The sequence below is a fragment of the Aeromonas salmonicida subsp. salmonicida genome, assembly GCF_001643305.1.
GTDB classification, from domain to species: Bacteria; Pseudomonadota; Gammaproteobacteria; order Enterobacterales; family Aeromonadaceae; genus Aeromonas; species Aeromonas salmonicida.
In genome coordinates this window covers 1-54,975 of record NZ_LSGW01000001.1, presented here as the reverse complement: position 1 = coordinate 54,975, position 54,975 = coordinate 1, and the positions used below count along the sequence as shown (strand labels likewise).

Below are 54,975 nucleotides of genomic sequence, written 5' to 3'. Positions count from 1 at the left end.
GAATGCACGGAACCTGCATGGCAGCTAAGGGCACGTGTCGAAGTGACGCTCATGTTGCCAGTGTGGGTGACGGCACAAGAGATCCAGAAAGGCCAAGCCATTCGTGCCGGAGATCTCGTCGAGAAATCTCTTGATATCAGTCGATTGCAACGCGGCTTTGTTCCAAGCTCCGAATCTCTTGTGGGGAGCAAGAGCACTCGGAATCTCAGGATGGGTCAGTTGATTGGTGAACTGGATTTACAAAAGGCTTGGGCCGTTCGGGAAGGGGAGGGAGTACTAATCAGAGCCGGCCTCGACGGTTTTTCCGCAACCACCCGCGGCAAAGCATTGGCAAACGGCGCCATTGGTGACGGCATTAAGGTAAGAAATATCAGTTCAGGCAAAGAGATTCAGGCCTGGGTGATTGATAAAGGGGAAGTCGAAACCCGTTTTTAACCCAAAGGGCTGGTTCGATTTAAGTTAGGCTGGCATTGGGTCGCTTGTCAGAGATAGACCATCAGGAATTGACGTTATGAAAATCACACGCACCGACCCGCTCTATGTTCAAACCCAGTTGCAACGCAAGCCGGAGTCTGCGACCACACAGCCACAAGCACGCGCCAGCCAGGCTGATGCCCAGATAAGCACCACGGCGCAGTTTGTAAACCAAGCAAGGGCGCAGCTTGCAACGACATCGGATGTGGATATGGAGAAGGTGAACCAGATCCGCCAAGCAATCAGCGACGGAAAGCTCGAACTCGATATGGATGCGCTGAGCCAAGCCATCCTGGATATGCATCGTCGATGAGCGTGGATCCCAAGCTGCGGGTCAAGCAATTGATCATCGGTGTCCAGCAAGATTGTGGTCGCTACGCCGAGCTACAACAACAGCTGCTACGCCAACACAGCCTGCTGGCAGCTCACGATGTCAACGGGCTGGCTGAACACAATCAGCGGCAAACCCAGCTGATGGCAGCAGTTCAGCAGCAGGCACAACAACGCTGTCAACATCTGCTCGCGTTGGGATTGAAACCGGACGAAAAAGGGATGGCGACACTGATCGCAAAACTGCCAGCCAGTTTGCAAAAAAACGTTGCCAGCCAATGGCAACAGCTTGAGCAGCTGCTTCAGCAATGCTTGCGCCAGAATGAACTCAATGGTCGCCTGCTGGCCGGGCAGATCGAGACAATCAATACGCTATTGGGACAAGAACAACCCTATGGCAAACTGGAAAGCTTCCCAGACTAATTCTTATCCTTCTCTCAGCACGCGATGACGCAGACTGGATAACTCATCCAGCTGTCGCTGTTCCCGTGATTCCTGCTGCTGACGCTGGGCCAAGTTACGCTTATCCAGCAACAGTTCCAATCCTTTGACCCGACCAAATTGCTTGAGCACCTGACCTTCGTGGTGCTCCAAATCCAATCTGGCCAAGGCAGACTGCTGTACTTGGTGAACCAGCAGATGGCGCAACTGCCCCTCCATCTGCTGCTTGTTCTGCCACAGCAGGGGATGAAATGTTGCCGAACCGGTACTCAGAGAGCTGATCACATCTTGCAACCTCAGTGCCCTCTTCTCTTCTCGCATGGCCTCTTCTCGCAGACGTTGGCGCTCCTTACCCATCACCTCCAACGCATTCTGCTGCAAACCAAGATAGGATTTCAACATGGCGGATCCTTAAGACTTCCCGAGCACTTGCTTCAGCCCTGTCATCACCTGGACAAAAGGCGTCTCCTCATGGATACCCTGTTGCAGGAAGGCTGCGATAGCAGGGTAACGCTGTACCGCCTCATCCATCTGGGGGTCAGCTCCTGGCTGATAACCGCCCAATGGCAGCAGCTCACGCACCTGTTGATAACGCCCCCACAACTGCCGCAGTGTCACCGCCAGCGTCTGCCATTCGGCAGGGACAACCTGTGGCATGACTCGGCTCACGGAGGCACCTATATCGATAGCGGGGTAATGTCCCTCCTCCGCCAAGCGGCGAGTCAGAACAATATGGCCATCAAGAATGGCGCGGGCCGCATCCACCACTGGATCCTGCTGGTCATCCCCTTCTGCCAAGACTGTGTAGAAAGCGCTCAGAGAACCGTCCTGGTGTATGCCATTACCCGCTCTCTCAACCAGCTGGGTCAGCATGCTGAACACTGACGGTGGGTAGCCCCGGGTCGCGGGCGGTTCCCCTATTGCCAGCACGATCTCGCGCTGAGCTTGGGCATAACGGGTCAAGGAATCCATGAGCAGCAGCACATCCCGCCCCTGCTCACGGAAATACTCGGCGATACGGTGACACAATTGTGCCGCGCGCAGACGCATCAGCGGAGATTGATCCGCAGGGGCCGCCACGACGACCGCACGCGCTAATCCTTCCGGGCCCAGGCTGTGCTCGATAAATTCGCGCACCTCTCGCCCCCGTTCACCAATCAGTCCCACCACCACTATCTGCGCGGTCGTATTGCGGGTCATCATGCCCAGCAGCATACTCTTGCCGACCCCGGAACCCGCAAACAGGCCCAGGCGCTGTCCCTTGCCGACCGTCAACAGACCATTCAGACCATTGATGGCGCGAATGCCCACATCGAGCGGCTCGCGCACTGGCGTACGCAGCAGGGGATTCGGGGGGATGGCGAACAGAGCAACACGCTCACCGTCATCGCGCAACGGACGACCATCCAGGGGTTGCAACAGACCATCGACCACACGTCCCAATAGATGCTCACCGACCTGTATTGTCTCTTCACCATCAATGGGAAGCACACGTGCACCGGCATAGAGGCCACTCATGGGTTGCAGCGGCATCAAGTAGGAAATATCCCGATTGAACCCGACCACTTCGGCCAGCAGCGGTGCCCCTGTCGCCGTATCAACCCGGCAACGCTGTCCCATCACCAGCTGACAGCCAACCACCTCCAGCGTCAACCCTGTGACTCGAACCAGCCGGCCATAACGGCGAAAACCGGGGACATCCTCAAAACTGTCCAGCGCTGAAGTAAGCGCCTGTTGCAGCGCTTCATGCATCCTGTGGCAATTCCAGCGTACTATTTAGCTGCTCGATACAAGAGGCGAGGCGCTCTCCTGTATTGACTTCGATCACCGCAGCCCGCGTTTCTATACGGGCATCACCCACACTCAGGGTGCTATCCACCTGCAATGGCCAACCCTCACACCGGGTAACGCCTTGCTCAGCCAAACGCTGGCGATCTCCCTCACTGAGATAAATCACCAGCTCTTCTGATGCAGCTGGCAGACTCGCCAAGGCCTGCTCCACCTGATTGAGTACCTGCTGTGGATTGAGGGTAAATTCAGCCTGGATCACTCGTTTCGCAACCTGCGTCACCAGCTGGGCAACCAGTTCTTTTTGTTCCTGCATGCGAGAACGGGTCAAGGACTCCCATTGCGCCTGCAGCTTGGCGAAGGGAACCAGCGCCTGATCGAACGAGGCACGCCCTTCTGCCAGGCCCAGTGAAAAACCACGAGTTTGGCCCTGCTGCAGTCCCTTGGCCTCCCCGTCAACTAGACCGCTGGTCAACCCTTGCTGATAGCCAGTCTGATACCCTTCATCATGGCCTTGCTCCAGACCCTGCTGATAGCCGAATTCGAACTGCTCCTGCTGACTCTGCGCCTCTTCTCCGCTTTGCCCCAACGAAGGAAAACGGTAAAGACGAGTGGTGCCCGTCGCCAACTTGCGAACATTGTGACTCATGAACGCCTCCTGTTAATTGACGGTGGGCTCTTCGAACAACTGGAATTCAACCTCGCCCTGCTCCACCAATTCGCGGACCAGTTGCATGACCTCTTCCCTTGCCTGCTCAACCTTGCGCAAGGAGACACTGCCCTGCCCCTGAATTTGGGCATCCAGAGCCTGGGCCATCCGTTTCGGCATGGCTCCCAGCACCACTTTACGGAAGCTGGCTTCGGTATTTTTCAGCGCCAATGCCAACAGATCGCTTGGCAGTTCCTGTACCAGACGTTGCAAGGTTTCATCCGATTGACGACGCAAGGCCATGAAGTCGAACATGTTCTTCTCGATTTCCAGCGCCATGTCACCATCGTGTTCCCGCAACAGGGAGAGTATCTGCTCCTTGTCGCCCTGATAACGGTTCAGGATGTCGGCCACCTGTCGTACGCCATTGACTTTGGCTCCGGACTGATCAGCCACGTAGGCAAGGCAGCGGTCCAATGTCAGACGCAGCTCTCCCAACACGTGTTCACTGACGCTATTGAGGCTGGCAACCCGTACCAACAGATCATCGTGGACGGAACCAGGCAGAGCATCCAGTACGGCGGATGCCGTCTGGGGCGGCAGGAACGCCAGCAGAACCGCCTGCATTTGCGGATGCTCGTTACGGAAGAAGCGGGCCAACACATCGGCAGGAACCCATTGCAAACGCTGGATATCCTGGCTCATGACATCGCCATACAGGCTGTCGAGCAGACTGCGGGAGAGCCGCTGCCCCAGTGCGAGATCAAGCGTCTGTTCCAGATATTCCCACGAAGCGCTGCCAATCCCGCTCTGCTCACGGTACTGGTTGAAGAACTGCTGCAAAGTCCACTTTGCCTCCATCGAGCTGACGCCAGACAGACCCGCCATCTTGGAGATGAGTCGTTGCACTTCGTCACGGGAGAGTTTCTGCATGACCTTGGCTGCCGCCTCTGTGCCCATGCTCAACAGCAAAATCGCTGCCTTTTCCAGATTATCGATGTCGATATCGACGGCATTTTGGTTCAGATTAACGTTGTTCATTGCCACTCACCCATGATCTGACCACTTCCGCTACCCGAGCGGTATCCTTCTCGACCAGCAACTGCAGATGCTGAAGCTGTACTTCCAGTTCGGAACCCGGCTCTGGCAATGCCTCCAGATTCAAGGAGGAGAACTGGGGTTCCATCTGATTATCTGCACGGATCAGACCATTACTCATCATCGGAGCCGTCAGGGCGGCATCGTCATCGCGCCGCATGGAGAGACCCACAGTTGGTTCTTGCGGTTCGTCCTGCTCTTCGGTTGGTTCCTCATCAGGCAACTGCTGGGTACGCACCAAATGCTTCACCAATGGACGAATCCCGAAGAACACCAACGTCAAGCCAAGCAGGCCACCGACCAGATAACGTAATGAGTCTTGCCAATAAGGTGTTTCCCACCAACCCGATTCAGGAGGAACAATCGGCACAGCAGCGGTAAAGTCGAAGACTTGCAGGCTGATCTGATCGCCCCGCGCGTTATCAAATCCGACCGAGCGCTCCACCATCTGACGGATTTGCTCCAGTTGTTCTGCACTCCAGCCATCCTTGGGCGCACTTTGCTGATTTAGCAAAATGGATACATTCATTTTCTCCAGCCGGCCCTGTTGATAGCGGGTATGTACTATGGTCCGGCTGTTTTCATACTGTTTGCTGACCTCTTGCCGCTCGGTACGAGAGTCATTTTTCTGGGTATCCGTGTTTGCTTCTACCTGATTCTGAGCGGGTTGCTCATTCTTGGGGGTAGTCTCAGGTGGGCGATTCGACAAGGCACCAGGAATCCCAAGTGCCAGTGCGTCTATGGTTTTATCCGACTTGGTGGACTCTTTGGTAACCACCCCTTGCGGATCCAGCTGCTGCTGGGTCTCTTCTACTGCATTGAAGTTTACATCGGCAGCAATCTGTACTCTGAAATTGCTCGTACCCAGCATGGGATAGAGCATGTCGCTGGCACGCTGGCGGATGTATTGCTCAAGCTTGCGCACATACTCCATCTGCTGCACGCTTTGCTTGCCGAAACCAGCCTTGTCACCCAGCTCGGCGCTGAGCAGCTGACCCGCCTGATCTACGATTGTCACAGCGCCCGGCTTCATGCCCGAGATGCTACCGGCCACCAAATTGGCGATTGCCTCTACCTGCCCAGGTTCCATTGCCTGACCCGGCTGCAGATCCATCATCACAGAGGCACTGGGTTTTTCTTCATCACGACCAACAAAGAGGGTTCGCTTCGGGATCGCCAGATGAACGCGAGCGCTACGTACCGCATCCAGCGAAATAATGGTTCTCGCCAGTTCCCCTTCAAGAGCATGCCGGTAGCGGGCACCCTCCATAAATTCGCTGGTACCAAGGCCGGTGACAGTATCCAGCCCTTCCAGACCAGAAGGCATGGCGGCCCTGACACCTCTGGCCGCCAGCGCCATGCGCACATGGGCAAGTTGGCTCTCGGGGACCAAGATTTGACCCGAGCTTTTTTCCAGACGAAATGGTACTTGCTCTTTCTCCAACATCTCCATGATGTTGGCAGTATCGTAAAGCTCCTGTTTTCCATACAGAGGCACGTAATTCTTGCTGGAAGTCCACAGGATCACGACGATCGTACCCGCCACAATGGCGGCTAACAGCGCGATCGTCAGAATGGATTTATTGTCGCGAGAAAGACTACGCCAATTGCGCAACCCTTCCTGGACTCGTGTTCTGAAGGAATCCGAAGCCCCTTGAGGGGACGTTACCAGTTCAGTCATCACTTACCTCAGAGTGGCATACGCATAATGTCGTCAAAACCGGTCATCAGCTTGTTTCGTACCTGCATCAGGGCTGAAAAGCTGAGGCCCGCTTTTTGGCTGGCCACCATGGCACCAACCAGATCATCGCTCTGACCCGCATCGACGGCGGTCATCAGTTTTGAGGCTATGTTCTGCTGCTCGTTGACTCGACCGACGACATCGCGCATGGCATCGGTGAATGACACATTCGATGCATCATTCAATTCGATGGAAGGGGCTTGGTTGGCGACTCGCTGCATCTCCTGCATCTGCTGCAGGAGCGTCACCTGTGATGACATCATTTCAATCTTCACTCGGTTATCCCTTTAGTTTTGAATCTGCTGCTCAATATCTACGCCCTGCTCACGCATGGCCGCCAGCTTGTATCTCAATGCCCTGGTCGTCATTCCAAGGGCCTCTGCTGTGCGGGTCCGATGGCCGCGAAAGCGGCGCAGGGTCTCTAGTACAAATTGAAATTCTGCATACCGACGCGTCTCACTCAGTCCTTCTGGGGAGGAAAACGCTTCCGGTAACGCATCGTCTGATTCAATGGTGTAACTGGGCAGCATCAAATCGACTGCCTGAATATGCAATCCGCGAGCCATGATTAATGAACGTTGCATGACATTATCCAGCTCCCGGACATTACCAGGCCAACCATACGCCAACAGCTGCTTACGGGCATTTTCGCTCAAACGATAGCCTTGCTGAGGTGCGTGCCGCTCGATGAAATATTCGGCCAGTGGCAGTATGTCATCCGGGCGCTCCCGTAGCGCAGGCCAACTCATGGGAAGCACGTCGAGACGATAAAACAGATCTTCCCGAAACTGGCCCATGGTAACGAGAGTCCGTATATCCTTGTTGCTGGCAGCGATAATCCGCACATCCAGCGTGATCGTTTGGTGACTACCGAGCCGCTCGACCTCCTTCTCTTGTAAAACACGCAGCAGTTTGGCCTGAAGCGACAACGGCAACTCAGAAATTTCATCGAGTAGCAGCGTCCCACCCTGTGCCAGCTCAAATTTGCCCGGTTGAGTACCTGTCGCCCCAGTGAACGCCCCCTTGTTATGGCCAAACAAGATGGACTCGATCATAGACTCCGGAATGGCGGCGCAGTTAACAGCGATAAAAGGCTTGCTGGCACGATTGGACATATCGTGGATATAGCGAGCCAGTCGCTCCTTGCCCGTTCCTGACTCCCCACCAATGAGGATGGTGGCAGACGTCTTGGCTGCACGACGGGCAAGTTGCAGTACCTGCAGGCTCATGGCAGAGGTCGCAATCAAATTGGGAATGGATTGGCGCAGACGTAACGCCCCCCTCACTGCATCGAGCATTTGCTGGCAGCCAAATGGTTTGACAATGTAGTCAATAGCTCCCGCCCGCATGGCTTCTGCCGCGAGATAAGCCTGCTGTTCATTCACCAAAATGACGCAGTCGACGTCGCAGAATTCATGTACTAATTGGGGACCAGCCTCGGTCATGACATCGATATCGAGCAAGATCAGAGCAACTGAGTTATCGGCGAGAATGAATTTAGACTTCTTGATCGAATCAACGCAGGAGACAGCGTATCCCTGCGCCAACAATATCCCCTCAATATCGTTTCCATTTGATAACGAAGGTCTGATCAATAACAAATGAGGAGCGCTCTCAATACCAATGGGTCTTGAGTTTTTCTTGATAGATAAATCCGAAAGCATATGAACCCGAACCCGTGATTGTTGACAAACCAACCAACAGAACTGATGTGTCAAAAATAAAAGCGCACCATGCTAGAAATGGCGCCTCTAATGGGCGTCTCATTTATGCAGAGAGTGGTATCAAGGCGGTAACAATGGCCTTGGTAACCCCGCTATCATTAGCATTACTGCTATTAGACCGGAGGCTTTGCGTCCTGACTTTTCAGTTCAGTTTGCCTTTATCATGCGACTGTCCGTAGTGGGACAAGACAGCTCCACCTATCCGGTGATAGCTGTGTAACACATGTGAATTGTTATATTTGTTATTTATTTTTAACACTTTGTGCGTCAAAAACAGTCACATCATAACTGCTTCCAATGACAATTCAAGTAGATATGCGGAATATCAACTTCCCGTCACCCCATAAACATGGCAGCTCAGCTTCAGCCTAATGTTCCAATAACCTCCACCCTCAGCTCTTCTGGAATTTCATTATAAGAGAGTACTTTGAGACCTTTTGAAAAGGAGCGAGCATATCGTGCCATCAAGGGCCTGAGCTGCGGCATCACAACCAATACCGGAGCATGACCTTGCTGTTGCAACTGCTCTTTCACCAACGGCATATTTTGCTGTAACTGGGCCAGCAATTGAGGATCAACTGGGAAGCTGTCCAGCTGGATCTTGCCCTGCTGTTGAGACTGGTTCATGGCTGCCAACAGAGTCTGCTCCAGACGGTCATCCAGGGTAAACGCGGCCAAAATATCGCGCGAACCTATTGCCTGCCTGACAATCTGGCGTTTCAAGGCACATCTGACATCGGATGCCAACAAGACAGGATCCTTGGTCAATTCGCTCGCATCCAGCAAGGTGGTAGCAATGGTTCGAATATCGGTGAGGCTGATCTGCTCCTTGAGCAACTGTCGGAAAACCCTCAGTTGCTGCATCTGGGTAAGCGCCAGATTAAGTTCTTCTGCCAGACGGGGTGACTGGGTAGCCAGATATTGGCCCAACTTGCCCACCTCATCATGACCAAACAGAGAATCAAGCTGCTCTCTCAACAGCTTGCTGGTATGAGTGGCGATAACTGTCGCGGAATCGACCACGGAATAACCCAGGTTCAAGGCCTTGGCCTTGTTCTCCGGCGAGATCCAGACTGCATTCATACCATAGGCGGGATCCTGGGTCAGCTCACCGTCCAAGACTCCATACGTCTCCCCACTGCTGATGGCCATCAGTCGCTGACAGTCGACGTTACCAGCCGCAAGTGCCACACCGGACAACTTGATCCGGTATTGATCGGGTTGTAACTGCAAGTTGTCACGCACCCGGATCTCGGGTAGCAGGAAGCCATATTGCTCGGACAGGGTCTTGCGAATACCCCTTACCCGGGCAAGCAGTTCGGCCCCCTTGTCCGCTTCTGCCAAGGGCACCAGCCGATAGCCCAGTTCAATGGCGACCGCATCGACAGGAGGCAGGTCCTGCCACTCCAGTCCCTGTGGCTCGGACTGCACCATCTGGCGCGTCAGCTCCTGGGCTGCATCAAGGTCAGGATCATTGACCCGACGCTTGCTGACACTCCAACCTGCCCATGCCAGCACGGCGGCAAAGCTGAGAAAAGCCAGCATAGGCATGCCAGGCACCAGCCCCAGGATCAGCATGATGGCCGCAGCGGTATAGATAACCCGCGGCGATGCCAGGATCTGCTGACCCACCTGATCCGACATCTCGCCTTCATCGCTGACCCGAGTCACTATGATGGCAGCGGCGGTAGACATCAGCAAAGAAGGGATCTGGGCGACCAGACCGTCACCTATGGTGAGCAGGGCATAACTCTGGAAGGCCTCGGCAACCGGTAGCGAGTGCTGGAAAATACCGATTGCCAAACCACCCACCAGGTTGATGATCAACACCAGCAAGCCGGCGATTGCATCGCCGCGTACAAACTTGGACGCACCGTCCATTGCACCGTAGAAGTCAGCCTCCCTGGCTATCTCCTCCCGCCGCGCACGCGCCTGATGCTGATCCATGGTGCCGGCGTTGAGATCTGCATCGATCGCCATCTGTTTACCAGGCATCGCATCCAAGGTGAAACGAGCGGATACCTCGGATATCCGCTCGCCACCCTTGGTGATCACCACGAAGTTGATGATCATCAGGATCACGAAGACCACCAGACCGACGACATAGTTACCGCCGATGACTACTTCCCCGAAGGCCTGAATAACCTTACCGGCAGCCTCATGCCCCTCGTGACCATGCAACAAGACGACGCGGGTAGAGGCAACGTTGAGCGACAACCGCATCAACGTTGCCACCAACAACACTGTGGGGAAGACGGAGAAATCGAGCGGGCGACGGGCCGAGACAGAAACCAGCAGTACTAGAACCGCCAACACTATGTTGAACGTGAACAGGACATCCAGCAGCCAACCGGGCAGAGGCAAGATCATCATGGCCAGTATGGCCAGGAGCAACATGGGGATCGCGGTGTAGGATTGGGTCAATACACGCCAGTTCACAACTTACCTCTCAGGTTGACGTAACTCGGGCGGCACATGCAAAGGGGCAAGAGGAGTAGGTTTTTTCCCCTTGCCTGCCGCATAGGCCCGTAACTGCAATACATGGTTCAGCACATAAGCCACCGCGGTATAAAGACCCGCAGGCACTTCCTGGTCGACCCGGGTGGAGTAATAGATGGCCCGGGTCAGATCCGGCAGACTCATGACCATCTTGTCGTGCTGCTTTGCGACCTGGCGGATCCGTTCCGCCATGCCGTCAACCCCTTTGGCAATCACGTAGGGGGCATTTGCCCGCTCAGGATCATATTTAATGGCCACCGCATAGTGGGTCGTGTTGACGATAATCACATCTGCCTGTGGTACACGCTGTTCGATACGAGCCCGGGCAAGCATCCCTTGTACCTGGCGGATCTTGGCCTTTATCTCGGGCCGCCCTTCACTGTTTTTGTGCTCATCCTTGACCTCTTGTTTGGTCATTCTCAGTTGCTTGTTCAGGGACCAACGCTGATACGGCACGTCCAGTACTGCAATCAGCATCTGCACACTGCCAAGCAAAATAAATGCCTGAGAGAGGATCTGCAGCGCCTGCTCCATCGCAGCCTGGGGCGGCATGCGGTTCATCATCATCAGCAAGGGCCATTGGTGTTGCAGCATCAGTGCCAACGTTGAGCCAATCAGCAGGATCTTGAGCACTGACTTCAGCAGTTCCATCAGGCTGTGAGTTGAGAGCATCCGCTTGAGCCCCTTGAGCGGATTGAGCTTCTCTGCGCTGGGCAGTAACTTCTTCCAGGTCAGCACCATGCCACCTGGCACTATGCTGAGCAGTACCAGCAACAATGCCAGAAAACCGAACAGAGGTAGCAGTACCCACAACATGCTGAGCAGCGCTTCAGCCGTCCAGTGAATCATCATTTGCGGATCACGGGCACCTTGCCAGTCAAAACGTTGAGGACGTTTCATCAACTCGGCAAAGAAGTGGCCAAAGCTGGGTACCATCCATTGCATAGCGAGGCCCCCCAGCAGCAATAGCCCGGCAGAGCTCAGCTCCTTGGAGCGCGCTATCTGTCCTTCTTCCCGCGCCTTGCGCAGTTTCTGGGAAGAGGCCTCTTCGGTTTTATCCTGGGCGCTATTCTGGCTCATGACGGGGTCAGAGCCCTGAGCTGCTCCAGCACATGCGTCACCAGGTCAAGATAGCGGGCCGGTACTCCACTGATGGAAATAGCCATGGTCACCAACCCGAGCAACAAGGTCATGGGAAAACCCAGCGAAAAGATGTTCAGAGATGGCGCAGTGCGGTTCATGACCCCGAAGGTCAGGTTGACCATCAACATGGCCACCACCGCAGGCAAGGTCAGGATCAATGCGGCACCGATACACCAGCCAAACAAACCTATGACCCCTTTCATATCCAGCAAGTCGAGCGAAGATCCCGGTGGCCAGCTGCGCAAACTCTGTACCAGCACATCCAGAGTGACCAGATGACCATTGAGCCCAAGAAACAACAGTGAGCAGAAGATAAGCATCAGCTGGCTGACGATAGGTGCAGAATCTCCGTTGCTGGGATCATTCATCACTGCCATCGCAAGGCCCATCTGCATGGAGAGGATCTGCCCAGCCATAGTCATGATCATGAACAACATCTGGACACAGAGTCCGAACAGCAGCCCGAACAACAGTTGCTCCACAGTCAGCACCAGGGCACCAGTGCTGAAAGGATCGACCACTGGCATCTCTTTTAACATGGGAGCGATCAACAGGCTGATAATGAAGGCGAAGAGCAAACGCACTTGTGGCGGGATCCGACCATCACCAAATACCGGCATAACCCAAAATGCGGTGGCAATCCGGATGAATGGCCACCACCACTGCCCCAGCCAAGCCGTCAGGTCGGCAGCACTGAGAGACAGCAGGGAATTCATCCAATAAGCCCGGGTATCTTCAGAAACAGATCGTGGAACAAGGTCGTGATTTGGGAGAGCAACCAGTTGCCGGTGAAGATGAGCGTCATCAAAGTCACCAAAAAACGTGGCAAGAAGCTGAGTGTTTGCTCCTGGATCTGGGTAGCCGCCTGAAACACGCTGACGACCAGACCGACGATCAGGCTCGGTACAATCAGTACCGAAACCATCACCACCACCAGGTTAACGGCACCACCAATGAGCGCCACACTCTGCTCTGGTGTCACGTCAGCCTCCACTACCAAAGCTAGCTGCGAGGGTACCTACCGTCATGGACCAGCCATCCACCAGCACGAACACCATCAGCTTGAATGGTAACGAGATGATAAGGGGCGAAAGCATCATCATCCCCATCGCCATCAGTACGCTGGCAACGACCAGATCTATCACCAGAAAGGGGATAAACAACATAAATCCTATCTGGAAGGCCGTATTCAGTTCACTAAGCACAAAAGCAGGCAGCAAGACTCCAAACGGAACCTCATCCTTCGTGAGGGAGGTGGGCTCACCGGAGATCCGCAGCATCTGTTCCAGATCCGGTTCGCGGGTCTGCGCCAGCATAAAATGACGCAAGGGCTTTTCAGCCCGAGCAATCCCCTCCGACAGGCTAATTTCATTCTGGTCGTAAGGGATGAATGCATGCTGATACATGTCAGTCCACACAGGGCGTATGATCACTATCGTCAATATCAAGCTGATGCCTATCAGTACACGGTTGGGAGGGCTCTGCTGCAAGCCCATCGCCTGGCGCAGAATCGCCAGCACTATGATGATCCGGGTAAAGCTGGTCATCATGAGCAATAGCGTCGGAAGGAGCCCCAAAAGGGTCATAAAGAACAGGATCTGCAACTTGATGTTGTAGTCCTCCCCACCTTCCGCCCCCGGTAAAACCGAGAACAATGTCATGTCTGCCCCCCAACTGGGCAGCGAACACAACAGCAGAGCAAACAGCAGGTGGCGCATCAGTCGTCCATGCCGCCCAGCAGATTGGTGTCGATCACATCCACCAGACGCAGACCATATTTACCATTGACCACAACGACTTCCCCCTTGGCCAGCAGGCGGCCATTTACCCGTACGTCAAGCGTCTCGCCAGCCAATTTATCGAGCTCGATAACAGCCCCTTCTTCTACTCGCATCAATTCCCCCAGCGAGACCTCGGTACTGGCCACTTCCAGCGTTACCTTGACCGGGATCTGGCGAAAAAAGGAGAGATCCCGCTGCTTGCTGCTACTGGTGGGAGCCATATAGTCTGCCGCACTCGGCATGCTGATATCATCACCAAATAGTTGATCCAGACCATCCAAATCCAGCGGGTCATTCATAGTGTGCTCGTTCATGATTCGATTATTCCTCTACGACCGTCGCGACCTGATAAACCAGGCTGCCTTTATGTTCAGCGATACGTCCACTAAAGCAGGGACGGTTACCAATCAGGGCTGGCACCAATTCTGGTAAATCCAGCGAGAGCACATCGCCCACCTTGAGACACTCCAGGTCGGCCAGCGTCATGGACAACTGCCCCATCACCACGCGTAAACGTGTGGGAATGTGTGTCAGTGCCTGCTCCAAAGTGCCATCTTGCAAGGCGTGCCCTGCCGCAGGACCTGTACTCTCAGCGGGTGGAACCAACCACAACTGCCAACCATGGGAAAAGCTCCCCACCGTCAGGGTGGCTGCGGCCATCCACAGTCGTGACACCGGGAGTACATCACGTGTAATCAAAGTCAATTGCCACTCGAGATCACCCAGCCCCAGGCAGGAAGACCAGATGTCGACCTGATATTGGCAAAGACGCAACACCAGGCGTTGCTCGGTATCCGTCAATCCTTTGCTATGAGAGGCGGTTTCTCCCTGATTGCGTAAAGAGCCGCCGAAGAAGAGCACCGCCAAACGATAGATAACTGAAGGGGATATGGAAAAATAAGCGACCCGTTGGGTATCAAGCAGACTACGGGCCTCAACCCAGATCAAGCCATCATCATGTTCCGGGGATGAAACGGCGATGAACTCCTGATAAGTCAGCTCGCAATCAGCGCTATTGAACAGCTGAGCCATGCAGCCTGCAGGGAAAATGTCCCCAACTGGGCATTTACTTGTTTGAGTCGCTCCCGGTCTGCTCGTTCGACACCCAGAAGATCATAATGGGGAAGGGTTTTGCCCCGCTCAGCACAAAGCAACCGAGAAGGTGTGAGCATTACGCCGCTTGATGACATTAAGAATCCACCTTAGCCATTTTTATCTCGCCTTACTGCCACAGAGACATCTATCAGGCCAGCCATGTGATCGATACAAATAGTCCAGCCGACATAGAGCGACCAGAATGGGCGAGAACTTTATTACAAAACCCTAAAAGACGCCACGAGACCGTCTGACAACCCAAAAATAAAAATCCCGGCACCAGAAGGTGCCGGGATTTTAAGGTACTTGCATACCTTGAATAGGTCGGAGTCGGCCTGTAAGCCGGGTTCTGTACCGGGTTGCCCCGGGTAGCAATCATTCCTCTAGGCCAGCAATCGCTCGCTGGCTCAAGCAACCTACCCGCCCCCAACGCGGGCCGCGCCAATAGGGGCCTATTTGGTCTTGCTTCGGGTGGAGTTTACCGTGCCACGAACTGTTACCAGACGCGCGGTGCGCTCTTACCGCACCCTTTCACCCTTACCTGATCCCTTGCGGGCCATCGGCGGTTTGCTCTCTGTTGCACTGGTCGTGGGCTCACGCCCCCCAGGCGTTACCTGGCACCCTGCCCTATGAAGCCCGGACTTTCCTCCCCTCCGCCCGTCTGTCCCGAGGGACACAACGACGAAGCAGCGATTGCCCAGCCGACTCCGAGGCGCGGATTATAGCCTCGTGACACTGTGGGGTAAACCGGCAATTCCCGTTTACAGCCATTTATCGCGCTTTGGCCCCCGTTTACAGGCTGAATGCTTGTCGGTACGGGTGAACGCGCTGGTCAGAAAACAGTCTGCCGGCCTATTTCGCCGGCTCAATAGTGCTCTAGTCCGTATTTGTAGAGGGCATTTTTCTTCACACCATGGATTTCCGCGGTGAGTGCCGCCGCTTTTTTCAGTGGCAACTCGGTCACCAGCAACCCCAGGGTACGGATCGCCTCGGCAGGCAGCTCTTCTTCCGTTTTGCTGGCTCCCGCGACCACCAGCACTATCTCGCCACGGCAGCGGTTATCATCCTGACCAAGCCAGGTCAGCATCTCGGACGCGGGCAGACCATGGATGGATTCGAAGGTCTTGGTCAATTCGCGGCACACCACCACCTGACGCTCCCCCAGAATGCGAGCGATCGCTTCTACCGTATCCTGCACCCGACGTGGGGATTCATAAAATACCAGTGAGCGGGTGTCTTCGATCACGGCCTGCAATCTGTCATCACGCCCTTTGCTTTTGGCGGGCAAAAATCCTTCGAAGGCGAAGCGGTCGGTCGGCAAACCAGCGGCGCTCAGGGCCGTGATGGCGGCACAAGGACCAGGCAGTGGTACCACCTTGACGCCTGCTTCGCGACAGCGGGTGACCAAGTGGTAGCCTGGGTCGCTGATGAGCGGAGTCCCCGCATCGGAGACCAGGGCTACGGTCTTGCCTTCCTTGATCCGGCCGATCAGCACATCGGCTTTCTGCTGCTCGTTATGATCGTGCAGCGCGAAGGTGGGTACCGAGATTTGGTAGTGGCTCAGCAGGATACCGGTATGACGCGTATCCTCGGCAGCCACCAGATCGACACTGCGTAAAATGTCCAATGCACGCTGGGTAATGTCCGCCAGATTACCGATCGGAGTGGGGACTATATACAGGGTTGGGATGTCACTCATGGGATCTCCGAGTGTCCCGACAATTGTGTCGCCATATTGGCCCGTTTACACTATGGGGAACTTCAACACTGGTCGGGGAATGAACTTGAACCGGGTTACAAAGCAGCTAAGTGTATCACGACTCTTCGGCATCATACTCGCGGCAGCACTGCTCGCCGCCTGTGCGTCGGGGCCCAATCAACCTTCCGGGCAGCCAGGTATGCCGTCGGCATTCTCGGATCTGACCAAAAATGCCCAGTGGTATCTGGAGCAGGTGGATCCTGTCAAACCTGCCGAAGCCTTTACTTGGCAGGTGATGGCGGCACGCAGCTACTTGGCACTCGGCCAAGCCAAGCCGGCATCGGCGCTATACCAGCAACTACAGAAGCAGGCCCAGAGCGCGGAGCAGAAAGCGCAGCTGCAACTGTTGCAGGCACATCTGTTGCTCGCCCAGGGCAACGCCAACCAGGCGCTGATCCTGCTGGAGGGTAAACCGGACGTGCCGCTGGATGCCGATACGCAGAAAAATTGGTATCGCCAGCGGGTAGTGCTGCAGCTGGATATCAACAACAAGTTTGGTGCAGCCAAGTCGCTGATCTTGATGGAGCCCTATCTGGCCCAGAATGAGCTGGCGACCAACCATCAGCAAATCTGGTCTCTGCTGAAGAGCATGACACCCTCCACCTTGCAGGCACTGGAAGAGGCGCCAGCCCCTGACGTGACCACAGGTTGGCTGCGACTGGCTGCACTGGTTAACGAGTTCGGTGCCCAGCCCAGTCAGCTGGCCCGTCAGCTGGCAGGATGGAAACAGGCTTTCCCTGACCACCCGGCCCAGAAAGACATGCCGGCCGGTCTGGGGGATCTCGCCACCAGCCACATCAATGCGCTGCAGCAGATCGCCGTGTTCCTGCCGCTCTCGGGCAATCTCGAGCCGCAGGGCGCAGCCATTCGCAACGGTATGTTGATGTCTTACAAGGAGAATCAGAGCCAATTTACCCTGAACTTCTACGACACCCAGACCAAGGCGATGGGCGAACTCTACAAGCAAGCCATTCAGGAAGGGGCCAACATGATCATTGGCCCGCTGCTCAAGGACAGAGTCGAGGAGCTGCTCAAGGCCAATCCGACCGTGCCCGTGCTGGCGCTGAACGAGTTGGACAAACCTATCGTCAACGACAGCACCTTCTACTTCTCGCTCTCTGCCGCTGCCGATGCAGCCCAGGCCGCGCAATATCTCTACGGTCAGGGTTACCGAAAACCGCTGCTGATCGCTGCTCAGGGCCGAATTGGCTACAGCAGTATCAAGGCATTCGAGCAGGCATGGGCCACAGTGAGTCAGGACAAGCCGGTCGTGGCCACCTTTGGTGCTCGTAACGAAGTGCAGGGCATGGTCAAGAATGCTCTGAGTGGTCGCTCGACCGCACGGGCCGGGGAGGTGGTACAACTATCCGCAGCCGCGCCACGCAGCATAGATGTGGTCTACGTGGTCGCCAATAGCCTGGAGACCCGGATGATCAAGCCCTACGTGGACATCTCGGTCAATCCCATGGGCAGCCTGCCCATCTACAGCAGCTCACGCAGCTACGACAGCGCCACCACAGAGGTCGCCTCCGAGCTCAATGGTATGCACATCTCAGACATGCCGCTGCTGCTGGGTGGCTACGAGCAGCAACGGGAGCAGATCGCACTGCTCTGGCCGCAGACCCAGGGTGACCTGATGCGCCTGTTCGCACTGGGCTACGATGCCGTCAGCCTGGCAGAAAACCTGCAGCAGATGCGCAAGGTCAATGCCATGCAACAACCAGGCATGAGCGGACAGCTGAGCGTGGATGCCAATGGCAACATTGTGCGGGTACTGGATTGGGCCACCTATCAGAATGGTGAACTGGTCAGCGACAGTGCAGCACCTCAGCTTGAGGGAGCCCCCAATGAAGGATCTATTGGCACGGATGAGCCAGCAGTGGCAGAACCTGTTTCCGTCACCGACGAACAAGGGGCAACACTTTGAGCAAGTAGCGGAACGCTCGCGGCCTGCAACCCGTGACTCGCAACTATCGCTGCCGCGGCGGCGAAATCGATCTCATCATGCGCCAGGGGGATACCCTGGTGTTTGTTGAGGTCAGATACCGCGCCCATGCCAGCCATGGCGGGGCCGCCAGCTCTGTCACCCGGAGCAAACAGCACAAGATCGTGCTGGCAGCGCGCCACTATTTAACGCAACATGCCATCAACGAGGCCAGTCAGGCCTGCCGATTCGATGTGATCGCGTTTGAGGATGACCAGCCAAACTGGATCCAGAACGCATTTTAAGAGGACCCTATGACTGACCGCATCAAAGAAAACTACACCGAAAGCATCCAGACCAAAATTGCCGCCGCCGAGGCGCTGCCGGACGCTATCCATACTGCGGCCCAGATGCTGACCATCTGTCTGCTCAATGGCCACAAGGTGATGGCATGCGGTAATGGTCCCTCTGCGGCGCTAGCCCAGCTGTTCATCTCCGAGCTGGTCAACTGTTACGAGACCGAACGCCCTTCCCTGCCGGGCATGGCACTGACCCCAGACATGGCAACCATCAGCGCCATCGCCACCGATCACGGCTTCGAAGAGGTCTATGCCAAACAGATCCGGGCCTTGGGGCAAGCCGGCGACATCCTGGTGGTCATCACCACCACAGGTAATAGTCGTAGCTTGATCAAGGCCGCGGAGGCCGCGTTATCACGGGATATGACCATAGTGGTGCTCGGTGGGGGGGACGGTGGTGAGATCGCCGGGCTGCTCGGTCCCAACGATGTGGAGATCCGGGTACCATCCGCCCGACGCCCCCGTATTCTGGAGGTTAACCTGTTGACCCTACACTGTCTGTGTGATCTCATCGACCAGACACTTTTCCCGCAACAGGAAGATTGAAACCATGAAGAAGCAAACACTCCTGCTCGGCCTGCTGGCTGGCACCCTGCTGCTGCAAGGCTGCGCAGCCGTGGTAGTAGGCGGTGCCGCAGGCACTGCCAAGGCTTCCGGCGATCGCCGCACTCTGGGTGCCCAGTGGGATGATCAGGCCATCGAACTGAAAGCTGCCAATCTATTGGCCGACAACAAACCCTTGAGTACAGCCAGCAAGATCAGCGTCTACAGCAACAACGGCCGTGTACTGCTGGTCGGCCAGACACCTTCTGACGCATACAAGCTCGAAGCAGGCAAGGTCGTGGCCCGTATCGACGGCGTACGCCATGTCTACAATGAGCTGCGACTCGGCCAGCCAGTCAACATAGGGGTGCGCAGCAATGACTCCTGGATCACCTCCAAGGTCCGTGCAGACATGCTGGGGGCCAAAAACTTCGACAGCGCCAAGGTCAAGGTGGTCACCGAGAACGGCGAGGTGTTCCTGATTGGCCTGGTGACTCGCCAGGAAGGGGACCAGGCCGTTGAGATCGCTCGCCACGTCAGTGGCGTGAAGCGCGTGATCAAAGCGTTCGAGTTCGCCCAGAACTGAGCGAGCAGATAGCAAACAGAAATAAAAAAACGCAGCCAGTTGGCTGCGTTTTTTTATTTGATGACTTTCAACGTCGGCCGACCGGTCGGCCGCGGTGGTTCCGGCTCAGGCTCCACCGGTGCTTCGGCCTGCTCCAGCCAGAGGTCGTAACCTGGCTCGGGCGGGAACAGGGCACCCACGCCGTTCTCCCTGGCATGAATCGCCAGTATGGCGGCCATAGGGATATAAACCTGCTGGGAGACACCGCCAAAACGGGCACTAAAGCTGACCGCTTCATTGTCCATGTGGAACTGTCCTACTGCACGCGGCGCTATGTTCAACACTATCTGTCCATCCTGAACAAACTGCATCGGCACCATCACATGGGGGATATTGACGTTGACCACCAGATGCGGGGTCAGCTCGTTATCCAGCAACCAGTCAAAGAACGCCCGTAACAGATACGGGCGACTGGGTGTCATTGTTGGTTCCATGCTCATACGCCAGCGCGGATCTCACGTTCAGCTTCAGTCAATGAAGCCTGGAAGGATTCACGCTCGAACAGACGAACCATATAGGCTTTCAGCTCTTTGGCACCTCGACCGGCGAAATCGATCCCCAGACTGGGCAGACGCCACAACAGCGGTGCCATGTAGCAATCGACCAGACCGAACTCTTCGCTCATGAAATACGGCATTTCACCGAAGATAGGCGCGATGGCCAGCAGGTTGTCACGCAATTCGGCACGCGCCGCATCGACATCGGTACCTGCCATGATCTTGTCGGCCAGGGAGTACCAGTCCAGCTCGATGCGATGCATCATCAGACGGCTGTTACCACGGGCAACCGGGTAAACCGGCATCAGGGGCGGGTGCGGGAAGCGCTCGTCCAGATACTCCATGATGATGCGTGAGGTGTACAGTGCCAGCTCACGATCGACCAGAGTCGGTACAGTGTTGTACGGGTTCAGCTCGGCCAGCTCATCTGGCAAGTTGCTTGGGTCAACCTGGCAAATATCTACGCTAACACCCTTCTCCGCCAGGACAATACGCACCTGATGGCTGAACATATCGTTGGCACCGGAAAACAGCGTCATTACCGAACGCTTATTGGCAGCTACAGCCATTGAACCCTCCCGTCATTAAAAAGCAGAAACGGCAATGAAGCATCTTGGTCTTCATTGCCGTGCATTATATTACCCGGATCTGGTCGCTTAGTGAACGTCGCGCCAGAATTCCTTCTTCAACAGCACAGTGAAGATGAAGAAGATTACGATGAATCCAAGTACCCAGAAGCCCATGCGTTCGCGCTCCTGTTGTACCGGTTCAGCCGAGTAGACCAAGAAGTTTACCAGATCCAGTACCGTCTGATCATACTCTTCGTTATTCATTTCACCGTTGCCGTCAGATTTGACACTGACAACCTGCTGTACGTCCACCCCATCCACAGTGTGGGTCGCAAACTCGGCACGGGGCGTGCCTTGCAGCGGCTCCAGCACGTGAGGCATGCCCACGGACGGGAAAACAGCGTTGTTCACGCCAAACGGACGAGTCTCATCCACATAGAAAGAGCGCAAATAGGTATAAACCCAGTCAGCCCCGCGCACCCTCGCTACCAGCGTCAGGTCGGGAGGCGGTGCACCAAACCACTTGGCCGCATCCTTCTCCGACATGGAGATTTTCATCAGATCGCCGATTTGGGCTCCCGTGAAGATAAGATTTTCCCTCATCAGCTCATCAGGAATCCCCAGATCTTGCGCAACGCGGTTGTAGCGCTGGTACTGGGTAGAGTGACAACCGGCACAGTAGTTCATGAAGGTCGTGGCACCACGCTGCAGAGACGCCTTGTCATTCAGGTCATAGTCGGCCTTGTCCAGTGGGAAAGTACCGCCAGCAGCAAGCGCCAGGCTGGGCAGCAAGGCCAGCACTGCAAATATTATTCTTTTCATTTGAATGTCACCCTCTCCGGCAGCGGCTTGGTACGCTCATTCTTGCTGTAGAAGAACAGCAGGACAAAGAACCCGAAATACCCCAGCGAGCAGAACTGGGCAACCAGGGTCAAGGTCGGGGTCGATGGCAAGACGCCGAGGATACCGAGAATGACGAAGCAGACCACGAACTGGGCGATATTCAGCTTGTGCAGCGTGCTGCGATAGCGAACGGAGCGTACCTTGCAGCGATCCAGCCAAGGCAGCAGGAACAGCACTACGATGGAGAGACCCATCATGATGACACCGAGCAACTTGTCCGGCACCGCCCGCAGGATGGCGTAGAAAGGAGTGAAGTACCACACAGGAGCGATATGCGCCGGCGTCTTCAGACCATTGGCCACTTCAAAGTTCGGCTTCTCGAGGAAGTAGCCCCACATATCCGGCTTGAAGAAGATGATGGCGCAGAAGAAGAACAGGAAACCGGCCACGCCGATCATGTCCTTGACGGTGAAGTAAGGGTGGAAAGCCACCGCATCCAGCGGCCAGCCGTTAGCATCCTTGTGCTTCTTGATGTCGATGCCGTCAGGGTTGTTGGAGCCAACTTCGTGCAGCGCCAATATATGCATGGCCACCAGCATCACCAGCACCAGCGGCAACGCTATGACATGCAGCGCGAAGAAGCGGTTCAGGGTCGCCCCCGAGATGACATAGTCACCACGGATCCACAGGGTCAGATCCTCTCCGATCACAGGAATGGCACCAAACAACGAGATGATGACCTGAGCCCCCCAGAATGACATCTGGCCCCAGGGCAGCAGATATCCCATGAAGGCTTCCGCCATCAGCACCAGAAAGATCAGCATGCCGAAGATCCAGAGCAACTCACGCGGCTTCTGATAAGAGCCATAGATCATGCCGCGGAACATGTGCAGATACACCACCACAAAGAACGCAGAGGCCCCGGTGGAGTGCATGTAGCGCAGCAGCCAGCCGTAGTCCACATCCCGCATTATGTATTCGACTGAAGCAAAGGCACCCTCAGCAGAAGGGTTGTAGTTCATAGTCAGCCAGATGCCGGTGATGATCTGATTGACCAGTACCAACATGGCCAGCGAGCCAAAGAAGTACCAGAAATTCAGGTTCTTTGGTGCCGGGTACTTGGCCATATGGTCGTTGTACATGGCAGTGAGCGGAAAACGATAGTCAATCCAGCCCATCAGTTTGGAAAACATGGTCAGGCCTCCTTGCCATCATCGGCACCGACCAGGATGGTGGTGTCGCTAAGATATTGGTACGGCGGAATGACCAGGTTCAAGGGTGCAGGCACCCCCTGGAACACTCGACCAGCCATGTCGAACTTGGAGCCATGGCACGGGCAGAAGAAACCGGAGGTCACGCCTTGAACCTGCTCACCGAAGTTATCCGGCAGGTAGGAAGGAGAGCATCCTAAATGGGTACAAATGCCGACCGCAACAAAAATCTCGGGTTTGATGGATCTGTAGCCGTTATGGGCATAATCCGGCTGCTGTGGTTCGTCAGATGCGGGATCCCGCAGCTGGCCATCGTGAGCCGCCAGTGCATCCAGCGTCTGCTTGGTGCGTTTCACCACCCAGACCGGTTTGCCTCGCCACTCAACACGGATGAGCTGGCCTGGTTCCAACTTACTGATATCCACTTCTACCGGAGCGCCCGCCGCTTTGGCCTTGGCACTCGGGTTCCATGACTTTATAAACGGCACTGCGGTAAAAGCAGCTCCTACCCCACCAACGGCAACCGTTGACCAGGTAAGAAATCTGCGGCGACCGGTATCAACTGGCGCATTGCTCATCCAAAAACTCTCCCATGTGGACTCCGCACATTCTTATTGTGTCCCTGTTCCCCTTTCTTCCGTGACAACAGCGGCGGAAGCGGAGTTACAATTGTCACAGAAAAACCGAGGGAATTTTAAAGAAAAGATAACAACTTGACAAGAAAGACCAGCGAAGGGCAAAAACAATAAATATACATTTTTTTGTCTTTTGTGACGTGGTGTTAGCATTGGCATAGCTAATATTACCAATAAAAAAAGCCTGGCACATGGCCAGGCTTTTTTGACACTCGTGAGAGTGAGTACAAAAAGCGAATTAACGCTTGGAGTACTGCGGACGCTTACGAGCTTTGTGCAGACCGACTTTCTTACGCTCAACCTTACGGGCATCGCGAGTAACAAAGCCTGCTTTACGCAGTTCGGCGCGCAGGGTTTCATCGTACTGCATCAGAGCACGAGTGATACCGTGACGGATCGCACCAGCTTGACCGGAGATGCCACCACCATTAACGGTGATGTACAGATCCAGTTTCTCGGTCATCTCAACCAGTTCCAGCGGCTGACGAACTACCATGCGGGCAGTCGGACGGCCAAAGTACTGCTCCAGGGAGCGCTGGTTGATTACGATTTTACCGCTACCCGCTTTGATAAACACGCGAGCAGTGGAGCTTTTGCGACGGCCGGTACCGTAGTATTGATTTTCTGCCATGTTGCCAGTTCCCGATTAGATATCCAGTACTTGAGGTTGCTGAGCAGCATGAGCATGCTCGGCGCCTGCGTAAACTTTCAGTTTACGGAACATGGCACGGCCCAGAGGACCCTTCGGCAGCATACCTTTGACAGCAGCTTCGATTACCATTTCCGGCTTACGCTTGATCAGCTTGTCGAAGCTGATTGACTTGATACCACCCGGGAAACCGGAGTGAGAATGGTAGATTTTATCGGTAAATTTCTTACCGGTTACATGTACCTTCTCAGCGTTTACAACGATGATGTAATCACCGGTGTCAACGTGCGGAGTATATTCAGCTTTGTGCTTACCACGCAGACGAGAAGCGATCTCGGTTGCGATACGACCCAGAGTTTTACCCTCTGCGTCCACAATGTACCAGTCACGTTTTACGGTTTCTGGCTTGGCAACGAAAGTTTTCATTAAGTTAAACCCAATTACCTGTTACAGACCCAATTGCTTATGGGGGCTCTCCCACAAACAACAAACGATGGCCTACCTGTACCCCTTCGAATACAAGTAAAGCTTAAAGTGTCGCTGTCTTATCGACAGCTGTAACGTGGGCCGGGCGATTATAAGTGAAGTTGCCTTAAATATCACCTGCTAATTTCACTGCCATGAAGCTAGCAAATGTCGCCCGGCCCTACCTGCCGCAGATGCCCATCCGACTGGCAGGCGCGGTATTGTGACTAAGGAAGGTGCACTCTGGCAAGGTATTCGTGCGATTGCATTTCCTGAAGCCGTGAAAGACAACGTTTGAATTCGAAATTCAGCAGCCCGTTCCCGTAGAGTTCTGTCATGGGGACAGCCGCCGACATGATGAGTTTGACGTGCCGTTCATAGAACTCGTCCACCATGGCGATGAAGCGGCGAGCCGCGTCATCCGTGCCAGCCCCCATGGGTTGCACATTAGCAAGCAGCACAGTATGAAACAGGCGGGCCAGCTCTATATAGTCGCCCTGTGAGCGAGGAGTACAGCAAAGTTGCTCGAACTCCATGTACAGCACACCTTCCCCCATTCCCAGCGACGTCAATTGACGATAATTGATCTCGACACTGCCAGCGTTGACCTGCTCCAGACCCGTTAACTGTTGGAAATATCGGTCCAGATTGGATTTTGCCTGCTGATCCAGAGGGAAGTGATATATCTCTGCCTGCTCCAGGGTACGCAAGCGATAGTCGATGCCACCATCCACGTTAAGTACCTCGCAATGACGCTCGATGAGCTCTATTGCTGGCAGAAAACGGGCCCGTTGCAGACCATTGCGATAAAGGTCCTGTGGCGGGATGTTGGAGGTCGCCACCAGCACAACCCCATGACCAAACAGCTCCTGGAACAGGGTGCCAAGCAACATGGCATCCGTGATGTCGGAGACAAAAAACTCATCGAAACAGATGACATCTGTCTCGCTGGCCAGCTTGCTGGCGATGAGCTTGAGCGGATCGGCCTGCCCGGTCAGTCCCTTGAGTTCGTCGTGCACCCTGTGCATGAAACGGTGGAAGTGGATACGCAGTTTTCGCGTCCCCGGCAGGCTCTCGAAAAAAGTATCCATCAGCCAGGTCTTGCCTCTGCCCACTCCGCCCCACATATATAGCCCGAGGACAGGTTCCTTGGCCTTGGGCTTTTGCAACCAGCCCAACAGGCCGCGGGATCTGGTCGGAGTCGGGCTTTGGCACAAATCCTGATAGAGTCGCTCCAGGCGGGTCACGGCCATCGCCTGAGCCGGGTCGGCCACAAAGCCGGGGCGCTGCAAATCCTGCTGATATTTTTGCTGCGGGGTCATCCTGTCAACCGCCTCCAAGTCCCTGAATGAAGTACAAAATGGTATCACGCTCTCGGGGTGCACGGTATAGTGCCATCAAGGCGTAGCGGCCATCCAGGCCGCCTCAACACACATTGATTTAGCTGTAACAAGGAGCATCTATGAGTCTGTTAAACGGGATCCTGCTGGCTGTCGCCGCCTTGATTATCGGTATCATCATCGGTCGCTTCACGGTGCGCAGCCGGGATGCCGGACGTCTGGAACAAGAGCTGAAAAAAGCGCATACGGAGCTGGAAAGCTACCAGGGCCAGATCAATACCCACTTTGCCGACAGCGCCGCCCTGATGGAGCAGCTTGCCGAGCAGTATCAAACCCTCTATCGCCATATGGCTGAGCAGAGCAAATTCCTGGCCAAGGCACAGGAACCGCTGTTCCGTGAAGCACTGCTTGAAGAAAGTGCCGATACACCGGCCAACGAAGAACCCGGCGTACCGCCCCGTGACTATGCCGGCGCCTCCGGTCTGCTCAAGCAGTCCAGTTAGTTCCCTGCGGAACTAATTGCGCTGTGTTGTGGTCAGACCTTGACGATTGCATTGCAACTTTTTCTGGGAGCTGTTTTTCATATGCGTAAACCTCTTTCTGTGCTCAGTGTGCTAGCCCTCAGTGTCGGTATCGCCATGTCTGCGGCCCCTGTGCAGGCTGCACTGCCCTCTTTGCTGGCGAACAATCAGGAGATGCCGAGCCTGGCGCCGGTTCTCGAACAGGTCACGCCTGCCGTGGTCAATATCTCCGTCTCTGGCAAGAAAATCACTCGCCAGCGTCTACCTGAGCAATTCCGCTTCTTCTTCGGCCCCAACATGCCTGATGAGCAGGTGAGCGAGCAGCCCTTCCAGGCGCTGGGCTCCGGCGTCATCATCGATGCCAAGAAGGGCTACGTGATCACCAACGCCCACGTCGTGCACGAGGCGGACGAGATCAAGGTCAACCTGAAAGATGGTCGTGAATATGCGGCCAAGAAGATAGGTGAAGACAAACAGTCCGATATCGCCCTGCTGCAAATCAAGGCCGAGGATCTGGTGCAGATCAAATTTGCCGATTCAGACGAACTGAGGGTCGGCGACTACGCACTGGCCATCGGCAACCCATTTGGCCTGGGCCAGACAGTCACCTCCGGCATCGTCAGCGCCCTGGGACGCAGTGGCCTCAACATCGAAAATCTGGAAAACTTCATCCAGACCGATGCGGCCATCAACTCCGGCAACTCGGGCGGCGCCCTGCTCAACCTGCGTGGGGAGCTGATCGGCATCAATACTGCCATTTTGGGTCCCAACGGTGGCAACATAGGTATCGGCTTTGCCATTCCGTCAAACATGGTGCGTGACCTGTCTGAGCAGATCGTCAAGTACGGTGAAGTTCGCCGTGGTCAGCTGGGGATCACGGGCTCTGAACTGACCTCGGATATCGCCAAAACCTTCGGTTACAACAAGAAGGATGGTGCCTTCGTCAACCAGGTCATGCCTGACTCCGCCGCCGCCAAAGCCGGTATCAAGCCTGGCGACATCATCGTCAGCATAGATGGCAAGGCAATCCGCTCGTTTGGCGAACTGCGAGCCAAGATAGCGACCATGGGTGCCGACAAGCAGGTCGCGCTGGGCCTCATCCGCGACGGCAAAGAAGAAACCGTCAAGGTCATGCTGAAGAAGGCCGATGACAGCGAGATCCTGGCCAGCGTCCTGCACCCTGCGCTGGAAGGGGCCAAGCTCAGCACCACCTCGGAGCCGGTGACAGGCGTAGCTGTCTCCGATATAGCGGCTCGCTCCCCTGCTGCGGCCTCCGGTCTGCAGAAAGGCGACATCATCATTGGCGTCAACCGCCTGCGAGTAAACTCGCTGGCCGAGCTGACCAAGGCATTGAAAAACAAGCCGGATGTGCTGGCGCTGAACATACAGCGCGGAGAGTCTTCTCTCTATCTGGTGATCCGTTAATAACCTCACACCCGCGGCCCTCGCCGCGGGTGATTTTTATCCACCGATAGTGTTATTCTCTGCCCGCTGCATGTACGGATGAGAATGACATGAAAATCCCACCTTTGATCAGTTACTTGGGCAAGTCTGTCGGCTTCGGTCTCACCGTGGCGGCTCTCCTGTTGCTGCTGTTTCCCGATTTCCGTGGCGGTGCCCAACTCCCCGGCATCATCACCAATGCCCGTGAACTGAGCTTCTCTTACGCTGCTCATAGAGCCGGCCCTGCCGTCGTCAACATCTACACCCGCAGTTTCTCCCGCAATCAGGGCAACCAGGCTGAACTCAGACCCCAGGGGCTGGGCTCGGGTGTCATCATGAATCAGCGCGGCCATGTGCTGACCAACTATCACGTCATCGCCGATGCGGACCAAATCATAGTCGCACTGCAGGATGGGCGGGTGTTCAGTGCCGAGCTGGTCGGAACCGATCAGTTAACCGATCTGGCGGTGCTCTACATAGAATCGGACAACCTGCCAGTGATCCCTCAGGATCCCGACAGGCAGCCGGATGTGGGGAACGTTGTGCTCGCCATCGGCAACCCTTACAACGTCGGCCAGACCATCACTCAGGGCATCATCAGTGCGACCGGTCGCCTTGGTCTCTCCAGCATGGGACCGGACGGCAACGGCCGGCAGGATCTGCTGCAGACCGATGCGGCCATCAACGAAGGCAACTCGGGGGGAGCCCTGGTCAATGGCCGCGGCGATCTGGTGGGCATCAACACGGCCGCCTATCACCTCAACGGCAATCAGAAGAGCTACGGTATCAGCTTCGCCATCCCTTACCGGTTGGCCAAACGGATCATGGATGAGCTGATCACCAACGGCCGTGTCATTCGCGGCTACCTCGGCATCTCCAGCGTTGAACTCAACCCCATAGTGGCGCGCATGATGAACCTCGGTGATTTGCGCGGACTGGTGATCGAGAGTTTGGATCCTGACGGTCCGGCCAGCAAGGGAGGTCTGAAACGGGGGGATGTGCTGCTCAAGATCAATGGGGAAGCGCTCAGCGGCGTGCGCTCCGCCATGGACAAGATTGTCGAGAGTCGTCCCGGCACCAAACTCACCATATCGGTGTTTCGTGATGGCAAGCCGCTGGAAGTGGAGGTCACCATAGAGGAAGACCTGCGCTACCAGCAGGGCAAGGCCAATACGAATGTCAGTGGCGCTAACGCCAGCTGACCCTATTGTCTCTTCATATCACAAGGGCGGGTAACCGCCCTTTGTCATTTCTGCGGATCCTCGCTCCCCTCATACGTGAGACGACTCACAGTTTCAGCCTGTGCGACTCTGGGGCCATCTGCCAGAGAAGTGCGCCATCGATCACACTAATCCAGCCCCGATAAGCTCCCTTTCCTCTGCTGGTACACAAAAATGGGCCTTTTAAGCCGCTTCGCACGGGAATTTCCGCTTCGAATCGGAAAAACGCTGCCTCCTCTGCACGCCCCTGCAGGCTTAGGGTAATCCCATACCTTCTGCCAGCCTTGGAGAGCAGACATTGCACACAGAGACTCATGACCAGAACCTGACCCCGGACAGCCCGGCGTTGCTGCACCAGACCGACCTGATCCTGGCACGCATCCACATCCTGCTAGGCGATCAGGGCATACGTCCCAACGAGGTGCAAAAGCAGATGCTGGCCTCCCATGTCAAAGCCATGGTGTGGCGTTCCCATAGCGGGGAATCCCTGCCGGAGGTCGACCTCAGCCTGTTTGACGAGATCTCCCCCCTTTCCCTGCGACTGGCCGAACAGGTCGTCGCCTGGCTGGACAAGCTGGCCTATGAAGAGGCTCACCTCTTGTCCGTCCATTTCGAAGTCGCCAAAGAAAATGAACTCAGCTCAGTGCTGAATCAATAACAAAAAGGAGATATCCAGATGTCAGCCATCAAACTCGTGATTGGAGATCGTCTCGGCAAGGGCCAGAAAGTAGGGGCAGGGGCAGAATCGGCCGGTGCCAGCGTGACCGTGATACCCGGCATGGCCGCCGATATGAAGCTCGGTGATGTGATGAACAAGGAGCAGGCGGATCTCGGCATCTCCTTCTGCGGCAGCGGTGGCGCCGGTGCCATCACGGCCCAGACCAAGTACGGCTACAAGTGCCGCTACGGCATGCGCTCCGTCGAGGAGGGTGTCACAGCCATCAATGACGGCTGCGTGGTGCTGGGTTTTGGCTTCATGGACAAGGAAGAGCTTGGCCAGAAGCTGGTAGAAGCCTTCGTCAAGAAGCACGGACGCGCCTGATGAAAGAGGACTTCACCACCCAGGTCATCGTCAACGGCAAGGGGGCGACCCGCCAGCAGGCGTTCGCCGCAGCCCTCAGCCAGGTGCAGCACACTCTGCTCAAGGACAACCCGCGCGTCATGCTGCGGATCGAACCGGTCGAGGTGCAGGTGCTCAAGGCCGAGGAGTCGGTCCGGGTGGAGAAGTTCCTGTTCTTCTTCCTGCCGCGCCAGCGCCGTGAATTCCGCGTCCAGCTGGAGATCACGGTCAAGGTCACCAGCCTGGACGCCGACAAGGTGACGTTCACCCTAGTGTGATGCCACCCGCAGCGACAACCCCACAAGAGGGATACATTGGATGTTTCTAATCATATTTATCAAGTCACTCATCATCGGCGGCCTGGTGGGCGTCGGTGTGGGGGCCGGCGCGGCGCGGATGTTTCACGCCCCGACCGTGCAGGGCATGGGTGCTTTTCGTACTCTGGGTGAGCTCAACTCATGCGAAGGGGATCCCGCCTCCCACTTCTCTTTCGGTCTGGGCTTCTTCTTCAACGCCTGGGCCTCTACCGTGGCGGCTGGAGCCTTCACCCAGGACGTGGATCACCGCATCCTGCCGAACTGGGGGGCGGCGGCCCTGATGATCCGCAACCGGGATCTCGCCAGCACTCTGCACGACCCGAAAAAGATGGCCATAGCCTGCGGCATCATTGGCGCCATCGTGGTGGCCTTCCTCAACAGCACGGCTGCCGCTGTACCGGCCGCCCTGCAGGTGACAGCGGTCAAGGTGCTGGTGCCTGCCGCCAACCTGCTGGTCAACACCGTCATGCCGGTGATCTTCTGGCTGGCCGCCATCGAAGCGGGCAAGAAGTCCGGTTTCTGGGCCACCATCTTCGGCGGTCTGGCGCAGCTCATCATGGGCAACGCAGTACCGGGTCTGGTGCTCGGCATCCTGATCGGCAAGGGGGTCGAAGAGAGCGGCTGGAACCATGTCACCAAGGTGATGATGAGTGCCATCGTCCTGCTGTTCGTGCTGAGCGGCTTCTTCCGCGGCTTTGACCTCAAGCTGATTGAATCCTTCCACATGGGCATCCCCCTGTGGCTGGAAAACGTCCATAACCTGCTTGCCAATAAATAAGGGGCCACACCATGGATGAGAAACTGAGAAACAACTTCTGGTACGCAGACTGGTCCTTCCCCATCTTCGTCGGCCTGCTGTCGGCCGGGGTCTTTGCCGGAACCCACATGTACTACCTGTACGGTGTCGGCGCCTTCAACGAGGTGGCCTTCGTCGCCATGCTGAAAGCCGGCATGGACACGGGTGCCTTTGGCGCCAGCTTCCTGTTTGCCCGCATCATAGAAGGCTCCCTGGTGGGGATCCTGGACATAGGCGGCGCCATCCAGACCGGCGTCGGCCTGGGCGTGCCCGCCCTGCTGCTGGGGGCCGGCATTCTCTATCCAGTGGAGAACTTCGGCGCCTCGCTGGTGACCGGCATGGTGATTGGTCTGGCGATTGGCTACATCATCATCCTGGCGCGCAAGTTCACCATCAACCAGAGCAACTCCACCTACGGTGCGGACGTCATGATGGGAGCTGGCAACAGCTCGGGCCGCTTCCTGGGCCCCCTGATCATCCTCTCTGCCATGGGTGCCTCCATCCCCATAGGACTGGGTTCCCTGCTGGGTGCACTGCTGTTCTATGTATGGAGCAAGCCCATCACAGGGGGCGCCATCCTGGGTGCCATGTTGCTCGGCACCTTCTTCCCGGTCGCCCTTGCATAAGCACTCGCCGCCCTGCGGGGCGGCCTCTTCGAGGTCATCACCATGCATGACATGATCATCAGAGCGGGACGCCTGGGAAATGGCGAGCTCATCGATATCGCCATCCGGGACGGCAAGATAGCGGCCCTCGGCCAGCTGCCGGCAAAGACCGAGGCGAAGCAAACCCTGGATCTGGCTGGCCGGGTGCATGTAAGTGCGGGCTGGATCGACGGCCACACCCACTGCTATCCCGCCTCCCCCATCTATCACGATGAGCCGGACAAGGTGGGCGTGGAGTCTGGTGTCACCACCGTCATAGACGCGGGCAGCACAGGCGCCGACGACGTGGACGACTTCCAGCGCCTCGCTTCAGGCTGCAAGACCCGGGTGCATGCCCTGCTCAACATCTCCCGCATCGGCCTGCTGCGCCAGAACGAGCTGGCGGACAGCCGGGATCTGGACATGGCACTCGCCTCGGCAGCCATTGCCCGTCACCCCAACTTTATTATCGGCATCAAGGCGCGCATGAGCGGCAGTGTGGTGGGTGAGAACGGCCTGCAGCCGCTGCGCATGGCCAAGGCGCTGCAGCAGGCCCACGGCCGGCTGCCGCTGATGGTGCACGTGGGCAACACGCCGCCGGATCTGGACGAGATTGTCGCCCTGCTGGGAGAGGGAGACCTGCTGACCCACTGCTTCAACGGCAAACCGAACCGCATCCTGACACCGGCCGGCGAGCTGCGGGTCGCGGTGCGCGAGGCGATGCAACGGGGCCTTTTGCTCGACATAGGCCACGGCGGCGCCAGCTTCAGCTTCGAGGTGGCGGAGCTTGCCATCCGTCAGGGGATACAGCCCCACACCATCAGCTCGGATATCTACTGCAAGAACCGTATCAAGGGGCCCGTCTACAGCCTGGCCCACGTCATGTCCAAGTTTCTCGCCATCGGCATGACGCTGGAGCAGGTGCTCGCCTGCGTCACCGACCATGCCGCCGATGCGCTTCGCCTGACCGGCAAGGGACGACTCGAGGTGGGCGCCGATGCCGATCTAACCCTGTTTGAACTGGCCAGCGGCCCGACCCTGTTTATGGATACCGAGGTGCAATCGCGCAGCGGCGACCTGCAACTGCTTCCCCTCGCCGCTCTGGTGGGTGGTGACCTGGTTCTGACTCACTATGGGAAATCACACCATGCCTTCTGTTTATGAGAAATATCAGCTCAAACCCGTGATCAACGCCTCCGGGCGCATGACTATTCTCGGCGTCTCCACCCCCGAGCAGGAGGTGGTCGATGCGGTCAGCTTCGGCCTGGGCCACTACTTCGAGGTGAAGGATCTGGTCAACAAGACAGGCGCCTACCTGGCAGGCTTGCTGGATGTGGAAGATGCGGTAGTGGTCTCCTGCGCCAGCGCCGGCATAGCCCAGTCGGTGGCCGCCATGATAGTGCGCGGCGACCCCTACCGGCTGGAGCAGCTGCACGCCCATGCCCACGGAGTGCCGAGTGAAATCGTGCTGCCCAAGGGGCACAACGTCAACTTCGGCGCGCCGGTCGGCACCATGGTCAATCTGGGGGGAGGCAAGGTGGTAGAGGCTGGCTATGCCAACGAGTGCTCCCCCGCCCAGCTGGCCGCCGCCATCAATCCCAATACCGCAGCCATTCTCTACATCAAGTCCCATCACTGCGTGCAGAAGAGCATTCTGTCGGTGGCAGAGGCGGCAGAAGTGGCCAAGGCTCGCCAGCTGCCACTGATCGTCGATGCGGCAGCGGAAGAGGACCTGCGTCTCTATTACAACCAGGGGGCGGATCTGGTGATCTACAGTGGCGCCAAGGCCATCGAAGGGCCCACCAGCGGGTTGGTGCTCGGCAAATGCCAGTATGTGGAGTGGGTCAAGCAGCAGGCCAACGGCATAGGCCGGGCCATGAAGGTGGGCAAGGAGGGGATCCTCGGCCTGACCCGCGCCATAGAGCGCTACCTGGAAAAAGAGAAGGAGAGCGGCGCCGCCATGGTCGCCAAGATGGCCCCCTTCATCGAGCGCCTCAACCAGCTTCCGGGCGTCAGCGCAAAAGTGGTATGGGACAGTGCGGGGCGCGACATAGCCCGCACCGATATTGCTTTTGACCACCAGCAGATCGGCATGACCACAGTCCACCTGGTGGCTCGACTGCAACAGGGCAACCCCGCCATCTACTGCCGTGGCTACAAGGCCAACGAAGGCCACATCGAGATCGACGTGCGCAGCGTCACCGCACCCCAGCTCGACCAGATCCATGCCGCCATTGCCAACCTCGTTCAGGAGAATCGTTGATGTCCCAAACTCCCAACGACTACCACAACCGTGTCTGCCTCAATGTACTACCGGGCTCCAAACAGCAAGCCGTCGTCGAAGGCCATATCTAATTCAGGAGGATCACTGATGTCCCTTATTCCCAACTACTACCGCAACCGTGTCTGCCTCAATGTATTAGCGGGCTCCAAACAGAATGCTGTCGACATTTATGAGGCGGCCGAAGGCCATGTACTGGTCGGCGTGCTCTCCAAGAACTATCCGGATGTGCCCTCCGCGGTCGCCGATATGCGCGATTACGCGAAACTCATCGACAACGCTCTCTCCATCGGGCTGGGGGCGGGCGATCCACGCCAGTCCGCCATGGTAGCCGAGCTGGCAGGCCAGCTGCAGCCCCAGCACGTCAATCAGGTCTTCACCGGGGTGGGTGCCAGCCGGGCGCTGTTGGGCCAGCCAGAGACGCTGGTCAATGGCCTCATTTCCCCCACCGGCACCCCCGGCATGGTGAAGATCTCCACCGGGCCCCTCAGTGCCCAGCAACCGGACGGGATTGTGCCCATCGACACTGCCATCGCCCTGCTCAAGGACATGGGCGGCAGCTCGGTCAAGTTCTTCCCCATGGGAGGGCTGGATTGTCGTGACGAGTATCAGGCGGTGGCCGAGGCCTGTGCCCGCCACGGCTTCTGGCTGGAGCCCACCGGCGGCATCGATCTCGACAACTTCGAAGAGATAGTGCGGATCGCGCTGGACGCTGGTGTCGAGAAGGTGATCCCCCACGTCTACAGCTCCATCATCGACAGCGAGAGCGGCCAGACCCGCCCCCAGGATGTGCGTACCCTGCTCGCCACGGTGAAACGACTGCTGGCGTGACGAAAGATGGCACCGGTCCGATCACTGGCCGGTGCCTGGCTTGTTAATGACCCGCTTGTTAACATCGACCCTTTATTTCGCGACAGGAGTCCCGTCCCCCCTCATGACCAAGCTGCCCCACCCCAGACTCCATCAACTGCTGACCCAGCTCCATGCCGAACCGCTGCCACAGGAGGAGCTGGCTCGCCGCCTCAATGTCTCCACCCGCACTGTGCGCACCGACGTGGCGACCCTCAACGAGCTGATTGCCACCCACGGCGCCCACCTGATCCACCAGCGTGGCAGCGGCTACCAGCTCAAGATTTACAATCAGGGGCTGTTTGATGAGTTGCTGGCGGCCCAGGAGCAGGAGAGCAGCCTGCCGCGCACCAGTCGTGAGCGGGTGCTGCACCTGCAGATCTTGCTGCTGACGGCGGAACAGGGGATCAAGCTCGACGAACTGGCAGATACCTGGTATCTGAGCCGGGCGGCCCTGCAGGGGGACATGGCGGAAGTGCGGGAGCGGCTCGCCCACTTTGGCTTGCTCATCGACAGCAAGCCACGGCTGGGCATGCGCATCCAGGGGGGGGAGACAGCGATCAGGGCCTGCCTCACCCAGTTGCTCTATCAGGAGCTGCTCCACAACAACCAGTTGCAGAGCCTGCTGCCCAACCTTTGCCCCAGCAAGACGCTGGAGGTAGTGGGCAATCACATCCATGCCCAGCTCAGCCGCCATCAGCTGCGCCTCGCCGACGAGAGCCTGCAGCAGCTCACCATCTACTGCGCCGTCGCCCTGCTGCGGCAGGCTGCGGCAGGCTGCGGGGCACGAGCTCCGCCAGTTTGCCAGCGAAGACATCACAGAGACGCTGGCCGCCGTAGCCAGTGACATTTATGCAGAGCTGCCGACCTTGATGCCACCGGGAGAGGAGGAGATCGCCTGCCTCGCCATCCAGATCCAGGCCCGCCTCACCGCCGACACGCCCAGGCTCAGCCCGGCCATGGCCGCCGAGAGCGAGCAGCTGGTCGAGCATCTGCTTGCCTATATCCATCAGCACTATCCCTATGATCTGCGCGACGACCTGCAGTTGCGAGCGGATCTGCAGACCCATATCAGCGCCATGCTGCTGCGGGTCAAATACCAGATCGGCAGCCACAATCCACTGGCGGATCACATCAAGCAGTACTATCCCCTCGCCTACGACATCACGCTGGCGGCCATTTCGGAGTGGATAAAACAGACCCCTTACCGGCTGACCCACCACGAGATCGGCTACCTGGTAATCCATATCGGGGTAGGGCTGGAGCGCCACTACGACATCGGCTACACCCGCCGTCCCCAGGCACTGCTGCTGTGCGATGCCGGCAACGCCACCTTCCGGGTGCTGGAGGCGCGCATCAAGCGGGAATATCCCCAGCTGCAACTGGCCAGCCTGGAGTCGGTGCGAGATTACGAGGGATTGACGCGGATAGAGCAGGATTTTGTCATCAGCACTGTCAAGGTGAGCGAGAAGAACGTGCCCGTGGTGCAGGTGGCGCCTTTCCCGACCCAGTATCAGCTGGAGCAGCTCGGCAAACTGGTGCTGATCGACCGCACCCGCCCCTACCTGCTCGACAAATACTTCGATGCCGACCACTTCATGGTGGTCAATGAGCCACTCAACCAGAGTCAGCTGTTCGCCCGCATCTGCGATCAGCTGGAACAGGAAGACCTGGTGGAAGCGGGGTTCAGAAGTTCACTCCACGAACGGGAGCGCATCGTCTCCACCCTGCTGGGAGAAGGCATAGCCCTGCCCCACTCCCTCGGCCTGCTGGCCCGCCGCACCCTGGTCTATACAGTGCTGGCACCACAGGGGATCGACTGGGGCAATGGCGAGACAGCCACTCTGATATTCGTGCTGGCCATCAGCAAGGCGGACTACGAAGAGGCGATGGGGCTCTACGATCTGTTTCTGGCGCTGATGAACGAAAAAGCCAGCAAGAATCTGCTGGCTTGTCGGGATTTTGCCAGCTTCAAGGGGCTGGCGCGCACCGGTTCCTGAACCCGGGCGGGGAGTGAGTCACTCCTCGTTGAAGCCGGAGGTAAACAGCGCCACCACAGCGGCCAGCGCCTCCACTTCTTCGGGGCCCTCCACCTGCACTTCCACCTGCTTGCCCTGGGCTGAATCCAGCATCAGCAGGCCGATCACGCTGTCTGCATCGGCCTCGATGCCGTCCTCATTGCGCAGCAGCACGTGGGCATCGAAGCCCTGTACCAGCTCGAACAGCATCATGGCCGGTCTGGCATGCATACCCAGTTTGTTCTTCACTTCCACCGAGGCTGAGACAGTCATCTGATCTTCCTATTGGTCCATCAATGTTGCGGCGTACTTTTGTCGAGGGTGCGGTGGCGGATCTGGACGTTCTTGCCGAGCAAGCGGAACGCGCCAGCCAGCTGCTCTGCGATGAACACGGACCTGTGCTGGCCCCCAGTGCAACCAATTCCCACAGTAACATAGCTACGATTGTTGCGCTCCAGATGTGGCAACCAGGTCGCCAGCATGTTTTCAATCTGCAGGATGAACTGCATCACGTCTGGCTGGCTGGAAAGGTAGCGGGCCACGGGCTCATCCTTGCCGGTAAAGGGTTTGAGCTCGGGGATCCAGTGTGGATTCGGCAGGAAGCGAGCATCGAACACGAAGTCAGCGTCCTTGGGGATGCCGTACTTGAAGCCGAACGACTCGAACACCAGCACCAGTTCGTTCTCTTTCTTGCCAAGCACCCGGGTCTTGATGAGCTCACTCAGGTCATGAATGCTGAGGCTGGTGGTGTCGATACGCAAGTCGGCTGTCGAGGAGAGCGGTGCCAGCAGATTGGTCTCTTCACGGATCGCCTCATCCAGCGAGAGCTGCTTGCGGGACAAGGGGTGCAGCCGGCGGCTCTCGCCGTAGCGCTTGAGCAGGGTGGAGTTCTCCGCATCGAAGAAGAAGCTGGAAAATTCCACCCGGCCTTCATTGCGAACCTGGGCCAGCAGGGTCTCCAGCTTGTCTGCGCTCACCGGCAGGTTGCGCACGTCGATACTGACCGCCAGCTTGTCATACTGGCTCTCGACCGACACGATCAACTGGGGCAGCAGGTTGACCGGCAGGTTATCCACACAGTAATAACCCAGATCCTCCAGCACGCGCAGGGCCACTGTCTTGCCCGAGCCGGAGCGCCCACTTACCACTATTAATTGCATCTTGTTGCCTCACCGCTTGGGATCATCACGAGGGCCCGAATATCAGGCCGACGTCATGATCTGATAGAGATCTTCATCGCTGGTTGCCTGGCGCAACTGGCGGCAAACCGCCTTGTCACCCAGTTTGGATGCCATCAGGGAAAGGGTCTTGAGGTGCTGTTTGCACTCGCTTTCCGGCACCAGCAGGGCAAAGAGCAGGTCAACCGGTTGATTGTCGATGGAGTCGAAGGGGATAGGCTCTGCGAAGGTCATCAGGATGGCGGTCGGCGGAAACTCGTCACCGATCCGGCCGTGGGGAATGGCGATACCGGCACCGATCCCGGTACTGCCCATTTTTTCTCGTGCCAGCAAACACTCGAACAGTGTCTGGCGAGAGGTCCCCAAGCGCTCAGCGGCTAATTCACTGATGATCTCGAGGGCGCGTTTCTTGCTGGTACAAGGGACCGCACTTTTGGTGCAGTCCCGACTCAGTATGTGTTCAAGTTGCATAGTTATTTTTGATTTAACTTATCTTTGTGCTTGATGATCTGCCGATCCAGCTTGTCCAGCAGGGTATCAATCGCAGCATACATATCAGCATGCTGTGAATTGGCGAACACCTCACCACCGCTGACATGCAGCTTGGCTTCGGCGATCTGGTTCAGTTTTTCTACGCTCAACACCACATGAACATTGTTGATGTGGTCAAAGTGACGCTCGAGTTTGGCAAATTTGTTATTCACATAATCACGCAGAGCTTCGGTGATCTCGACATGGTGTCCGGTCAGGTTAATTTGCATAACGTCTTCTTTTTGTTTTGCCTAAACCAGGCGTTTGCGCTGATTGGATGGCGGGATCAACAAGGATTCACGGTACTTTGCGATCGTGCGTCTCGCCACCATAATACCCTGTTCGGCCAGCAAATCCGCGATCTTGCTATCACTTAGCGGCTTGGCGGGATTCTCCGCCGTCACCAGCTTCTTGATCAGCGCGCGAATTGCGGTCGATGAGCACTCTCTTCCTCCTTCTGTGTTCACATGACTGGAGAAAAAAAACTTCAGTTCGAAGATGCCGCGGGGGGTATGCATGTATTTCTGGGTCGTTACCCTGGAAATGGTCGACTCATGCATCTCCACCGCCTCGGCGATATCGTTGAGCACCATGGGCTTCATGGCTTCTTCACCATACTCGAAAAAGCCCTGTTGTTGCTCGACAATACAGGTCGCCACCTTGAGCAGGGTGTCGTTGCGACTCTCCAGACTCTTGATGAACCACTTGGCTTCTTGCAAGTGGGAGCGAATGAACTGGGTATCCTGGCTGGTACGCGCCTGACGGGCCATGGCGGCATAGGTCTCGTTGACCCGGATGCGCGGTGCAGAATCAGGGTTGAGCTCAACGACCCATTTGTTGCCCTTCTTGACGACGGTGACATCCGGGATCACGTACTGGGAGTCACTCTGTATGATGCCGTTACCCGGCCTGGGCTCCAGTTGCTGGATAAGGTCCAGCACCTCCTTGAGGTCACTCTCCTTGAGCTTGGTCTTGCGGGCCAGGGTGCGGTAATCACGGTTGCCGAGCAAGTCCATGTGCTCCTTGATTACCTCCCTGGCCTCATTGAGCCAGGGCAGTTCAGGAGCGTACTGGCCAAGCTGGATCAGCAGACACTCCTGCACCGAGCGCGCGGCGATGCCGACCGGATCGAAATGCTGCACCCGCTTGAGCACTGCCTCGACCTCGTCGAGTTCCACCTCGACATCCTCGCTGCTCACCGCCGCCTGTATATCTTCGAGAGAGACGGTCAGATAACCGGAGTCATCGATGGCATCTATGATGGCCAGCGCAATGGCGGCATCCAGATCGCTGAACGGGGTGAGGCGCATCTGCCACAGCAGATAGTCCTGCAGGTTCTCGGTGGTTTCCCCTTGATAGACGCTGTCCTCCCCATCGTGGATGGGGCCTGCGCTCTGGGCTGTGCCGGCTGAATAGACATCTTCCCAGGTGGTATCTACCGGCAGTTCGTCCGGCATCTGATCCTGGGCCATGGCATCGCTGGAGTCGAGCTGACTGTCGTCGACGGGCTCTTCCGGGCTGGTCTCCTGAACGTCATTCTCCTCTTGCTCAAGCAAAGGATTGTTATCGAGCGCTTGCTGAATTTCCTGCTGGAGTTCCAGGGTGGAGAGCTGGAGCAGACGAATCGCTTGTTGTAATTGCGGCGTCATGGTCAGGGACTGACCGAGACGCAACTGTAATGTCGGCTTCATCTACGTCGGGATATCCTTATGTTCAGCGAGGCAGTCGTCAAAGGAAATGAAGAGATGCCCCCTTACTATAGACTGAATTGATCGCCCAAATAGACGCGCTTGACCTGTTCATCGGCAAGGATCTCGGCCGGTGCACCTTCGGCGATCATCTTGCCGTGGCTGACGATATAAGCCTTCTCACATACGTCCAGAGTCTCCCTGACGTTGTGGTCGGTGATCAAGACACCAAGGCCTCTATCTTTCAGATGCTGGATGATCTTCTTGATGTCTATCACAGAAATGGGGTCGACCCCGGCAAACGGCTCATCCAGCAGAATAAAGCGCGGCTCGGCCGCCAGCGCGCGGGCGATCTCGACCCGGCGTCGCTCCCCCCCTGACAGACTCTGCCCCAGGTTGTCACGGATATGGGTGATGTTGAACTCTTCCAGCAGTTGTTCAACCTTGTCTTCACGCTCTTCGCGGCTCAGCCCCTTGCGGGTCTGCATGACCCCCATCAGGTTGTCGAACACGGACAGACGACGGAAGATGGAGGCCTCCTGCGGCAGATAGCCGATGCCGTTACGGGCACGGATATGCATGGGCTGCTGGCTGATGTCCTGATCGTCGATGGTGATGAGGCCGGCATCGCTCTGCACCAGCCCCACTATCATATAGAAGGAGGTGGTCTTGCCGGCACCGTTCGGGCCGAGCAGGCCGACGATCTGGCCAGTACCCACCTCCAGACTCACGTCACTGACCACCATGCGACGCTTGTAACTTTTTTGCAGGCCGGCTGCTTTCAACACTGCCATGGTTTATTTTCCCTGCTTCTTCTGATCGGCGGGCTTGTCGAAGTTCTCTACCTGATCAGGCAGGAACACCGTCTTGACCCGCTGGGTCGGCCCCTTGCTCTCGGCGATCATCTTCTGTTTGACGATGTCGTAGCGGATCAGGTCACCATTGACCTGGCTGTCTTCCTGTTTGAGCTGACCGTTGCCGGTAATGGTCACCAGGCGATTCTTCAGCTCGTAGCGAATGCTGTTGCCGTGGGCGTTGACCGGTTTGCCGTTGTCCAGGATCTGGAAGAAGGTGGCAGGCTTGCCATAGGCCGTCATGACCTCGGCCCCTTTGTCGCCGGAACGGATCACCACCACCTTGTCAGCCTTAATCTTGATGGTGCCCTGAGTGATGATGACATCGTCACTGAAGGTGATGCGGTTGTCCTGCATCTCGGCCACCTGTCTGACCGCATCCACATAGACCTTTTCGGCAAAGTCGGACTCTTTGGCACTCACGGTGCCGCACAGCAGCAAAGCCGCGAGGGCCAGATTAGCGTTTTTCATTGAAATAGATGGCATGGCCCTGATCCAGTAATTCAAAATATTTGCGTTCCAGATGACCCTTCAGGCCAACGCCTTCGGTCTGGAATTCCTTACCCACTATGCTGACATGCTGATTGCTTCTCACATTCTGAGTCACCAGATCCAGCTCCAGATAGGGGGTATCCAGTGTGGAGATGAAGGAGGTGGGCAGCAGGCCATCCAGATGTACCTTGTCGCGCAGGATCACGTTGTCGTCTGTATTGAGGACACCTGTGTCGGCCGTGACTTTCCACTCGGCCTCACCCTGCTTGTCGAACATGTAGACCACCGGCTTGTTGAAGGTAGCCTGCTCGATGATCTGGTAATACTCCGCATACTCGGACTCCAACCGTTCTGTGCGTCGACCGTTGACATCAAAACGGGTGGTCACCAGGTTCCTTGCGGTGAAGTCCGGCTGGTAGTTTTCTGCCTTGGTAGTCGGCTCCGGCGTCAGGTCGACATCACCAATCTGCCAGGCGGCCAGCGCCACCAGAAACAGCAGGGCGAACAACAGCGTCTGTCTGCTCATACCGAGGCCTCTGGCTGATAATCGCCATGCCCTTGCGCCTGCAGTATGAGGTCACACACCTCACGCACAGCACCGACTCCGCCAGCCAGTCGAGTCACCATGTCGGCCCGGGCCAGTACCAGCGGATGAGCATCAGCCACGGCAATGCCAAGCCCGCAGGCCTGCATCACCGGCAGATCTATGGTGTCATCCCCCATATAGGCGGCTTGTGACGCTTCCAGACCCAGCTTTGTCAACAGCGCCTCGAAGTGGGGCAGCTTCTGATCCGCCCCCTGTACCAGATGCTGCACTCCCAGGCTCTTCATCCGATCGCTGACGATGCGGGAGTTGCGCCCGGTGATGATGGCTATTTCGATCCCGGCGTTGAGCAGGGCCCGCATACCGGCGCCATCGCGGGTACAGAAGGTCTTCAGCTCTTCGCCATCATTACCCATATAGATGAGGCCGTTGGAGAGCACCCCATCCACATCGCACACCAGCAGGCGGATTTGCGCCGCCCTGTCGTATTGGCTGCGCGTCACCGGACCATAAAGGGTCGGTACGTTTTGCATCAAATTACCCCGGCTTTCAGCAGGTCATGCATGTTGAAGGCCCCCAACGGGCGCTTGTCACCATCCACCACCAGTAATCCGTTGATCTTTCTGGTTTCCATCAGTTTGACAGCTTCTGCCGCCATCATCTCGGGGCCAACGGTAACACAGTTGGTCGTCATCACCTTGGCGATCGAGGTGTGATGGATATCCACCTGCAGATCCAGGATCCGGCGCAAGTCACCATCGGTGAACAGTCCGGCCAGCAGACCCTCGTCGTTGACGACCGCCGTCATGCCCAGACCTTTGCGACTCACTTCCAGCAGCGCCTGGCTGATGGTGGCATCGATCCCCACCTGGGGCAACAGATCGCCGCTATGCATCAGGTCACCGACCCGCAGCAGCAACCGCTTGCCAAGGGAGCCACCAGGGTGGGAGAGCGCGAAGTCATCGGCGGTGAAGCCGCGGGCTTCCAGCAGGGCAACCGCCAGTGCATCGCCCATCACCAGGGTAGCCGTGGTGCTGGAGGTCGGTGCCAGGCCCAGCGGGCAGGCCTCTTTATCCACCTTGATGCACAGATGCACGTTGGCCTCTTTGGCCATGGTGGAGGCCGGATTGCCTGTCATGCAGATCAACTGGATGCCGCGACGTTTGAGCACCGGCAGCAGGGCCAGGATCTCGTCGCTCTCACCGGAGTTGGAGATGGCGATGATAAGGTCGCCGCTGGAGATCATCCCCAGATCCCCATGGCTGGCTTCACCCGGGTGGAGGAAGAAGGCAGGGGTGCCAGTGCTGGCCAAGGTGGCCGCAATCTTGCTCCCGATGTGACCTGACTTACCCATGCCGGTGACCACTATCTTGCCACTGCAGCGCAGCACCAGCTCGCACGCCTTGTCAAAGGCATCGTTCAGGTACTGATAGAGTCCATCAATCGCTTGTTTTTCAATGTCCAGCACAGTACGGGCGCTGCGACGAAAATCGAACAGTTCAGACACTTTCTCAGGCTTTACAGACATAAAGGCACAGCTCCGGGCGGAAATTTGCTGCGGGATTATAAAAAAGTCTGTCGAGATAAGCGAATCGGATACTTCTCGGTCCCAAAAGAGAGACAATCGGTGACGCAAAACTGTCGCGCTTTTGAGGAGGCAGGCTGTTCAATAGTTGTTCCTTGCTGTTGCTTAGACCTAGACTAGCCCATAAAATTCGCTCTTCATTTACACCGGATGGACAATTGTTTGAACAATGACCTTATCACCATCTCCGATCTGACCTTCAGTCACGGAGATCGGCTGTTATACGACGGGATCAACCTGACCATTCCCCGTGGCAAGGTCACTGCGGTCATGGGCCCGAGCGGCATCGGCAAGACCACATTGCTGCGGCTGATCGGTGGCCAGATCAAGCCGGAGTCCGGTCATATCCTGTTTGACGGGGAAGATATCCCCACCCTCTCCCGCTCTCGTCTGTACGAAGTGCGCAAGCGGATGAGCATGCTGTTCCAGAGCGGCGCCCTGTTTACCGGCATGACAGTCTACGACAACGTGGCCTTCCCGCTGCGGGAGCATTCCGGTCTGCCGGAGGAGCTGATCCACACCATCGTCATGATGAAGCTGCAGGCCGTGGGTCTGCGCGGGGCCGCTCAGCTGATGCCGTCCGAGCTCTCCGGTGGCATGGCACGCCGTGCCGCACTGGCCAGATCCATAGCGCTGGATCCGGACCTCATCATGTATGACGAACCGTTTGTCGGACAGGACCCCATCACGATGGCGGTACTGGTCAAGCTGATCAAGGAGCTGAACAGCGCCCTCGGCATCACCTCCGTCATCGTGACCCACGACGTGAACGAGGTGCTGACCATCGCCGATTACGCCTATATCATCGCCAACCGCAAGGTGGTGGCGCACGGCACGCCGGCGCAGCTGCGCGAAGAGCATAATCCCGAAGTCGAGCAATTCCTGCTTGGATTGCCCGACGGTCCTGTCCCGTTTCATTTTCCGGCAGGCGACCTGCTACAGGATCTGTGATGTTGATAAGCCAAGTAAGCAAGCTGGGCCGGGTTGGCGTGCGCGTCATCAGCTCCATCGGCCGTGCCACCATAATGCTGTTTCATGCGCTGGCGGGCAAACCCGAGCCACGCAAGCACTTCCCTCTGCTGCTTCAACAGTTGTATGTCGTGGGTGTGCAGTCCGTTGCCATCATTCTGGTCTCCGGTCTGTTCATCGGCATGGTGCTCTCGTTGCAGGGTTACAACGTATTGAAAGACTTCGGCGCCGAGCAGAGCCTGGGCCCGCTGGTTTCCCTCTCCCTGTTGCGGGAGTTGGGTCCCGTTGTGACCGGCCTGCTGTTTGCCGGCCGCGCCGGCTCTGCACTGACCGCCGAGATCGGCCTGATGAAGGCCACAGAACAGCTCTCCAGTCTGGAGATGATGGCGGTCGACCCGCTGCGCCGGGTAGTGGCCCCTCGTTTCTGGGCCGGCGTCATCAGCATGCCGCTGCTGGCCTTCATGTTCAGTCTGATCGGCATCTTCGGTGGCAAGCTGGTCGGTGTGGATCTGCTGGGGGTGGACGAAGGCAGCTTCTGGTCCGCCATGCAGGCATCCGTCGACTGGCAGGATGACATCATGCAAGGTGCCATCAAGAGCCTGATCTTCGCTCTGGTGGTCACCTGGATTGCGCTCTTTAACGGTTATGATGCCAAGCCGACCTCGGCCGGGATCAGTCAGGCCACAACCCGTACCGTGGTCCACTCCTCCCTGGCCGTGCTCGGCCTGGATTTTATACTCACCGCAGTCATGTTTGGATAAGGTAAAGATGAAGTTCAGCAAAGTAGAATTCCTGGTTGGCGCCTTCATGCTGGCCGGCATCGGTGCCATTCTGGCGTTGGCACTGCAAGTAGCAGGGTTGAGTTTCAAACCGGAAGGAGAAACCTATACCCTGCGCGCCCATTTCGATAATATCGGCGGCCTGAAAGTACGCTCACCGGTCAAGGTTGGTGGCGTCGTCGTAGGTCGGGTCAGCGACATCACCCTGGATGCCAAGAGCCAGGTGCCGGTCGTCTCCCTGCTGATGCAAAAGAGTGCCGGCGAGTTTTCCGAAACCAGCACCCTCTCCATCCTGACTTCGGGCCTGCTCGGCGAGCAGTACATCGGCCTGATGCCCGGCTTCAGCGATGAGGAGATGGGTACCAGCATGCTCAAGGATGGCGACATGATTGAAGACACCAAATCAGCCATTGTGCTGGAAGACCTGATTGGCAAGTTCCTCTATAGCCAGTCTTCCGACACCAAATCCGACAGCAAGTAAGGAGTAACCATGTTCAAGAAGATCGCCCTGTTGCTGGGTCTGATGACCAGCATGCTGTTTTCCCTGGTGGCTCACGCCACCAATGCCGCCGACCCCTATGCCCTGGTGGACGAAGCGGCCAAGCAGACCTTTGCCCGCCTTAAGGCGGACAAGTCCCAGGTCAAGAGCAATCCGGATCACCTGCGGGTCATCATCCGTGAAGAGTTGCTGCCCTACGTGGACAACCGCTTCGCTGCCTACAAGGTGCTCGGCAACCAGATCAAGCAGACCACCCCGGCTCAGCGTGACGCCTTCGTCGAGGTGTTCACCGAGTACATGGTGAGTTCCTACGCCGATGCGCTGGCCCATTTCGACAAGCAAACTGTCAAAGTCGAGCCGGGCAAGGCACCGGGTGACAGCAATATCACCGCCGTCAACGTCAGCGTGAAAGAGGCCGGCAAGCCGGATATTTTCCTCGAATTCAAGCTGCGCAAGAACAACAAGACCGGCGAATGGAAGGCCTTCGACATGGTAGCCGAAGGGATCAGCCTGCTCTCCGCCAAGCAGAACGAGCTGGGCGGCCTCATTCGCCAGAATGGCATAGATGCAGTGATCGCCCAGCTGCGTGCTCACAACGCCAAGCCGTTGGTCATCAAGTCATGAAATTTAGCGGCGATCTGCAGGCACCACAGGTCAATGCCCTGTGGCAACGCCGCGCCGACTGGTGGCAGGAAGATCAGCTCGAACTGAGTGGCGTCACCACCCTGGACTCCGCCGGGCTGGCACTGCTGGTCAAATGGGCCAAAGCCGTATTGGTACGAGGCGCCACACCGCAACTGGTGGGCGCCTCCACTGATTTTTATACCCTGGCCAACCTGTATGGGGTGGCCGGGCTGTTTCAGTCAACTCCGCTCACAACTGAGGACGCATAATGCAAGTCTCTGAAATTGAAGCGATACTCCTTGAGGCTCTGCCATTGTCCGAAGTCCATGTCAAAGGAGACGGCAGTCACTATCAAGTGATCGCCGTCGGTGACATGTTTGACGGCATGAGCCGGGTCAAGAAGCAGCAGGCCATCTATGCCCCGCTGATGGACAAGATCGCCAGCAACGCCATCCACGCACTCTCCATCAAGGCCTTTACCGATGCCGAGTGGAAACGCGAACGTAAATTCCTACTGCCCTCCTGATTGGTATCTAAGTAAATGGACAAATTCAAGATCGATGGTCGTTGTACTCTCAACGGCGAAGTGACCATCTCTGGCGCCAAAAATGCCGCCCTGCCGATCCTGTTCGCCACCCTGCTGTGTGATGAGGAGATCCACCTCTCCAACGTACCGCGCCTGAAAGACGTGGGCACCACCCTCAAGCTGCTGGAGATGCTGGGCGCCACCACCAAGGTCAACGGCAACGTGACAGTGCTGACCGGTGCGGTGAACAACCACGTCGCCCCCTACGAGCTGGTGAAGACCATGCGCGCATCCATACTGGCGCTCGGCCCACTGGCTGCCCGTTTCGGTGCTGCTGACGTCTCCCTGCCCGGTGGCTGCGCCATCGGTGCACGTCCGGTGAACCTGCACGTCCACGGCCTGGAGCTGATGGGTGCCAAGATTGCCATCGAGGATGGTTACATCAAGGCCCGTGTCGACGGTCGCCTCAAGGGTGCTCATATCCTGATGGACATGGTTTCCGTCACAGGCACCGAGAACCTGATGATGGCCGCTACCCTGGCCGACGGTCGCACCGTGATCGAGAACGCCGCCCGTGAGCCGGAAGTGGTCGATCTGGCCAACTTCCTCAACGCGCTTGGCGCCAAGGTTCAGGGCGCGGGCACCGACACTCTGACCATAGACGGTGTCGAGCGTCTGCACGGTGGCAGCTACAGCGTGCAGCCTGACCGTATCGAAACCGGCACCTTCCTGGTTGGCGCAGCGGTTACCGGTGGCAAAGTCACCTGTCGCAAGACAGATCCTTCCCTGCTGGAGGCGGTACTGGTCAAGCTGGAAGAGGCAGGCGCCTTGATCGAGAAAGGGGCTGACTGGATCACCCTCGACATGACAGGCCGCACTCTCAAGCCGGTCACCATCAAGACAGCTCCCTACCCGGCCTTCCCGACCGACATGCAGGCACAGTTCACCGTGCTGAACGCCGTCGCCAAGGGCACCGGCATGGTCACAGAGACCATCTTCGAGAACCGCTTCATGCACGTACCTGAACTGGTGCGAATGGGCGCGGACATAGAGCTGCAGGGCAATGTCGCCATCTGCCGTGACACCGAGCAACTCAAGGGTGCCCAGGTGATGGCCACAGACCTGCGTGCCTCCGCCAGTCTGGTGCTGGCCGGCTTCGTCGCCGAAGGCTCCACCATAGTCGACCGTATCTATCACATCGACCGTGGCTACGAAGATATCGAGCACAAGCTGCAAGGTCTGGGCGGGTGCATCGAGCGTATCAAGGGCTGATTGCCATCCCTTGAACATGCCTGTTAAAAAGGCCCCCTCGCGTTGGCGAGGGGGCCTTTTTCATATCATGGATTCAGCGTGAAGGCGGGTATTAATGTCCCGCCAGCTTCATGTTCTCCACCAGTACGGAACCGGTCTTGAGGCTGGAGCGCTCATCTTCATCACACCCCACCGCCACTATATGGCTAAACATCTCGCTCAGGTTGCCTGCTATGGTGATCTCTTCCACCGGGTAGGCAATCTCGCCATTCTCGACCCAGAAGCCGGCTGCGCCACGGGAGTAGTCGCCATTGACGATGTTGACCCCCTGCCCCATCAGCTCGGTCACCAGCAGGCCTGTACCCATCTCCTTGAGCATCCCCTGGAAATCCTGGCCCGTGTTGGAAACCTGCCAGTTATGGATGCCACCGGCGTGCCCCGTGGTAGTCAGTCCCAGCTTGCGGGCGGAGTAGGAGGTAAGCAGCCAGCTCATCAGCTCGCCGTTGCGCACTATGTCCATATTCCGGGTAAGTACCCCTTCCCCGTCAAACGGCGTACTGGCCAGTCCACCAAGCAGGTGGGGAAACTCTTGGATAGTGAGCCACTGGGGCAGGATCTGCTTGCCCAGTTTGTCGAGCAGGAAGCTCGACTTGCGATAGAGGTTGCCACCGCTGATGGCCATCACCAGATGGCCCCACAGGCCGGCGGCTGTGTCTGGGTGAAACAGCACGGGCGCATGGCGAGTGGAGATCTTGCGGGCACCCAGGCGGGAGACGGTGCGTTCCACCGCCTCATCGGCGATGCGTTGCGGACTCCAGAGCCCACCCAGGTCACGACTCGAGGAGTAGCCGTAGTCCCGTTGCATATCGCCATCCAGCTCGCCAATCAGCACGCAGCTCAGGGAGTTGCGGGACGCAGCATAGCCTTTGACGAAGCCGTGGCTGTTGCCATAGACCTTGATGCCGAGGTGGCTGGAGAAACCGGCCCCATCGGAGTGTTTGATGCGGGCATCGCGACCCAGCGCCAGCCGCTCACACTCGATGGCCAGCTCGATCCCGCGCTGGGGATCCAGTTCGATTTGGTGGCACAGTTGCAGATCGGGGGCATCCCAGGCCAGCAGCTCGGCATTTGCCAGACCGGCACAATCATCGGCAGAGGTATGGCGGGCGATTTCCATGGCCGCCTCGACAGCGGCGCGGATGGCGGGCTTGCCCAGATCCGTGGTGGAAGATGAACCCTTGCAACCATCGCGATAAACCGCGATGCCCAGAGCACCATCCTTGTTGAATTCGATACTTTCCAGTTCACAACCCCGGGTGTTCACCGACAACCCGGTCTGTTTGCTGATGGAGACTTCGGCCAGCGAGGCGCCCAGTCCTTTGGCTATCTCCAGTGCCTCGGCAACGACGGCCTCGAGATGGGCTTGATCCTGGCGAATTTGGTCTTGCTGATCCATAACTCACATCTGTATGAAGGAAGGAAAGGGGCTAAGCATATCAGACCCCTGCGCCCAGCGGGAGAAGCTGGTAACATATCCCCCAACGTGAATGACAGGAATCAAGAAACCGATGAGTCAATATCAAGACGACAACGAGTTGGAAGACTGGGGCCCCAGCAAGACTCAGCTCAAGCGTGATGCAGAGGTGCTACAAAAGCTGGGCGCAGAGATAGTCTCTCTAAGCCACAGTGAGCTGGAAAAAATCCCGTTGGATGAAGAGCTTGCCGATGCTGTCGAGCTGGGCCGCAAACTCAAGCCCAAGAAAGATGAGTCCTTCCGTCGCCATTTGCAGTTCATCGGCCGTCTGATGCGCAGCCGTGATATCGAACCGATTGAAGAAGCGCTCTCCATCATCAAGAACCGCCACTCCACAGTGAATGCCCGCCTGCATCGTCTGGAGCAGTGGCGTGAGCGCCTGATCACCGAAGGCGACAGCGCACTCAACGAGTTGATGTCCCAGTTCCACGAGCTGGATCGCCAGAAGCTGCGCCAGCTGATCCGCTCCGCCAACAAGGAACGGGAACTGAACAAGCCGCCGGTCGCCTATCGCGAAATGTACCAATACCTGCGTGGCGAAATCGAAGACCTGCTGTAAGTGATGGCTCACGCCTCATGGCGAGCAGCAAGCGACACAGCGTAAAACGGGGCCAACATATGGCCCCGTTTTTTTATTCTGGTTTGCGAGCTAATTACCCGCCATACACTGTGTATGAGTACCGGGCTGCAGATAAGGCATCAGCAGTGGAGCCATCCCTTTGAGCACCTGCACTGGCAGGGCTGAGGTGAAGCGGAACTTGTCAGACTGGCTGCCCGGCACATAGGCGGTCAGGGTACCGAAGTGGTCCTCTCCCAGAAAGAAGACAAAGGTCGCGGTCCGGTTGCGCGCCAGCGAACTGGTGACATTGCCATAACGACCCACTGTCTCGATCCGGTTGTCGCCAGTCCCTGTCTTGCCCCCCATCGGTAGCACAGTGCCATCCGGCAGAGCAAAGGCACCGGCGATACGCCTTGCAGTTCCTCCTTCCACCACCTTGGAGAGTGCATTGCGCAAAGCAGTCGCTACTTCTGCGGGCAGCACCCGGGTACCCTCGGTGTGAATGGGCTCAAAGTTGGTCTCAAATGGTGTGCCCTTGGCAAACGAGAGATGTTCGATACGCAGGGTTGGAGCCCGAATGCCACCGTTCTGAATGATCCCCATCAACTCGGCCAGCGCGGCGGGTCTATCCCCTGAGCTGCCCAGAGCCGTCGCCAGCGATGGTACCAAATGGTCAAACGGATAACCCAGCTTGGCCCAACGCTGATGGATGTCGAGGAAGGCCTCGACCTCCAGCATGGTACGGATACGGCTGTCACGGGCACTGCGGTGACGAGTTTTGAACAACCAGCTGTATACCTCTTGTCGTTCATCCCGGCTGGCTTCAACCGCATCGGCAAAGGTCGCCTTGTCGAACTCCTTGAGATAGGCAAGCAACCACAGTTCCAGCGGATGCACCCGCGCGATGTAACCCTGATCAGGCAAGGAATACTTGCCTGGGCCATAGCTGGTGTAAAGCTGCTCAATGCGTCTGTCACTGAGCTTGTCACGCGGCAACCGTTTGGCCAGGAAGGCGGCAAAGGTCTCCTGCGAGGCATCTGGCATCAGATAGCGATGCACGGCGGCAAGCCGTACGGCGCTGGGCTTGAGGCCATCCAGGAAGGTGTCGAGCTGCTCATCCGCCGTCTTGCCGCGATACTTGCGCCAGAAGCGCAGCAGATAGGTTTGCCCCTCTTTATCGGCAAACTTGGCCAGATACTCGGTACGACGGGGATCCTTGTCATCCTTGAGCAGCTGGGCGCGGTTGCCCTCCCGATAGAGGCTGTAGCGCACTATGTCCCGCATCAGACGCACAAACGGCAAGTTGATTGACTCGCGCAGTGCATCTCGTATCGGAGGAATGCGTCCGTTATCCTCACGGCGGAAGTTGTTGAAGGTGTGCATACCGCCCCCGGTGAAGAAGCCTTCGTGCGGACTGGCGGAGTATTGGCGATCCAGAGCGGCCTCCAGCATCAACGGCAGGCTCTTGTCCTTGGCCGTCATCAGATAGGAGACAGCCCAGCGACTGAGGTTATCCTGACCCGAGACCTCAATCTTGCGCAGGCTCTCTGCTGGCATATCGGAATAGTTGTCATGCAGCTCTGCAATGATTTCCAGATAGGTGGTCAATACCCGCAACTTGGCGGTGGAACCCAGCTCCAGCTTGCTGCCTTCGTTGATGTCGAATGGCTGATCCGTGTTGTCCGTCTGCACTCGTACCTTGAAGCCTTCCGGTGATTTCTCGAACAAGGTGAAACTGTAACGCACATCCCCTGTCTTCTCCGGCGAGAGCAGACGCTCACCAAACAGGCCGACCTGAGCGGCAAACGCGGGATCGGCAAGCTGTTGCAGATAACGGGAGATCTCGTTTTGCAGCGGCATATTGAGGCTGGTATCCGCGCTCAGGTCCATCCGGTCCAGATCATACAGCTGTACCCCGAGCTGGCGGCTCAGGCGAGTGCGAGCGACCTGCAAGCCCTTGTTGTTGTTGACTCGGGTCATAGCGGGGGACTGGAGGAAGTCGCGGAAACCAAGTTTGGCCTTGAGCGCAGCCTCCATCAGCGGCGGCGTGATCATGCCCTCCTGCACGAAGAGACGCAGATAACTGTCAGTCAGGGTCGCCAGTGCATCCCGTCCCTGCGCCAGATAGTAGGAGGGGCGGCGGTGTGCGATCATCAGCGAGACAACCTGCCGCAAGGCAAGCCCTTGCTCTTCAAGTGCCGCATCCTGGTTACGAGCCGGATCCAGCAGCCGATTGACTTCGTTCACATTGGCGCCAAACCAGACCCACAAGCCATCACCCAGCCCATGTACCTCACCATAACCAGGGGCTGCCGAAAGTGGCACAGAGTTGAGATAAGCCCAGGCAACCAGCTTGCGCGCCTCCAGGGTTTCCGGCCCCAACCGATACGCCCGCACACTGGCTGACGCCATCTGGCGGATCTTCTCGGTCGGTGACAGCGTCAGACCATCGGGAGAGTGGCGGTACTTCTCGACCTGAGTCGCCAGTGTACTGCCCCCTGCGGACTGATCCTGCATGTCCAGTGCCTTGCCCACCTGTGACATGGCCGCCTTGGCAAAGCGGGGCCAATCTACCGCCGGGTTTGCCAACGGCTGCTCGTTGCTCAACAGATCGCGGTTCTCGATAAACAACAGCGACTGGATGACCAGGGGAGGAATGGAAGCAAAATCCGGGTAATAGTGAGTCGGATACTTGAATTGATAGAAGGGCTCGGCACGGCAGTCATGCAGGGTCAGACCGGCCTGCACTTTCTCGGTATAGGGAACAAAGAAACCACGGCTGGCATAGTCATAGAGCGCATCGGAAAAATGTGTCTGCTCGCTGACCTGATAACCCCGTTGCAGCAGACGCTCCTGCATCATGGGCAGCAGCACATAGCCGAGCCGCTTGTCGAAGGGGCCATCCTCAGGGAAGATTATTTGCTTGCTGGGGCCAGCTTCGACCTGATAGGTCAGCTTGGCCGCATAGCGGGAGATCTCCTGCGACTGCAGTCGGGAGGTCTGCATCTCATAGCCAACCAGGGCGATCGCAGCCGCCAGGCACAGCAAAAAGAGAAAGCAGAACAACCAACGCCACCAGGGACGACGCTTGCGCTTGTACTTGCCGTCCGCGCTTGGGACAGATGAATCTTGAGATGCCACTTTGTTCAAATCCGTCTGTTCTGATGCGCCCATATCAGCCCCGCCATGGTTGCGCAATTTATTGTGTTTCACTCAAGCTTAGTCGTTTCAAGTCAATGGCTTGAAAACTGTTGACCGCTTTGTAGTGATGGTAACAGGGCGATCAAAAAAAGGGGAGCCGATTGTTGCAGCTTGATGAGAGATCCGAGCTGATGGCAGAAAACAAAACACCGGCCTAAAGCCGGTGTTTTCAGGTAGCAAAGAGGCTTGCTTACTTGCTGGAGCTCATGGCTTTGAGCTTGGCGCTCAGGTCTTTACGCTCTTTGGACAGCTCGGCATTCTTGATGATGTGATCATCAACGCGCTCTTCATAGTCGGTACGCATGTTGGCGATGATGGCCTGAACCTCATCGATACTCATGCCGGGCTTGATGTAGTCACTCAGGTTGTCGAGCAGCAATACACGCTTCTGGTTATCACGGATCTTCTTCTCGTTGTCCGCGATTTCACGCTTGAGTTTGTTCTGGCGACGGGACATACGCACATATTCCAGTACATCGCTGAAGGTGGACTTGTTTACTTGTTCCATATCGATACCACTGACTTAAGGTTGATAAAAGCAGGCCAAGCATTACCGGTACAAGAGAGAAAAAAGAGAGTGTACAGGTAAACCCGAGATGCCCTTACTCTACCGAGTTATGAGGCATATACAACCCTAATTGCAGGCTTGGCAGCGGGTTTTGGCAGGAGAACATCAATAGGAACACTAAAACTCAAGAGCCATGATAGCGTACGAAACGGTCACGTCAGGAGGCAAGACACCAGTAGTGCTTTGGTGTCTGAGCTAAGGCCATATGGAATGTGCCGTCATAAAGTGATAACCGACCAAAACTTGAATTTCAGGTAATAAA

The 54,975-nt window shown here is 57.1% G+C and carries 61 protein-coding genes, 1 other RNA gene, 2 pseudogenes and 1 riboswitch (1 of these 65 only partly in view); of the genes and pseudogenes, 27 read left to right on the top strand and 37 right to left on the bottom strand.

The genetic code is table 11. From position 1 onward, the window contains the following. From lfgA to lfgN, 3 genes are all read left to right on the top strand, one after another. Positions 1–435, top strand: partial view of a lateral flagellar basal body P-ring formation protein LfgA gene (gene lfgA / locus AXW79_RS00325; protein ID WP_005314274.1) — the 3' portion only. It extends 360 nt beyond the left edge of the window; the window shows 435 of its 795 coding nt (coding positions 361–795); its start codon lies off the left edge, out of view; it ends in the stop codon at positions 433–435. Positions 436–511: 76 nt separating this feature from the next. Continuing rightward, complete coding sequence (gene flgM, locus AXW79_RS00320; RefSeq protein ID WP_005314277.1) at positions 512–787, top strand: flagellar biosynthesis anti-sigma factor FlgM; 276 nt, start codon at positions 512–514, stop codon at positions 785–787. After that, entirely contained in the window at positions 784–1,227 is a 444-nt protein-coding gene (gene lfgN, locus AXW79_RS00315) for a lateral flagellar protein LfgN (protein ID WP_005314279.1), read from the top strand. Before flgM ends, lfgN begins: the two co-directional genes overlap by 4 nt. Before the next feature lie 3 nt (positions 1,228–1,230). Here lfgN and lfiJ read toward each other — a convergent pair whose 3' ends face one another. The 16 genes and pseudogenes from lfiJ to rsmI all read right to left on the bottom strand — a co-directional run bounded on the left by lfiJ (position 1,231) and on the right by rsmI (position 16,462). Next, complete coding sequence (lfiJ, locus tag AXW79_RS00310) at positions 1,231–1,647, bottom strand: lateral flagellar protein LfiJ (protein WP_005314282.1); 417 nt, start codon at positions 1,645–1,647, stop codon at positions 1,231–1,233. A 9-nt stretch (positions 1,648–1,656) separates the two neighbouring features. Continuing rightward, complete coding sequence (gene lfiI / locus AXW79_RS00305) at positions 1,657–2,997, bottom strand: lateral flagellar FliI-like assembly ATPase LfiI (RefSeq protein WP_005314284.1); 1,341 nt, start codon at positions 2,995–2,997, stop codon at positions 1,657–1,659. Then, positions 2,990–3,682: a lateral flagellar assembly protein FliH gene (lfiH, locus tag AXW79_RS00300; protein WP_005314286.1), complete on the bottom strand. Its 693-nt coding sequence runs from the start codon at positions 3,680–3,682 to the stop codon at positions 2,990–2,992. Before lfiH ends, lfiI begins: the two co-directional genes overlap by 8 nt. 12 nt (positions 3,683–3,694) lie before the next feature. Continuing rightward, positions 3,695–4,723: a lateral flagellar motor switch protein FliGL gene (fliGL, locus tag AXW79_RS00295; RefSeq protein ID WP_005314289.1), complete on the bottom strand. Its 1,029-nt coding sequence runs from the start codon at positions 4,721–4,723 to the stop codon at positions 3,695–3,697. After that, positions 4,710–6,452, bottom strand: coding sequence for a lateral flagellar M-ring protein FliFL (gene fliFL / locus AXW79_RS00290; RefSeq protein WP_073531776.1), 1,743 nt, complete (start codon positions 6,450–6,452; stop codon positions 4,710–4,712). The genes fliGL and fliFL overlap by 14 nt, the downstream gene beginning before the upstream one ends. 17 nt (positions 6,453–6,469) lie before the next feature. After that, positions 6,470–6,796, bottom strand: coding sequence for a lateral flagellar hook-basal body complex protein LfiE (gene lfiE / locus AXW79_RS00285; RefSeq protein WP_005314292.1), 327 nt, complete (start codon positions 6,794–6,796; stop codon positions 6,470–6,472). Positions 6,797–6,808: 12 nt separating this feature from the next. Continuing rightward, entirely contained in the window at positions 6,809–8,185 is a 1,377-nt protein-coding gene (gene lafK, locus AXW79_RS00280; protein WP_011898282.1) for a lateral flagellar response regulator transcription factor LafK, read from the bottom strand. A 139-nt stretch (positions 8,186–8,324) separates the two neighbouring features. Beyond that, a riboswitch (cyclic di-GMP riboswitch) is annotated at positions 8,325–8,412 on the bottom strand. Between the two features lie 196 nt (positions 8,413–8,608). Beyond that, complete coding sequence (gene lfhA, locus AXW79_RS00275) at positions 8,609–10,684, bottom strand: lateral flagellar biosynthesis protein LfhA (RefSeq protein ID WP_005314296.1); 2,076 nt, start codon at positions 10,682–10,684, stop codon at positions 8,609–8,611. 3 nt (positions 10,685–10,687) lie between these two features. After that, the gene (flhB, locus tag AXW79_RS00270) at positions 10,688–11,824 is read right to left on the bottom strand and encodes a flagellar biosynthesis protein FlhB (RefSeq protein WP_005314298.1); all 1,137 of its coding nucleotides are present in this window, start codon (positions 11,822–11,824) and stop codon (positions 10,688–10,690) included. Further along, on the bottom strand, positions 11,821–12,603 hold the full coding sequence (lfiR, locus tag AXW79_RS00265; protein WP_005314301.1) for a lateral flagellar biosynthetic protein LfiR: 783 nt from the start codon (positions 12,601–12,603) through the stop codon (positions 11,821–11,823). Before lfiR ends, flhB begins: the two co-directional genes overlap by 4 nt. After that, on the bottom strand, positions 12,600–12,869 hold the full coding sequence (gene lfiQ / locus AXW79_RS00260) for a lateral flagellar biosynthetic protein LfiQ (RefSeq protein ID WP_005314303.1): 270 nt from the start codon (positions 12,867–12,869) through the stop codon (positions 12,600–12,602). The genes lfiR and lfiQ overlap by 4 nt, the downstream gene beginning before the upstream one ends. Before the next feature lies 1 nt (position 12,870). Next, positions 12,871–13,605: a flagellar type III secretion system pore protein FliP gene (gene fliP / locus AXW79_RS00255; protein ID WP_005314307.1), complete on the bottom strand. Its 735-nt coding sequence runs from the start codon at positions 13,603–13,605 to the stop codon at positions 12,871–12,873. Beyond that, the gene (gene lfiN, locus AXW79_RS00250; RefSeq protein WP_005314315.1) at positions 13,605–13,982 is read right to left on the bottom strand and encodes a lateral flagellar motor switch protein LfiN; all 378 of its coding nucleotides are present in this window, start codon (positions 13,980–13,982) and stop codon (positions 13,605–13,607) included. Before lfiN ends, fliP begins: the two co-directional genes overlap by 1 nt. 7 nt (positions 13,983–13,989) lie before the next feature. Continuing rightward, positions 13,990–14,858 (bottom strand): annotated as a pseudogene (lfiM, locus tag AXW79_RS00245) (lateral flagellar motor switch protein LfiM). Positions 14,859–15,085: 227 nt separating this feature from the next. Next, an RNA gene (gene rnpB, locus AXW79_RS00240) (RNase P RNA component class A) lies at positions 15,086–15,472 on the bottom strand. A 156-nt stretch (positions 15,473–15,628) separates the two neighbouring features. Next, entirely contained in the window at positions 15,629–16,462 is an 834-nt protein-coding gene (rsmI, locus tag AXW79_RS00235) for a 16S rRNA (cytidine(1402)-2'-O)-methyltransferase (RefSeq protein WP_005314319.1), read from the bottom strand. A 199-nt stretch (positions 16,463–16,661) separates the two neighbouring features. Between rsmI and AXW79_RS00230 the strand changes: the two genes are divergently transcribed. Genes AXW79_RS00230 through dolP form a run of 4 tightly spaced genes read left to right on the top strand, consistent with a single transcriptional unit; the run spans position 16,662 to position 19,934 of the window. After that, complete coding sequence (locus AXW79_RS00230; RefSeq protein WP_042468030.1) at positions 16,662–18,449, top strand: penicillin-binding protein activator; 1,788 nt, start codon at positions 16,662–16,664, stop codon at positions 18,447–18,449. A 32-nt stretch (positions 18,450–18,481) separates the two neighbouring features. Next, positions 18,482–18,751 carry a YraN family protein gene (locus AXW79_RS00225; RefSeq protein WP_005314323.1) on the top strand — a complete coding sequence of 90 codons (270 nt, stop codon included), beginning with the start codon at positions 18,482–18,484 and terminating at the stop codon, positions 18,749–18,751. Positions 18,752–18,760: 9 nt separating this feature from the next. Further along, on the top strand, positions 18,761–19,351 hold the full coding sequence (locus AXW79_RS00220; RefSeq protein ID WP_005314325.1) for an SIS domain-containing protein: 591 nt from the start codon (positions 18,761–18,763) through the stop codon (positions 19,349–19,351). A 4-nt stretch (positions 19,352–19,355) separates the two neighbouring features. Beyond that, entirely contained in the window at positions 19,356–19,934 is a 579-nt protein-coding gene (gene dolP, locus AXW79_RS00215) for a division/outer membrane stress-associated lipid-binding lipoprotein (RefSeq protein WP_005314328.1), read from the top strand. A 53-nt stretch (positions 19,935–19,987) separates the two neighbouring features. Here the strand turns inward: dolP and AXW79_RS00210 are convergent, their stop codons facing one another. The 8 genes from AXW79_RS00210 to zapE form a co-directional block, all read right to left on the bottom strand. Continuing rightward, a complete protein-coding gene (locus AXW79_RS00210; protein WP_011898280.1) occupies positions 19,988–20,413 on the bottom strand; it encodes a ClpXP protease specificity-enhancing factor in 426 nt (141 codons plus the stop codon). Further along, positions 20,410–21,039 (bottom strand): stringent starvation protein SspA, encoded by a 630-nt coding sequence (sspA, locus tag AXW79_RS00205; protein WP_005314352.1) that lies wholly within the window; start codon positions 21,037–21,039, stop codon positions 20,410–20,412. Before sspA ends, AXW79_RS00210 begins: the two co-directional genes overlap by 4 nt. Before the next feature lie 87 nt (positions 21,040–21,126). Next, the gene (locus tag AXW79_RS00200; protein ID WP_005314357.1) at positions 21,127–21,861 is read right to left on the bottom strand and encodes a cytochrome c1; all 735 of its coding nucleotides are present in this window, start codon (positions 21,859–21,861) and stop codon (positions 21,127–21,129) included. Beyond that, on the bottom strand, positions 21,858–23,075 hold the full coding sequence (locus AXW79_RS00195) for a cytochrome b (protein WP_005314360.1): 1,218 nt from the start codon (positions 23,073–23,075) through the stop codon (positions 21,858–21,860). Before AXW79_RS00195 ends, AXW79_RS00200 begins: the two co-directional genes overlap by 4 nt. Before the next feature lie 2 nt (positions 23,076–23,077). Next, on the bottom strand, positions 23,078–23,671 hold the full coding sequence (gene petA, locus AXW79_RS00190) for a ubiquinol-cytochrome c reductase iron-sulfur subunit (RefSeq protein WP_005314362.1): 594 nt from the start codon (positions 23,669–23,671) through the stop codon (positions 23,078–23,080). A gap of 295 nt (positions 23,672–23,966) precedes the next feature. Next, the gene (rpsI, locus tag AXW79_RS00185) at positions 23,967–24,359 is read right to left on the bottom strand and encodes a 30S ribosomal protein S9 (protein ID WP_005314365.1); all 393 of its coding nucleotides are present in this window, start codon (positions 24,357–24,359) and stop codon (positions 23,967–23,969) included. Between the two features lie 15 nt (positions 24,360–24,374). Continuing rightward, on the bottom strand, positions 24,375–24,803 hold the full coding sequence (gene rplM, locus AXW79_RS00180) for a 50S ribosomal protein L13 (RefSeq protein ID WP_005314367.1): 429 nt from the start codon (positions 24,801–24,803) through the stop codon (positions 24,375–24,377). A gap of 266 nt (positions 24,804–25,069) precedes the next feature. Further along, on the bottom strand, positions 25,070–26,164 hold the full coding sequence (zapE, locus tag AXW79_RS00175) for a cell division protein ZapE (protein WP_005314371.1): 1,095 nt from the start codon (positions 26,162–26,164) through the stop codon (positions 25,070–25,072). Positions 26,165–26,304: 140 nt separating this feature from the next. Between zapE and AXW79_RS00170 the strand changes: the two genes are divergently transcribed. The 12 genes and pseudogenes from AXW79_RS00170 to AXW79_RS00110 all read left to right on the top strand — a co-directional run bounded on the left by AXW79_RS00170 (position 26,305) and on the right by AXW79_RS00110 (position 37,313). Continuing rightward, positions 26,305–26,685, top strand: coding sequence for a YhcB family protein (locus AXW79_RS00170; protein ID WP_005314374.1), 381 nt, complete (start codon positions 26,305–26,307; stop codon positions 26,683–26,685). Between the two features lie 81 nt (positions 26,686–26,766). Then, complete coding sequence (locus AXW79_RS00165) at positions 26,767–28,128, top strand: Do family serine endopeptidase (RefSeq protein WP_005314377.1); 1,362 nt, start codon at positions 26,767–26,769, stop codon at positions 28,126–28,128. 89 nt (positions 28,129–28,217) lie between these two features. After that, the gene (gene degS / locus AXW79_RS00160) at positions 28,218–29,348 is read left to right on the top strand and encodes an outer membrane-stress sensor serine endopeptidase DegS (RefSeq protein ID WP_005314380.1); all 1,131 of its coding nucleotides are present in this window, start codon (positions 28,218–28,220) and stop codon (positions 29,346–29,348) included. Positions 29,349–29,664: 316 nt separating this feature from the next. After that, positions 29,665–30,024: a transcriptional regulator gene (locus AXW79_RS00150; protein ID WP_005314387.1), complete on the top strand. Its 360-nt coding sequence runs from the start codon at positions 29,665–29,667 to the stop codon at positions 30,022–30,024. 18 nt (positions 30,025–30,042) lie between these two features. Next, entirely contained in the window at positions 30,043–30,408 is a 366-nt protein-coding gene (locus tag AXW79_RS00145; RefSeq protein ID WP_005314389.1) for a glycine-rich SFCGS family protein, read from the top strand. Next, on the top strand, positions 30,408–30,704 hold the full coding sequence (locus AXW79_RS00140) for a DUF4312 family protein (RefSeq protein WP_005314392.1): 297 nt from the start codon (positions 30,408–30,410) through the stop codon (positions 30,702–30,704). The genes AXW79_RS00145 and AXW79_RS00140 overlap by 1 nt, the downstream gene beginning before the upstream one ends. A gap of 40 nt (positions 30,705–30,744) precedes the next feature. Next, positions 30,745–31,521, top strand: a complete 777-nt coding sequence (locus AXW79_RS00135; RefSeq protein WP_005314394.1) for a DUF4311 domain-containing protein — start codon at positions 30,745–30,747, stop codon at positions 31,519–31,521. Between the two features lie 11 nt (positions 31,522–31,532). Further along, positions 31,533–32,165 (top strand): DUF4310 family protein, encoded by a 633-nt coding sequence (locus tag AXW79_RS00130; RefSeq protein ID WP_005314396.1) that lies wholly within the window; start codon positions 31,533–31,535, stop codon positions 32,163–32,165. Positions 32,166–32,207: 42 nt separating this feature from the next. Next, positions 32,208–33,347, top strand: a complete 1,140-nt coding sequence (locus AXW79_RS00125) for an amidohydrolase/deacetylase family metallohydrolase (protein WP_005314397.1) — start codon at positions 32,208–32,210, stop codon at positions 33,345–33,347. After that, complete coding sequence (locus AXW79_RS00120) at positions 33,331–34,446, top strand: DgaE family pyridoxal phosphate-dependent ammonia lyase (protein ID WP_005314399.1); 1,116 nt, start codon at positions 33,331–33,333, stop codon at positions 34,444–34,446. The genes AXW79_RS00125 and AXW79_RS00120 overlap by 17 nt, the downstream gene beginning before the upstream one ends. A 108-nt stretch (positions 34,447–34,554) precedes the next feature. Beyond that, positions 34,555–35,295, top strand: a complete 741-nt coding sequence (dagF, locus tag AXW79_RS00115; protein ID WP_005314402.1) for a 2-dehydro-3-deoxy-phosphogluconate aldolase — start codon at positions 34,555–34,557, stop codon at positions 35,293–35,295. 103 nt (positions 35,296–35,398) lie between these two features. Continuing rightward, positions 35,399–37,313: pseudogene (locus AXW79_RS00110) on the top strand (BglG family transcription antiterminator). 18 nt (positions 37,314–37,331) lie between these two features. Here AXW79_RS00110 and npr read toward each other — a convergent pair. The 10 genes from npr to AXW79_RS00060 form a co-directional block, all read right to left on the bottom strand. Beyond that, positions 37,332–37,604, bottom strand: coding sequence for a PTS phosphocarrier protein NPr (gene npr, locus AXW79_RS00105; RefSeq protein ID WP_005314403.1), 273 nt, complete (start codon positions 37,602–37,604; stop codon positions 37,332–37,334). Between the two features lie 20 nt (positions 37,605–37,624). Next, positions 37,625–38,491 (bottom strand): RNase adapter RapZ, encoded by an 867-nt coding sequence (gene rapZ / locus AXW79_RS00100; protein ID WP_005314405.1) that lies wholly within the window; start codon positions 38,489–38,491, stop codon positions 37,625–37,627. 42 nt (positions 38,492–38,533) lie between these two features. Further along, positions 38,534–38,980, bottom strand: a complete 447-nt coding sequence (gene ptsN, locus AXW79_RS00095) for a PTS IIA-like nitrogen regulatory protein PtsN (protein WP_005314406.1) — start codon at positions 38,978–38,980, stop codon at positions 38,534–38,536. Between the two features lie 2 nt (positions 38,981–38,982). Continuing rightward, entirely contained in the window at positions 38,983–39,270 is a 288-nt protein-coding gene (gene hpf, locus AXW79_RS00090; RefSeq protein ID WP_005305957.1) for a ribosome hibernation promoting factor, read from the bottom strand. A 21-nt stretch (positions 39,271–39,291) separates the two neighbouring features. Further along, positions 39,292–40,731 (bottom strand): RNA polymerase factor sigma-54, encoded by a 1,440-nt coding sequence (locus AXW79_RS00085; RefSeq protein WP_005314410.1) that lies wholly within the window; start codon positions 40,729–40,731, stop codon positions 39,292–39,294. A 65-nt stretch (positions 40,732–40,796) separates the two neighbouring features. Continuing rightward, entirely contained in the window at positions 40,797–41,522 is a 726-nt protein-coding gene (lptB, locus tag AXW79_RS00080; RefSeq protein ID WP_005314412.1) for an LPS export ABC transporter ATP-binding protein, read from the bottom strand. 3 nt (positions 41,523–41,525) lie between these two features. Beyond that, a complete protein-coding gene (gene lptA, locus AXW79_RS00075; protein WP_005314414.1) occupies positions 41,526–42,053 on the bottom strand; it encodes a lipopolysaccharide transport periplasmic protein LptA in 528 nt (175 codons plus the stop codon). Then, positions 42,040–42,600, bottom strand: a complete 561-nt coding sequence (gene lptC / locus AXW79_RS00070; RefSeq protein ID WP_005314417.1) for an LPS export ABC transporter periplasmic protein LptC — start codon at positions 42,598–42,600, stop codon at positions 42,040–42,042. The genes lptA and lptC overlap by 14 nt, the downstream gene beginning before the upstream one ends. Beyond that, positions 42,597–43,151, bottom strand: coding sequence for a 3-deoxy-manno-octulosonate-8-phosphatase KdsC (kdsC, locus tag AXW79_RS00065; protein WP_005314419.1), 555 nt, complete (start codon positions 43,149–43,151; stop codon positions 42,597–42,599). The genes lptC and kdsC overlap by 4 nt, the downstream gene beginning before the upstream one ends. Next, on the bottom strand, positions 43,151–44,146 hold the full coding sequence (locus AXW79_RS00060; RefSeq protein ID WP_011898279.1) for a KpsF/GutQ family sugar-phosphate isomerase: 996 nt from the start codon (positions 44,144–44,146) through the stop codon (positions 43,151–43,153). Before AXW79_RS00060 ends, kdsC begins: the two co-directional genes overlap by 1 nt. A gap of 207 nt (positions 44,147–44,353) precedes the next feature. Between AXW79_RS00060 and mlaF the strand changes: the two genes are divergently transcribed. The 7 genes from mlaF to murA are packed head-to-tail and all read left to right on the top strand — an operon-like array spanning position 44,354 to position 48,872. Continuing rightward, entirely contained in the window at positions 44,354–45,154 is an 801-nt protein-coding gene (gene mlaF, locus AXW79_RS00055) for a phospholipid ABC transporter ATP-binding protein MlaF (protein ID WP_011898278.1), read from the top strand. Further along, the gene (mlaE, locus tag AXW79_RS00050) at positions 45,154–45,933 is read left to right on the top strand and encodes a lipid asymmetry maintenance ABC transporter permease subunit MlaE (protein WP_005314426.1); all 780 of its coding nucleotides are present in this window, start codon (positions 45,154–45,156) and stop codon (positions 45,931–45,933) included. The genes mlaF and mlaE overlap by 1 nt, the downstream gene beginning before the upstream one ends. Before the next feature lie 7 nt (positions 45,934–45,940). Further along, positions 45,941–46,432 carry an outer membrane lipid asymmetry maintenance protein MlaD gene (mlaD, locus tag AXW79_RS00045; protein ID WP_005314428.1) on the top strand — a complete coding sequence of 164 codons (492 nt, stop codon included), beginning with the start codon at positions 45,941–45,943 and terminating at the stop codon, positions 46,430–46,432. 9 nt (positions 46,433–46,441) lie between these two features. Next, positions 46,442–47,074 carry a phospholipid-binding protein MlaC gene (gene mlaC, locus AXW79_RS00040; protein WP_005314430.1) on the top strand — a complete coding sequence of 211 codons (633 nt, stop codon included), beginning with the start codon at positions 46,442–46,444 and terminating at the stop codon, positions 47,072–47,074. Next, complete coding sequence (locus AXW79_RS00035) at positions 47,071–47,343, top strand: STAS domain-containing protein (RefSeq protein WP_005314432.1); 273 nt, start codon at positions 47,071–47,073, stop codon at positions 47,341–47,343. Before mlaC ends, AXW79_RS00035 begins: the two co-directional genes overlap by 4 nt. Next, a complete protein-coding gene (ibaG, locus tag AXW79_RS00030) occupies positions 47,343–47,600 on the top strand; it encodes a BolA family iron metabolism protein IbaG (protein WP_005306001.1) in 258 nt (85 codons plus the stop codon). The genes AXW79_RS00035 and ibaG overlap by 1 nt, the downstream gene beginning before the upstream one ends. Positions 47,601–47,615: 15 nt before the next feature. Next, positions 47,616–48,872 (top strand): UDP-N-acetylglucosamine 1-carboxyvinyltransferase, encoded by a 1,257-nt coding sequence (gene murA / locus AXW79_RS00025; RefSeq protein ID WP_005314435.1) that lies wholly within the window; start codon positions 47,616–47,618, stop codon positions 48,870–48,872. Between the two features lie 91 nt (positions 48,873–48,963). On the opposite strand, the gene pmbA is transcribed toward murA, so the two are convergent. After that, positions 48,964–50,307, bottom strand: coding sequence for a metalloprotease PmbA (gene pmbA / locus AXW79_RS00020; RefSeq protein ID WP_005314438.1), 1,344 nt, complete (start codon positions 50,305–50,307; stop codon positions 48,964–48,966). A gap of 112 nt (positions 50,308–50,419) precedes the next feature. Here pmbA and yjgA point away from each other — a divergent pair, with 112 nt between their 5' ends. Then, a complete protein-coding gene (gene yjgA / locus AXW79_RS00015) occupies positions 50,420–50,944 on the top strand; it encodes a ribosome biogenesis factor YjgA (protein WP_005314440.1) in 525 nt (174 codons plus the stop codon). Positions 50,945–51,034: 90 nt separating this feature from the next. Here yjgA and AXW79_RS00010 read toward each other — a convergent pair whose 3' ends face one another. Then, positions 51,035–54,118, bottom strand: coding sequence for a transglycosylase domain-containing protein (locus AXW79_RS00010; RefSeq protein WP_005314442.1), 3,084 nt, complete (start codon positions 54,116–54,118; stop codon positions 51,035–51,037). Between the two features lie 217 nt (positions 54,119–54,335). Continuing rightward, positions 54,336–54,653 carry a PTS system regulator TmaR gene (gene tmaR / locus AXW79_RS00005; protein ID WP_005314445.1) on the bottom strand — a complete coding sequence of 106 codons (318 nt, stop codon included), beginning with the start codon at positions 54,651–54,653 and terminating at the stop codon, positions 54,336–54,338. Positions 54,654–54,975: the final 322 nt, after the last annotated feature.

Excerpts from the sequence above, each read along its gene's own strand:
- flgM (WP_005314277.1), top strand. The coding sequence starts at position 512 with ATGAAAATCACACGCACCGACCCGCTCTATGTTCAAACCCAGTTGCAA.
- lfgN (WP_005314279.1), top strand. The coding sequence starts at position 784 with ATGAGCGTGGATCCCAAGCTGCGGGTCAAGCAATTGATCATCGGTGTC.
- lfiJ (WP_005314282.1), bottom strand. The coding sequence starts at position 1,647 with ATGTTGAAATCCTATCTTGGTTTGCAGCAGAATGCGTTGGAGGTGATG.
- lfiI (WP_005314284.1), bottom strand. The coding sequence starts at position 2,997 with ATGCATGAAGCGCTGCAACAGGCGCTTACTTCAGCGCTGGACAGTTTT.
- lfiH (WP_005314286.1), bottom strand. The coding sequence starts at position 3,682 with ATGAGTCACAATGTTCGCAAGTTGGCGACGGGCACCACTCGTCTTTAC.
- fliGL (WP_005314289.1), bottom strand. The coding sequence starts at position 4,723 with ATGAACAACGTTAATCTGAACCAAAATGCCGTCGATATCGACATCGAT.
- lafK (WP_011898282.1), bottom strand. The coding sequence starts at position 8,185 with ATGCTTTCGGATTTATCTATCAAGAAAAACTCAAGACCCATTGGTATT.
- flhB (WP_005314298.1), bottom strand. The coding sequence starts at position 11,824 with ATGAGCCAGAATAGCGCCCAGGATAAAACCGAAGAGGCCTCTTCCCAG.
- lfiR (WP_005314301.1), bottom strand. The coding sequence starts at position 12,603 with ATGAATTCCCTGCTGTCTCTCAGTGCTGCCGACCTGACGGCTTGGCTG.
- fliP (WP_005314307.1), bottom strand. The coding sequence starts at position 13,605 with ATGCGCCACCTGCTGTTTGCTCTGCTGTTGTGTTCGCTGCCCAGTTGG.
- lfiN (WP_005314315.1), bottom strand. The coding sequence starts at position 13,982 with ATGAACGAGCACACTATGAATGACCCGCTGGATTTGGATGGTCTGGAT.
- rsmI (WP_005314319.1), bottom strand. The coding sequence starts at position 16,462 with ATGAGTGACATCCCAACCCTGTATATAGTCCCCACTCCGATCGGTAAT.
- AXW79_RS00230 (WP_042468030.1), top strand. The coding sequence starts at position 16,662 with ATGCCGTCGGCATTCTCGGATCTGACCAAAAATGCCCAGTGGTATCTG.
- AXW79_RS00220 (WP_005314325.1), top strand. The coding sequence starts at position 18,761 with ATGACTGACCGCATCAAAGAAAACTACACCGAAAGCATCCAGACCAAA.
- dolP (WP_005314328.1), top strand. The coding sequence starts at position 19,356 with ATGAAGAAGCAAACACTCCTGCTCGGCCTGCTGGCTGGCACCCTGCTG.
- AXW79_RS00210 (WP_011898280.1), bottom strand. The coding sequence starts at position 20,413 with ATGAGCATGGAACCAACAATGACACCCAGTCGCCCGTATCTGTTACGG.
- sspA (WP_005314352.1), bottom strand. The coding sequence starts at position 21,039 with ATGGCTGTAGCTGCCAATAAGCGTTCGGTAATGACGCTGTTTTCCGGT.
- AXW79_RS00200 (WP_005314357.1), bottom strand. The coding sequence starts at position 21,861 with ATGAAAAGAATAATATTTGCAGTGCTGGCCTTGCTGCCCAGCCTGGCG.
- AXW79_RS00195 (WP_005314360.1), bottom strand. The coding sequence starts at position 23,075 with ATGTTTTCCAAACTGATGGGCTGGATTGACTATCGTTTTCCGCTCACT.
- petA (WP_005314362.1), bottom strand. The coding sequence starts at position 23,671 with ATGAGCAATGCGCCAGTTGATACCGGTCGCCGCAGATTTCTTACCTGG.
- rpsI (WP_005314365.1), bottom strand. The coding sequence starts at position 24,359 with ATGGCAGAAAATCAATACTACGGTACCGGCCGTCGCAAAAGCTCCACT.
- rplM (WP_005314367.1), bottom strand. The coding sequence starts at position 24,803 with ATGAAAACTTTCGTTGCCAAGCCAGAAACCGTAAAACGTGACTGGTAC.
- zapE (WP_005314371.1), bottom strand. The coding sequence starts at position 26,164 with ATGACCCCGCAGCAAAAATATCAGCAGGATTTGCAGCGCCCCGGCTTT.
- AXW79_RS00170 (WP_005314374.1), top strand. The coding sequence starts at position 26,305 with ATGAGTCTGTTAAACGGGATCCTGCTGGCTGTCGCCGCCTTGATTATC.
- AXW79_RS00165 (WP_005314377.1), top strand. The coding sequence starts at position 26,767 with ATGCGTAAACCTCTTTCTGTGCTCAGTGTGCTAGCCCTCAGTGTCGGT.
- degS (WP_005314380.1), top strand. The coding sequence starts at position 28,218 with ATGAAAATCCCACCTTTGATCAGTTACTTGGGCAAGTCTGTCGGCTTC.
- AXW79_RS00145 (WP_005314389.1), top strand. The coding sequence starts at position 30,043 with ATGTCAGCCATCAAACTCGTGATTGGAGATCGTCTCGGCAAGGGCCAG.
- AXW79_RS00140 (WP_005314392.1), top strand. The coding sequence starts at position 30,408 with ATGAAAGAGGACTTCACCACCCAGGTCATCGTCAACGGCAAGGGGGCG.
- AXW79_RS00135 (WP_005314394.1), top strand. The coding sequence starts at position 30,745 with ATGTTTCTAATCATATTTATCAAGTCACTCATCATCGGCGGCCTGGTG.
- AXW79_RS00130 (WP_005314396.1), top strand. The coding sequence starts at position 31,533 with ATGGATGAGAAACTGAGAAACAACTTCTGGTACGCAGACTGGTCCTTC.
- AXW79_RS00125 (WP_005314397.1), top strand. The coding sequence starts at position 32,208 with ATGCATGACATGATCATCAGAGCGGGACGCCTGGGAAATGGCGAGCTC.
- AXW79_RS00120 (WP_005314399.1), top strand. The coding sequence starts at position 33,331 with ATGCCTTCTGTTTATGAGAAATATCAGCTCAAACCCGTGATCAACGCC.
- dagF (WP_005314402.1), top strand. The coding sequence starts at position 34,555 with ATGTCCCTTATTCCCAACTACTACCGCAACCGTGTCTGCCTCAATGTA.
- npr (WP_005314403.1), bottom strand. The coding sequence starts at position 37,604 with ATGACTGTCTCAGCCTCGGTGGAAGTGAAGAACAAACTGGGTATGCAT.
- rapZ (WP_005314405.1), bottom strand. The coding sequence starts at position 38,491 with ATGCAATTAATAGTGGTAAGTGGGCGCTCCGGCTCGGGCAAGACAGTG.
- ptsN (WP_005314406.1), bottom strand. The coding sequence starts at position 38,980 with ATGCAACTTGAACACATACTGAGTCGGGACTGCACCAAAAGTGCGGTC.
- hpf (WP_005305957.1), bottom strand. The coding sequence starts at position 39,270 with ATGCAAATTAACCTGACCGGACACCATGTCGAGATCACCGAAGCTCTG.
- AXW79_RS00085 (WP_005314410.1), bottom strand. The coding sequence starts at position 40,731 with ATGAAGCCGACATTACAGTTGCGTCTCGGTCAGTCCCTGACCATGACG.
- lptB (WP_005314412.1), bottom strand. The coding sequence starts at position 41,522 with ATGGCAGTGTTGAAAGCAGCCGGCCTGCAAAAAAGTTACAAGCGTCGC.
- lptA (WP_005314414.1), bottom strand. The coding sequence starts at position 42,053 with ATGAAAAACGCTAATCTGGCCCTCGCGGCTTTGCTGCTGTGCGGCACC.
- lptC (WP_005314417.1), bottom strand. The coding sequence starts at position 42,600 with ATGAGCAGACAGACGCTGTTGTTCGCCCTGCTGTTTCTGGTGGCGCTG.
- kdsC (WP_005314419.1), bottom strand. The coding sequence starts at position 43,151 with ATGCAAAACGTACCGACCCTTTATGGTCCGGTGACGCGCAGCCAATAC.
- AXW79_RS00060 (WP_011898279.1), bottom strand. The coding sequence starts at position 44,146 with ATGTCTGTAAAGCCTGAGAAAGTGTCTGAACTGTTCGATTTTCGTCGC.
- mlaF (WP_011898278.1), top strand. The coding sequence starts at position 44,354 with ATGGACAATTGTTTGAACAATGACCTTATCACCATCTCCGATCTGACC.
- mlaE (WP_005314426.1), top strand. The coding sequence starts at position 45,154 with ATGTTGATAAGCCAAGTAAGCAAGCTGGGCCGGGTTGGCGTGCGCGTC.
- mlaD (WP_005314428.1), top strand. The coding sequence starts at position 45,941 with ATGAAGTTCAGCAAAGTAGAATTCCTGGTTGGCGCCTTCATGCTGGCC.
- mlaC (WP_005314430.1), top strand. The coding sequence starts at position 46,442 with ATGTTCAAGAAGATCGCCCTGTTGCTGGGTCTGATGACCAGCATGCTG.
- AXW79_RS00035 (WP_005314432.1), top strand. The coding sequence starts at position 47,071 with ATGAAATTTAGCGGCGATCTGCAGGCACCACAGGTCAATGCCCTGTGG.
- ibaG (WP_005306001.1), top strand. The coding sequence starts at position 47,343 with ATGCAAGTCTCTGAAATTGAAGCGATACTCCTTGAGGCTCTGCCATTG.
- murA (WP_005314435.1), top strand. The coding sequence starts at position 47,616 with ATGGACAAATTCAAGATCGATGGTCGTTGTACTCTCAACGGCGAAGTG.
- pmbA (WP_005314438.1), bottom strand. The coding sequence starts at position 50,307 with ATGGATCAGCAAGACCAAATTCGCCAGGATCAAGCCCATCTCGAGGCC.
- yjgA (WP_005314440.1), top strand. The coding sequence starts at position 50,420 with ATGAGTCAATATCAAGACGACAACGAGTTGGAAGACTGGGGCCCCAGC.
- AXW79_RS00010 (WP_005314442.1), bottom strand. The coding sequence starts at position 54,118 with ATGGGCGCATCAGAACAGACGGATTTGAACAAAGTGGCATCTCAAGAT.
- tmaR (WP_005314445.1), bottom strand. The coding sequence starts at position 54,653 with ATGGAACAAGTAAACAAGTCCACCTTCAGCGATGTACTGGAATATGTG.